Genomic DNA, 57,021 nt, shown 5'->3' on the forward strand with positions numbered 1-57,021 from the left:
ATGAAAGTTAAATCTTTTTTTAATGAGGCATATATTGTTGTTAGTTTCATGAGATCCACCTAACTGATTTTCACAAATATCTTTAATGGTTGATTTTTTCTGGTTTAAAGCCCATATGCATTGCAGCAGCTCCGCCAGAGTATGGCTTCACATCTACCCGCTCGAAGCCATTCGAAAGAAAAAGCTTTCTTAATTCTTCCGCACCCGGGAAAGAACTGGCTGATTCCTGTAACCAGGAGTACTCGTTATAGCTTTTAGCAAACATCTTGCCGAGTAAAGGCATGACAAACTTAAAATACCCATAATACACTTGTCGGAAAACAGGTAACGTCGGTTGAGAGGTTTCAAGACAAACGACACGACCTCCTGGTTTCACAACTCTATACATTTCTTTAATTACTTGATCGTAATCCGGTACGTTTCGCAGTCCAAATCCAATCGTGACGTAATCAAAAGAATTATTATCAAAAGGAAGCTCCATCGCGTTTCCGTGGATGAGCGTCACATTCGACTTTTCTTGATTCTTTACTTTTTCTTTACCGACTTCGAGCATATTTTCACTAAAGTCTAGCCCGATTGCCTCTCCACTTTCACCTACTGCTTCTGCCATTGCAAGCGTCCAATCCGCTGTACCGCAACATACATCGAGCGCTCTTGCTCCTTCTTTTACTTCCATTCGTCTCATTGTATCTTTGCGCCAAGCTTTGTGACGCTGAAAGCTGATGACAGAATTCATCACGTCGTATCGTTTTGAAATGGATTGAAACACTTGATGAACGCGTTCTTCTTTGGTGGTAGCCATCTATTTATCCCTCTTCCGCCATTTTCTTCTCATGTACACCGTTCATTCCCCAGTAAAACTCATGCCTATTATAAAACCAGCGATGAAAATCCGAATACTGTTGAAATAGAAAATCGATGTCTTTCTTAGCATGTTCAACGTACGAATCTAGAACTGACCTTGCCTTTGCCGTTTGTTCGGTCGTCAATGTAGATCCTTTTACTGAAAGAAACGTGAAGGCGATTTTGTGAAGAAGGTTGGTCCCTGTCTGAATTAACTCTTGTTTTCTTTCAAAAAGCAGGCGATTCAAATAAAAATATTGGGTACCGAACGACTTCCATTCATCAAGATCGAAATGTTCTGCAACCTTTCGTATCAAGATGGATTCTATATCCTTCAAGTTTTTAAATAGATGATCAACAGACTGATCATCCGCATGGTAAAAAGCCATCTTTGATTCATTGATTTCTTGGATCGCTCCAGATAACGTACGAATCAAATCGTTGTCTTGCCATTTAGATAGGATATGGTAATACATGCTACTGAAATAGTCCCCCGCTAAGACAGTCAGCTGTCTCGTCTTACGCTCACCTTCATTTTGAATATCTTTCAGTGAGATACGTTCGTGAGTGTCTAATGCTATCTGAACAAGCATGATGGAGAGCAATGTATCCTGCTTTCTTTCCTTCTCTAAAGAGGTCTGCTCTAGCATCTCGTGGAACAGATACAGCTTCTCCTCATCAATAACTGGTATATCGATGAAACGAAGCAAGTAAGAATGTGCCAAACGAGCATGCAACATCTCCCGTACGACGTTTAGTTGTTGATGTTTATGATCCATAGAATTCTTCATATCCCTTACCCCTAACGTATCTTCCAGTAGAGTATGTATTTATACTTAGTATAGCACAAGAAGGCTTGTGCTAAAACGGAACTGAAGCGGTGCCAAATGAAGAAAAGCAGGCTTTAATACCCTGCTTTACTCATCGTTGTTAATCTCACCATGGCTAGTTTGAATAACGGCCTTCCCTCTAATTTTCACTGCAGAAGTATGCTCGGTAAACTGCGCGATCATTACCTCACCTTTATCGAGCTTCTCAGAATGATGGAATCTCGTATCAGACCCACGTGTTAATCCGATAACGTTCACACCATTCTCAAGAGCTTTAATAACAAAGAAATCATTGTTCTCTAATTTCATGATATCCCTCCTGAATCAGGATTAACCTTTAATTAAACCAAGTACTTCTGCTCTTGCAGCAGTATCAGTCTCAAAGATTCCTCTTACTGCAGAAGTAACTGTTGAAGAGCCTGGCTTCTTCACGCCTCTCATCGTCATACACATATGCTCAGCTTCTACAACGACCATCACCCCATGAGGTTCTAGTGTGTCGATCATCGTATTCGCAATAGTTGATGTGATACGTTCTTGAAGCTGTGGACGTTTCGTAACAGCTTCTACCGCTCTAGCAAGCTTACTCAGACCAGTAACCTTTCCGCCTTTTGGTATATATGCAACGTGAGCTTTCCCAAAGAAAGGAACTAGGTGATGCTCACACGTTGAATAGAATGGAATATCTTTAACAAGGACTAATTCTTCATGATCCTCTCCAAATATCGTTTGGAAATGTTCTTTTGGATCTTGATTAAGTCCTTGGAAAATCTCTTCATACATTCTTGCAACACGCTTTGGCGTATCTTGTAAGCCTTCGCGCTCAGGATCCTCGCCGATCGCTTCTAGGATCATTTTAACTGCTTCTTGTATTTTTCCATGATTAACTTCAAACATTGTTCTTTACTCCTCCATTCAGGACCTTACAATACATATGAAAATTTTAGCACACGGAGGATCAGTTAGCAAAAAAGAAGAGTCGCATAAGGTGCGACTCTTCTTTTGCCCTATGTATTTACTTAACTGCATCCTTAAGGGCTTTACCAGGTTTAAAAGCAGGTACCTTGCTTGCAGCGATTTCAATCTCTTCGCCAGTTTGAGGGTTGCGCCCTTTACGAGCAGAACGCTCACGGACTTCAAAGTTACCAAAACCAATTAGTTGAACTTTGTCACCTTCTTGCAAGGACTGCATAATGTTATCAAAAACTGCATCAACAGCTTTTGTAGCTTCTTTCTTAGAAAGCTCTGCAGATTCTGCAACAGAATTGATAAGATCTGTCTTGTTCATTCCGTTCACCTCCTCTCAAGAGAGATGCATACATACATTCATTCACAAAATATCCGATATTTATACGGAGCAATGCACGTTTAGTACGTTTGCAAGCCCTATAATATACGAAGACGCTGAAGAATTCAATATGTTTGTCCCGATTTGAGCCATTTTTAGGGGATTTTTTCTCTATTATCCGCTATTTCATCTAATTGTAAACGCTTTATATCAATCTTTTGGGAAGTAATGAAGATCATTTTGCAATCGTTTCGTTACCATGCGAAAAACCGACTCCAGCTATTGGAGTCGGCTCAATTATAGTATGATCGCAATTAATCCGCCTGAACCTTCGTTGATAATTCGCTCTAAGGTTTCTTTTAGCTTATATCGCGCATTTTCAGGCATAAGACCAAGCTTTGCTTGGATGCCTTCTCTTACGATTGAGTTCAAAGACCTTCCAAATATATCAGAATTCCAGATCGATAATGGATCTTCTTCAAAATCTTGCATCAAATACCTTACGAGCTCCTCACTTTGTTTCTCTGTCCCGATAATTGGAGCAAACTCTGACTCCACATCAACTTTTATCATATGGATCGATGGCGCAACAGCTTTTAGCCTTACCCCAAACCTTGATCCTTGACGGATGATTTCAGGCTCATCGAGGCTCATATCTTCAATCGATGGCGCTGCAATTCCGTAACCAGTTTGTCTCACCATTCGAAGGGCATCTGAAACCTGGTCATATTCAGCTTTCGCAAATGCAAATTCTTGCATCAACTGAAGTAAATGATCTTTCCCTCTTATCTCAACCCCAACAACTTCTTTTAATATTTGGTCATATAAGTCTTCAGGGGCATAGAGGTCGATTTCTGCAATTCCCTGACCCATTTCAATTCCTGCTAACCGAGCATTTTGAATGAACTCAAACTCTTCAAAATTGCCTACTACTCGATCAACATCCCGTAATCTTTTGATGTCTTTAACGGTTTCTCTAACGGATTCTTCGTAGTTCTGCCTTAGCCAGTGATCTTGATGGAGCACCATCACCCAGCTCGGTAGGTTCACATTCACTTCTAAAACTGGGAATTCATAAAGAACTTCTCTCATCACGTTGTTGATATCATGCTCTGTCATGCTCTCAACGCTGAGTGAGATAACAGGAATATCGTATTTATTGGATAAATCTCCTCTTAATGCTTCTGTCTGAGGATGGTGCGGATGAGCCGAATTGACGATCATAATAAACGGCTTTCCAACTTCTTTTAATTCTTCAACCACTCTTTCTTCTGACTCAAGATAATCATGACGAGGAATTTCACCGATAGAACCATCTGTTGTAATCACTACACCGAGAGTGGAATGCTCCTGGATGACTTTACGTGTACCGATCTCAGCTGCTTCTTGGAATGGGATCGGTTCTTCGTACCAAGGTGTATTGATCATTCTTGGTCCATCATCATCTTCATATCCCTTTGCCCCTGGAACAGCATACCCTACACAGTCTACAAGCCTTACATTAACATCTAGTCCATCCTCGACATGAATTTGAATCGCATGGTTAGGTACAAATTTTGGTTCAGTGGTCATAATCGTGCGTCCTGCAGCACTTTGTGGGAGTTCATCCTGTGCTCTTGCACGATCGGAGTCACTTTCCATATTCGGCAGTACGATTAACTCCATAAACTTTTTGATGAATGTTGATTTGCCTGTTCTAACAGAACCTACGACCCCCAGGTATATATCTCCTCCTGTACGCTCTGCGATATCTTTGAAGATATCCACTCTCTCCACGTGATCGCCTCCTGAATTCCACCTCATTGGATGGAATAATTCAATACTGACCGCAGACTTACTTGGACACTATCATTCTATGATGTTGTCCAATAAATATGACAAATCACAGTAAAAGCATTTGATTTACGAGAAACACCTTGCCTCCTCTATAAATCCTCCACATAAAAAAGTCCCTCCTCTTTTTAATAGTTGTATTGCTAAAGAGAAGGGAAAATACCTATTTTGCTAAAAAAACAGCTTTACCATTTTCAATTGTATAGGGTACGGACGAAACTGGAACGTAGAAAGAATTAAAAGCTAATAAGTCCCTAATATCATCTCCTTCTTCAAAGGAATGATCGGGATTATTCGTAATCGCCTTGTTTAGATCGCTCCGATAATCCACATGTACGTTGCCTTTTTCATCGAGGAAAAAAGGAAGGTCATCGTTAGTGAAAGGGCTTTTAATCGTTGGTTCGGTGTCCAATCCTAGCTTTTCGTAATCGATAGAGTATCGATCTTTTGCCAAAATGTCTTTGAACGGTGGATACTTATGGTTTCTTCGATAATCGTTGATTCTCATTTGTAAGTCTTTTACTTCTTCAACGATAATTAAATCCAATATTCGAACCATCGGATCTTCTTCTACATTTATCAGTACGTATTGAAAGACTCCCCCATTTTCAAAAGAGTTTCCTGGTGGCTCTTGTAAATAAGCTGGTACTAGCTTTTTAAAGTCGATCGGATATTTTTGGTAGATAGGCGTACCTTGTTCCCTCGTTTTGATAGGAAGCACGGACTTATTATCTTGATATTGTTTGACAGCCGTCTGAACCGACTCGATTTGATCCGTATAGGGTATCCTATTTTCGCCTTTTCTACTTTCTGGATACAAACACCCAGAGAGAATAAGTAAAAGGCTTGTCCATAAAAGAAGATTTAGTCCAAGTTTTTTCATTTTTTTCAGTCCTTCAACGTAATATTTCGAGAACTCCTCAGTCTGTTGGACCTGTAAAAACAACGAGGAGCATAAGAACACCCGAAGTGAACATGCATAAATAAGCGAAGGTTGACACGAGTACTTTTAATACTCCATTTAATTTAGCTCTACTGAACATGATCGCGAGTACAGCGACGAACATCAACCCCATTGATGATAGCGCTACCCACATTTTTATTAATGCCGGTGACATATACGTTCCTCCAGTCTAATCTAACTGCTGCCCACCATTATATCAAAATTTAACCGATCAGTCCTAACCCCTTTCGATAAAATAGTGAACTCTTTATGTACCCACAAATAAAAAGCTGAAGAAAGGGGCTTTTCCTCAGCTTTGACTATATGAATTTCATTGAAGTGTGCTTCTGCTCAATAATCGTTCTGTATCAGTATATGATGTTTCATCCATCCGGTATCGTTTAAACGCCTAAATTTCGTTTACTTTTCCTATTTTTGGCTGAATAACTTTGCAATGGAAGCGAAATCCAAAGGTATGTTTTTATTCACGATGGCCTTTACGATCCGGTCTTCCTTTTCTTTAGATACCTGCACGTTGGCTACACGAGCAACGTTTGCAATTAGCCTTCGCACAGTTCGTTCATCTGAAAAGTCTGCGCCTTGGACCGAGTCAGCCAATTTAAATATGTCTTCTTTTTTTACATTGGTTTTCTTTTCAATATTATCAAACAAATCGCTCACACTGTTTCCTCCTTACCATTATGGTTCAACATAGTGTATGCAAGGAGGAATACTTCGTGCTTTCCCTATCTAAATTAATTGAAAGCTATTGTTTACGATTCAATTCGAATTTATCAGCCAGTAACGATGTGAGATCCTCTGTTTCATGAGTTCTTAATCTGCCCATAAGCTGATCTACGCCATCTTTTGGTTCAATATTATTGAAGAGCACTTCATATAAGACGGATGTGATCGGCATCTCTACCTGCTGTTCCTTCGCAAGATGATAAGCAGCCTTAGTCGTTCGAACCCCTTCTACGACCATCCCCATGTTCTCAAGAACTTCATCGAGGCTATTGCCTTTACCTAATAAATTTCCTGCACGCCAGTTCCTACTGTGGGCACTCGTACATGTCACCACAAGGTCGCCGATTCCTGTAAGACCCATAAATGTAAGTGGGTTCGCGCCCATCGAAGCTCCAAGTCTCGCAATTTCTGCTAAACCTCTTGTAATAAGAGCAGCTTTCGCATTGTCACCATAACCGAGTCCATCTGATAACCCAGCACCTAAAGCGATAATATTCTTAAGAGCTCCTCCTAGTTCAACACCAATGATGTCATCATTCGTGTAAACACGAAAATTCGAATTAATAAAGAGGTCCTGCGCATATTCAGCTTCCTTGATATCCTTAGAAGAAACCGTAACGGTCGTCGGATGACGAAGACTAACTTCTTCAGCATGACTTGGTCCAGATAGCACTACGACCGATTTTCTGAGATTCTCTGGAATTTCTTCTTCGATTACTTGTGATATACGCATGAGTGACCCTGGTTCAATACCTTTACTCGCATGGATAATCGAAACAGGATCTGCGATTAACCCCTTTAACTCAGGTAACACGTCTCTTAATGCCTTCGTAGGCGTAACGAGTAATATCGCTTCCGCACCTTCCACACAATCAGCAAGGGACGTAGTAGCGTGTAGAGATGCAGGTAAAGTGATACCAGGCAAATATTTTTCATTCGTATGATTTTCATTAATCTCTGTTGCTAAATCCTCTCGTCTAGCCCACATTTTTACGTTGTGGTTGTTATCTGCAAGAACGATCGCAAGCGCTGTCCCCCAGCTTCCTGCACCTATTACTGAAATCGTCGCCATTCTATCTCACTCCTCACTGCTCTACTTTTTGTCCAATCTTACTCTCATTTCCTGATAGAAGTCTCTTCACGTTTGTACGATGTCTAAATAGTGATAAGATCGCTACAAAAAACCCTAGAAGTACATACGATGCAGGATTACCACCGAGTAAGAAGATAAATGCCGGTGTTAATACAACAAAAATAAGTGATCCAAGTGACACATATCTCGTAATAAAAATAGCTATGATTGCAAGGATACCTGCATACAGTGCTGGTAAAAAGGCGATCGTAGCGAATACTCCAATCGTAGTCGCAACTCCTTTACCACCTCTAAACCCGAAGAATACCGGCCAATTATGACCGATAATCGCAGCGATACCAGCTAGGAAAGGCACGATGGGTTCCGCTGAAAACCAATAGCCTAACCAAACAGCGATAACGCCTTTTAGTACATCGAGTAATAGAACCACGACCGCAGGTACAGTGCCCAAAACTCTGAGAGTGTTGGTAGCGCCTGCGTTCCCGCTTCCATGTTCTCTAATGTCTATCTTCTTCACAATTCGAGCGATTAAATAGCTGAAGCTAACTGATCCGAGAAGATAAGCAGCTACGCAAATCAGAATTGCGATCATCGAATTCCCCCCTCAAATGAGATGCTTAAACCTTATTCACTCTTCTTTCTCGCAAGAATGCGAAGCGGAGTTCCCTGGAAGCCAAACGTCTCTCGGATTCTATTTTCTAAAAAGCGTCGATATGAGAAATGAAGCAATTCAGGATCATTTACGAACAGTACGATGGTAGGTGGCTTTACCGCAACTTGAGTCGCGTAGTTGATCTTTAGCCTTCTCCCCTTATCTGTTGGCGTTGGGTTCATCGCTACAGAATCCATGATCAATTCGTTCAACACATTTGTTTTTACTCGAAGCGTGTGATTCTCTGCAACGGTATTGATAACAGGTAGTAATGTGTGAAGTCGCTGCTTCGTTTTTGCAGAAAGGAAAACGATCGGTGCATAGCTTAAATACAAGAAGTGATCTCGAATTTTTTGTTCAAAGTTACGCATCGTTTTATCGTCTTTTTCAACAGCATCCCATTTGTTCACTACGATTACGACAGCTTTACCTGCTTCATGTGCATAGCCTGCTACTTTCTTATCCTGTTCGATGATTCCTTCTTCTCCATCGATGACAACGAGAACAACGTCTGAACGTTCAATTCCTCTCATTGCGCGTAGCACACTGTATTTTTCTGTATTTTCGTAAATTTTTCCACGCTTTCGCATACCGGCTGTATCGATGATGACGTAATCCTGTCCTTCTCTTGTAAAGGAAGAATCGATTGCATCCCTAGTTGTACCAGCTACATTACTAACGATGACCCTTTCTTCACCCAAAATGGCGTTAACAAGTGACGATTTACCAACGTTTGGACGACCGATAACAGAAAACTTGATGGTGTTCTCATCATATTCAACTTCACCTTCGTCAGGGAAGAATTTAAATACTTCATCTAGTAAGTCCCCAAGTCCTAGTCCGTGGGATCCTGAAATCGGGAATGGAGCACCTACTCCTAGTGAATAAAAATCATGAATCAACGCTTGTTGTTCAGGGTTGTCAATTTTATTGACTGCTAGCACGACGGGTTTCTTTGAGCGGTAGAGGATTTTTGCTACTTCCTCATCCGCATTCGAGATGCCATCTCTACCATTTACCATAAAGATGATCACATCAGCTTCATCGATCGCGATTTCAGCTTGATATCGAATTTGTGAAAGAAATGGAGCATCTCCAATTTCAATACCGCCTGTATCAATAATATGAAAATCACGGTTCAACCATTCTGCTGAACTATAAATACGATCTCTTGTTACTCCTGGTGTATCTTCGACAATTGAAATTCTTTCTCCTACAATACGATTAAATATAGTCGATTTACCAACGTTTGGACGACCGACAATTGCGACAACTGGCTTGGCCAATATGTACACGCCCTTTCAAAATAAGTATCTATCTTAAGCTTACCTCTAGAAAGCCGTGGACAAACTTTCCAGTAGCTCATTGTAAAAAACCCTCCTTGACTAAGAAGGGTGTAGTCTCTTGATAGCTTTTATATCTTATCAAAAAAGCAACCAATGAACAACAGAGTATCTATCTAATGTTTGACGATAATATACACATCATTGCTCAACTTATGGGCAATTCCGTCCAGGATCGCTTCCAATTCCGCGGCAACTTTATCCATTTCAGCTTTCGTGTCGCAAACGAACACATTCGCACCTACCGGAACTTTATGTACAGAATCCGTAATAGCAGCCAGTATCGCTTTTTCCAAGATCACGACTGATCACTTCCCTTCTCTTTCGTTTCAGTAGGCATACGAATAGCGTTTTCAAGGGTAGGCACTTGCGAAATGATTTTTTTTGCAAGTTCCACATTATTATTCTGAGGAAGGATGAATACGCCAATACGCCCATCATCAAGGTCACGTTTTATTAATGGAACAAGTGCTGGCGTACCTGAGTCACGATAAACTCCTAGAGAAATTGCTAGATCGTGAAGAATGGCTTGTCTCTGTCCAAGATTTCCGATCGTCATCCTAGCGTCAAAGTTTTTAGGACTAATTACAAATCCTAGTCCGTGTTTCAAAATTTCTTCCTGTCTTTCAGGTATCCCAATGTTCATAATATAAATATTGTCTACATATAACCCTGCGCCTTCAAAAGAAAGTGTAGAATGTTCGATATATGCGATTTTACCTAGTTTACTTCCTGTCATATATTTTCTTGCTACTAGAAATGAAAGTACCGCCGCTACAAGAGACGCCCACACGTTTAAAGATAAATAAGCGAGCGACGTTACAAAAGAAATGAAGATCACTAAATAATTCCTACCTTCAAATGTAACGGCAATTCCTTCGATATATGACGCTCCTCTTGGTACCAACTCTAACGTATCCATTTCTGTTAACGTTTTTCTTTCCATATTCCTTACTTCTCTAAATTGCGAAGCCGCGAGTGTTAAGAAAGTGACCGCTGTAAATTCTTCTGACATGATTGAAGGCACTACTAATGCCCCGAGTGCAGCTGCAATAAACCCTAATGCAAGATGAATGATCATCCCATGAGGATAAGTAGGATACTGACGATAATCGGTACGAAACATATAGATTCGAGATAACGTACCGATGATTACACTAAACAAGATCGGAACCGTAAATTCATTCATGAATAACCACGTCTTTCTTGATGTTTTTTCATAACGTTCTCTAGGTGGCTCGTAAGCTGGACAAACCCTTCCCACATGAAGATGCCCGTAACAGATATCGCCATGATGTCTAAAGAGCTATACCTACCGATTACAGTTTGAATGCCCATCTGATAATAGATTACCGCCATAATAAGTTCTCCTTGTACGATCGCAAGCATCAAAAGCGCGCACCTTTGTCCTGCTCCTTGTACCGTCAAATGGACGATAACAAACAGAGCAAGAGCGATGGACCATGATGTGTATAGATAGCTAAACACTGGATCATATAGCGAAAAGAGTTCGATCGATGCGTAAGCTGCCATAAGCATCAATACGACTAGAGCAGCGTACAACTTCTTACTATGTAGTGTTTTCATTAACATAAAATAGCCGATCAACCAGCATAGAATCAATGCGCCGTTCACGTTATAAACCACGATTGGAATCTCCACATTTGCTGCACAAATCATGATCAAACATAAAACGACGATATTTTGGGTCGTTTGTGATGGTTTAACAAAGAAGACAAGAACGATGATAGCGATCCAACTTAACCAAATAAATAGTGCCCCATCCAAAGCAATCACTCCTTATTATGCTCAGTATGGGAAAAATTCTGCGTGATTAGACCAACAATTAAAAAATGTATAACGTTTTCCCTTTTATTTCATGATAATAAAGCAAAGGAGGGATGATCTTGGGAAGAGATAGACAGGAGAAAAAACTAAAGAAATCGAAGCGTGTAGAGTCTGATCGTGATCAATCATTAGAATATAAAGGAGCTTCTACAATGGAAGGCCCTGATCACGCAAGAAGAAGAAACGGACAAAAATAATATTCAACACAAAAAAAGCTCTCTGCTGCAGCAGAGAGCTTTATCATTATTTATACTTTTTCAGTTGATCACCGATCATATCTCCAAGAGAAAACGGGGAATTTCCATCTCCATCTTTTTGATATTCTTCAACCTGGCTCGTCACCTGTTCTGCTTCTAGTACTTTAATACTAAGTGAGATGCGCTTCTCATTTAGATTTACATCTAGTACTTTAACTCGAACTTGTTCCCCTTCTGATAGTGCTTCATGAGGGGTACCAATGTGTTTGTTTGAAATCTCAGAAATGTGAACGAGTCCTTCTACTCCAGGTGCAACTTCAACAAATGCACCGAAGCTTACAAGACGTTTAACCGTACCTTCGATTTCATCTCCAGCTTTTACTTTGCCTTCGATTTCTTCCCAAGGTCCAGGCAGCGTTTCTTTAATGGATAGCGAGATACGTTCATTATCTCTATCCACTGATAGAATTTTAACGTTTACCTTTTGTCCTTCTGCTACAACTTCGGATGGGGTTTCAACACGGTGATGTGCCATCTGAGAGATATGCACAAGTCCATCTACTCCACCGATGTCTACAAAAGCACCAAAATCAGTAAGACGTTGAACAGTACCTTCAACGATCTGTCCTGCTTGAAGAGAAGCCAGCGTTTCCTGCTTCTTCACATCCGCTTCTTGTTCTAGCACAGCGCGGTGTGAAAGAATGACTTTTGATTTTTCAGGATCAAATTCAACGATCTTTACACTTAAGGTCTTGCCCTTATAATCTGCAAAATCTTCAACATAGTGGCGCTCGACAAGGGATGCAGGAATAAATCCACGCACTCCAAGGTCAACGACTAGTCCACCTTTAACAACGTCAGCAATCTCTACTTCGAAAGCCTCGCTGTTTTGATATTTTGCTTCGAGCTCATCCCAAGCTTTGTCAGCTTCTACTGCTTTCTTTGAAAGCACTAGCTCGTCCTCAGATAATTTGATCACTTTCACTTCTATTTCATCGCCTTCTGAGAGTGCGTCGCTGACTTTTTCGACGTGAAGGCTTGACAGTTCGCTGATAGGCAGCACTCCATCAATTTTAAAACCCACATCCACCGATGCGTGTTTCTCTTCGACTTTGGAGATCTTTCCAGTCACCACATCTCCAACTTCGAATGATTTGAACTCAGTCATTTCCTGATTCATCTCTTCAACCATTGACAAACTCCTCCTTCAATCCAAAAGAAATAGAACTTTTCAATAATATTTATAAAAGCCTTCCACTTACCATCAGCGAAAGAATTTTATGAAAAGTTAATCACCCTTTCCTTTAACTTTCACTAAAATCAGTCAATTTGTCAAGTGTCCTGCAACATTTATTTATTTTTTTTGAAAATAATGAAATGTTAACGGTTAGCATCAATTAGTTGTTGAATTTCTTTCATGATCGCCTGTGTAGCCTTCTTCGCTGCACCCTGTTCTTCACGGAGAGGTGATAGATCAACAGGTTTTCCATAGATGATCTTTAATTTCCCAAACGGCTTGTAAGACCCCATGATTGCACAAGGTACGACTCTAACCTCTGGGCGAAGTGCGAAAAAACCAGCACCAGATAACCCTTCTCCAAGCTGACCAGTTTTGCTTCTTGTTCCTTCAGGAAACAATCCAACTACTCCACCATCTTTTAAAATGCCAATTCCACTTCGGAGAGCTTGTTTATCACTCATCCCTCTTTTCACCGGAAAAGCGCCAACCTTATCGATCAACTTACCTAGCACAGGGATCGTAAATAGTTCCGACTTCGCCATAAAACGTACCTGTCGTGGGCACATCGCTCCAACTAGCGGTGGATCAAGGTTGTTAATATGATTTGAACAGAGTAGTATCCCCTTATCAGAAGGGATGTTTTCTTCTCCTACAACGGTTACTCTGTTAAAAAGTTTAAAATAGACTCTGAACAATCCTCTTCCCACATCATATAAGCTCACTGGTTCAAGCCCTCTCTTTCGCTAATAGTAGAATATGATGTACCACTTCAGAAATCGTCATGGACGTTGTATCGATTTCAATCGCATCTTTTGCTTTTACAAGTGGTGCTACCTCACGTTCTGAATCACGTTTATCTCGAAGTGCAATTTCTTCTTTGATCTGATCGTAGTTAGCTTGTACTCCATTATCAACGAGCTCTTTGTAACGACGGGCAGCTCTTTCTTCTACAGATGCACTTAAGAACACCTTTAGTTCCGCTTTAGGAAGCACGTGAGTACCAATATCACGTCCATCCATCACCACACCGCCTTTTTCAGCTAATAGCTGCTGACGTTTCACCATTTCGCCTCTTACTTCACTTTGTCTCGCAACGAAAGAAACGTTGTTCGTAACTTCTAGAGAGCGGATGTCTTCTGTTACATCGATGCTATCGATCAAAACATGTTGGTCCTTCTCACCGAGTTGAAGATCTATGTCAGTTTTATCTAGGAGCTTCTTAAGAACAGGACCATCTTCAAGGTCCGCATTATTCTCGATTGCTTTATAAGTTAGAGCTCGATACATCGCACCAGTATCTATATATAGGAAAGAGAGCTTATCAGCTACTCTTCTTGCTACGGTACTTTTTCCGGCACCTGCTGGTCCATCTATTGCAATATTAATATTTCTTCTCATAAACATCTTTCCCCCATCGTTCATTGGTCACCAAATACGTTCTACAACGTACAAAAAAAGCAGGGATTCCTGCTTTTTTTGTACACTACGTTTCAAGTTAATCATAACACAATCAAAGTAGACGGTCTATTAACTATTGCCGTTTAGAAGGCATCTGTTCGCCGTTCACGACCCCTTCATAATACAATGTTTTGCTCAAATAGATACGAAAGGGTTCATGAGTAAGAAGTGTTTGAGCAATGAGGAGAAACGCGAACTGTATCACAACTAACTTGATCAACAAACGCTCAACTTTCCCCATTTCCTCACCTCACTATAGCTCATCATAATTTGTTTCTGTACCATCCATCTTTTCAACCTTTTCTTCTCGTAAGTTTTCTGCGTTTATGAAAATGCGATACGTTTCATTATCAATCGTACCCATAAATTCATAACACAATACTTCTTCGTTAAGATCATTTCGGATAACGCCTAACCCTTCCTCCATGATCTGAACACTCTCGTTGATTTGTGCTAAAGCTTCTTCTCTTGACATTGCAGGCTTCGGTAATTCTCTTTTTTGGTGATTGGTTAAATATTCGATCGATTCATATCCAGCAATATCTCCATTATCGAGCGCTACTTTAACATGAACAGCGTCAGGATAGATGTTGATGTCATCCTGTTGATATACGAATGTGAAGACGCCCATCTTATCATACTGACTGCTTTCAGAGATCACCATATTCGAGATGTCATGTTCTTTTAGAAATGCCTCCGCTTTTGAAGCAGCTTCGTTCAAACTGATTTTTTGTTTCCCGATCTTACGGTCCATTAAGATCCAGATCGGATGAGCTCCTTTTTTCGTTACATCAAGATTTACACTAGATTTATTCTTCGGATTCTCGATCGAAAGGCTATATGCCTGATACCCCGCTTTCTCTCCCGTAGAGGTGATATCGATCTTCGCATCACTCTCAATATCCAAGTAGTCGATCACAGCTTTCTTTGCTTCATCTTCCGTAACCTTCTCACCTAGTACGTTATTCGAAAGGTTTTCTTTCTTCTCATTCAACTGGGTGACTTCCGGCCCCCAATTCACATCACTATATCCTTCTACTTGTTTATCAACTGTTTTGAATCCGTCGATGATCGTGTTATCTTGCGCCTGCTTTTCTGAAGCGAGCGCTAACTCGACATCCATCCAACGTAAGTTATGATTGATCACCATAGCCTGTACTTTTCTTAGTTCGTTTTTAATTTCAGTAGCGTGTTTATGCAGCTTTTTAAGCGTGTCATATTCATCATCAGACAAAGGCTTTTCATCAAGGTCTCTAACCGCTACGCGATAGCTAAACTGCCCTATATTTGAAAGAAACTCCTCAGTCTTATTAAAAGGCATCAGGGTCAACGGAAGCTGACCAACATCATTCTGAGCTTCTGAGGTCAATCTCCACACTTCTGCAAGTGCTGGTGATAACCTAGCTCGAGAACTCATCGCAAGAGTCGACCCGATCTTCTCTTCAAGAGCATCAACATGAAAATTCAGCTCATGAAACGCTCGTTGATAGTTATTTTCGGCATTGATCAACACTGCATTTTTCTCCTGGTGTTCTTTATATCCCCAATAACTTGTCGACACGACGCCAATGGCGAGTGCTCCAATCAATATCGACCTAATCATTATTCAATCACCTCCACTATTCACAGAAAATATGTTTTCCGATTCGTTTGATCTGAGGACGGGTCCAAATCCAACCTGATGTTGCCGTGTTAGGGTTGAAGTAGTAAAGTGCTTCACCCGAAGGATCCCAGCCATTAACTGCATCTAATACTGCTTCTTTCGCCCTATCGTTAGGAGTCAGCCATATCTGTCCATCTGATACTGCAGTGAAAGCACGTGGTTCGAAGATAACGCCTGATACCGTATTCGGAAAAGAAGAGCTTTGCACTCGGTTTAAAATAACTGCAGCTACCGCCACTTGTCCTTCGTACGGCTCACCTCTTGCTTCTCCATAAACAGCGTTCGCCATCAGCTTAATGTCATTTTGTGAATATCCAGCAGGTGTATTCTTACCTTGCGTTGCCTTCGTGCCTCCGTCACCACCAGAGGTTCCTCCGTAGTTCTTAGGACTTTCTCCCTTATTCACTTTTTGCTTTATCGAAGGATCATATTTCGTCGCTTTGTTTAATTTAGCCTTCATCTCAGAACCTACTAGTCCATCGACGGTCAAGCCAAATTCATGTTGGAAGTTTCGAACTGCCCAATACGTACCCCAACCAAAAACACCATCGATCTTTCCTTTGTAAAACCCGATGTACTGTAACCGTGCTTGTAGCTCGATCACATCATCACCTGTTGCCCCTTTTTGAATAACTTGATTTGAAAATGCGTCTGCTTCGTGATTATGGTCAAGCACCGTCATAAGCGGCACGCATAATAAACCGATTATCAGAGGGATTTTAAATATATTAAATAGCTTCCTCATCATTTGGACCTCCTGATCAATGTGTATTCATGGTTGTAGTTTTTGTATCAAAAGGTATTTTATACAAACCTTCTTTTTAAGATAAACAAAAAAAGATGCCCTTAAGGCACCTTTTATCAAAACTTATATACTTGCATCTTCTTTTGTCTGCATCAACTTGGCCTGATTAATATCTGCCACTTTTATTTTTCTAAGTCCGATCGACCATAATACTAGCATGAAAGGTATCATGATATAGATCATGTTGGTATTGAACTGAAGAATGAGGTAATTATACGTCCCGTGGAACAAAACAGGTATAAGAAGAGACAAGATGATCCACTTCAATACTTTGTTTTGCAGCGAAAACTTTCCTCTACCTAAATAAGATCCCATGATGACCCCAAACAAAGCGTGACTAGAAACAGGCAACAGAGCACGCCACCAGGCTTCTTGAATGCCATAAGCGAATAGAAAGAAAACATTCTCTACTGATGCAAAGCCTAGCGATATCGCGACACCGTAAACGATCCCGTCATAAAAGTCACTGAATTCAAGATGTATGTACACGGTAAAATAAAAGATAAACCATTTTAGAAACTCTTCAAGCAATCCTGACATGATATAAGATTGACTAAAAGGAGATTGCAGGAATTGTTCAACTTTAAAACCATGCTGGATAACCATCACTGGAAATACGAGCATAGCACCGAATACAAAGCTCCTGACTACTGGCCTGATGGGCTCAGACTCATACTGATGGTGTTTTAAATAAAAAAAACAAAGAAGCGCAATACCTGGAGCGATTCCAGCAGTTATAGCCGCTAACATAGGCTTTCCCCATTTCTACACGGTAGATGATGAAAAAGCAACTTTATCATACCTATACTTTTCTTATCGTACCATGTTACTTTATTTATGGAAACTAAATAAAATTTGGCCTGAGGTGAGATTTTTGAGCAAAATACTTGTGCTACACACTGGTGGAACAATCGCGATGGAGGAAAATGGAGAATCTGGAGCTGTCAGTCCAGGAGAAAGAAATCCTTTAAACGCAACATTAGGTGACCTCATCCACGATGTGGATCTTATCGTCGATGACTTTATTAACATTCCTTCCCCACATATGAACCCTGAGCTGATGTTTCAGATTGCTGAACGCATTGAAAACAAAATAAAAAAAGAACATATTAGCGGAGTAGTCGTCACTCATGGAACCGATACTCTAGAAGAAACTGCTTATTTACTTGATCTTATCTTACAAACTGACCTACCAGTCGTGATGACTGGAGCGATGAGGTCGAGCAATGAAATTGGGTCTGATGGCCCGTATAATCTGATTTCCTCTTTGAAGGTTGCATCCTGCGAGGAAGCGAAAGGAAAAGGCGTACTCGTTGTGTTGAACGATGAAATACATACGGCAAAAAACGTTACGAAAACGCACACGAGCAACGTTTCAACATTTCAAAGTCCACAATACGGCCCGATCGGAATCGTCACAAAGCAGCGTGTCCATTTCCATCATACTTTGACGAACCGTGATCGCTATCATATTTCAAAACTAAGTAAAACAGTCATGCTTATAAAAGCGTATGCAGGAATGGACTCTCAACTCCTTCAAGCTGCTGGAGAGCTTGGAATCAACGGCATCGTCATCGAAGCATTGGGTCAAGGAAATCTTCCCCCACAGACAGTCGACGGGATAAAGCAGTTACGAAAAAAAGGGATCGCTGTTGTGATGGTTTCGAGATGTTTCAATGGCATCGTGCAGGACGTCTATGGATATGAAGGTGGAGGGAAGCATTTGAAGGAACTCGGAGTTGTTTTCTCAAATGGACTCAATGGACAAAAAGCAAGGTTGAAGCTCTTAGTAGCCCTAGAAGCCACTGAAGATTTAAATGAGTTACAGCAACTATTCTTAAGATAATTAAAAAGAAACCTAGAGGAATTCGATCTCATACGTTAAAGAGACCACGAAATTCTAGGTTTCTCCACAAGCAAGAAAGCCTATCTTATTAGATAGGCTTTCTTGCTTTGTCGATAATATCGTTCGCTATTTGTGCGCCGTGGTGTCGGCCATTCTCAATAAATATTTCATTCGCGTTGTTTCCTGCAGCGATAACGCCAGCAATGTAGCACCCTTCTACATTCGTTTCCATCGTTTCAGGGTCAAACGCAGGTCTGCCAGATGCTTCATCGATGTCGATGCCAATCTTCGTTAAGAACGAATGATCTGGATGATAACCTGTCATGGCAAAAACAAAATCATTCGCGATCGTTTGTTTTTCTCCATTCACAGTGATCACAACTTCTTTTTCACGAACTTCAACTAACTCAGCATTAAACGCCATCTGCACTTTTCCATTTCGCACTAATGCTTCAAACTCAGGTAAGATCCATGGTTTAATGCTTTTCGAATACTCTCCCTGTCGATAGAGAACGGTCACGCGCGCTCCAGCTTTTTCAAGCTCCAATGCAGCATCAACAGCGGAGTTTTTACCACCAACGACAACAACATCTTTATTGAAGTAAGGATGTGGCTCTTTAAAATAATGCATCACTTTATCAAGATCTTCTCCAGGAATACCCATATAGTTTGGGCTATCATAATACCCAGTCGCGATGACCACATGTTTTGCTCGATAAGTGATCTCCTTCGATTCATGTAGCTTCTCAGACTCAATGACAAATCCATCATTTTCTGTTTCGATCTTATTAACCTTTTCATATGAATGGATTCGAAGGTTTTTTCTTTTCGCAACATCTCTATAATATGCGAGCGCCTGGTTACGCTTCGGTTTTCTCTCTTCAATAATGAACGGTACTTCACCTATTTCAAGCTTTTCACTTGAGCTGAAAAACGTCTGGTGTGTGGGATAATGATAGATCGCATTTACGATATTCCCTTTTTCTATGATCAATGGATCGAACCCTTTGTTTTGAAGTTCAATCGCTGCTGACATACCACACGGACCAGCTCCAATAATGATTACCTGCTCTTCTCTCATATTCCCTCACTCCTGCAACAATCCATATAAACGGTTTATTTCTTTTTTATTGTACTCATTACAACCAAAAAATTCCCTACCTGAATGATAGGGAATTTCTGTCGCAATATCAACTATTTAAATCCAACCACGGAAGCGAGACGCTTCAGCCATTTTTCGAACACCGACCATATATGCTGAAAGCCTCATGTTTACACGTCTAGTTTCAGAAGTTCTATAGATCGAGTTGAATGCGTTTACCATAACCTTTTCAAGCTTTGCCTCAACTTCTTCTTCGGTCCAATAGTAACCCTGGTTATTCTGTACCCATTCGAAGTAAGATACCGTTACTCCACCAGAACTAGCAAGAACATCTGGTACTAGTAAGATGTCCCTTTCGGTTAAGATTTTAGTCGCCTCAATCGTTGTCGGTCCATTTGCAGCCTCAACGACGATGCTCGCTTTGATCTGATGGGCATTCTCTTCTGTGATCTGATTTTCAATCGCTGCAGGAACTAGAATATCACAGTCAAGTTCTAGAAGCTCTTTATTACTAATCGTTTCTTTGAAGAGTTTCGTTACTGTTCCAAAGCTGTCGCGACGATCTAATAAGTAATCGATATCAAGGCCTTCTGGATCGTGAAGCGCTCCATATGCATCTGAAATACCAACGATCTTTGCGCCAGCATCATGCATAAACTTCGCAAGGAAACTACCTGCGTTACCAAATCCTTGAATGACGACGCGAGCTCCTTCGATCTTAATGCCTTTCTTCTTAGCTGCTTCGCGTATGCAGATCGTTACACCTTTTGCTGTTGCTGATTCACGCCCATGCGAACCACCGAGCACAAGCGGTTTACCTGTGATAAAGCCAGGAGAATCAAACTCACGAATACGGCTGTACTCATCCATCATCCAGGCCATGATCTGTGAATTTGTAAACACGTCTGGAGCTGGGATATCTTTAGTAGGGCCAACGATTTGGCTGATTGCTCTTACGTATCCGCGACTTAACCTTTCAAGCTCTCTGAAAGACATTTCCCGAGGGTCGCAGATGATTCCGCCTTTTCCTCCACCATATGGTAAATCAACAATTCCTGCTTTAAGGCTCATCCAAACAGAAAGTGCTTTCACTTCAGTTTCCGTTACATCTGGATGAAAGCGAACCCCACCTTTCGTAGGACCAACCGAATCGTTGTGCTGAGCACGATATCCAGTAAAGATTTTTATAGATCCGTCATCCATTCGCACAGGGATACGGACTGTCATCAACCTCATAGGTTCTTTTAGAAGTTCAAAAACCTCTTTTGGATAGCCCAACTTATCAAGTGCTTCATTTATGACCGATTGCGTCGACTCTAATACATCCCTTTTCTTTTTGTTACCTTGTCCGTTATCTGTTTCGTTTTTGTCGACCATTACTTAACCTCCCATAACTATGCCCTTACTGTGGTGTCTTCATAAAAGATCCGATTAGGTGACCTTTGACCCATTTACATCTAACATTGTTCAGTTTTTTGGTTTCATTAATATCTAGAATACTCTAATGTCTTGCTTTCAAAACATAGTATACACGTTTAGGTATCCTATGAGAAGGTATTCCGTCCACATTTTATGCAATTTGTTTCACAAATTTGCAAACGCTTACTAGGTGGGCCCATATTGCTATTCGAAAAAAACCTCACAGTGATGTGTGAGGTTTTATATAGCAATTTACTTTTTCAACCCGAGTTGAAGCAGCTGTTCGATCATCTCTTCATACGAATAGCCAATTTCCTTAGCCGCATCAGGGTAAAGACTCGTAGGTGTCATGCCTGGCAATGTATTTACTTCAAGAAAAACGGGCTTAGAGCCATCTTTAGGGATAATGTAATCCACCCTTGAGTATGTTTCACAACCTAGCAATTCATGTGCAAGAACAGACTCCTCCTGAATCATCGTTGTATACTCTTCTGTAATACGTGCAGGAACGATATGTTCACTGCCACCCTCTGCGTATTTCGATTCATAATCATAATATGCGTTACGAGGTACGATCTCAACGACAGGCAATGCTCGCACATTACCTTTCTCACCTAAAACAGCAACAGTGACCTCTGTCCCAGAAATGAACTCCTCAAGGATAACCTTTGTATCAAAACGGAAGGCTTCATCGATTCCTCTTACCAACTCATCTTCTGAATGAGCGATCGTTAACCCTATTGTAGATCCTTCACTGTTAGGCTTTACAACAACCGGAAAATCAAATGGAAGGTCGAGGTTTTCATAGCTGTCGCCTCTCTCCAACACAAGGTCTTTAGCAAGTCGAATACTCGTATCGTTTAGTACTTTTTTACTTTTTGCTTTATCCATGGCTACAGCTGAACCGAGTACACCAGAACCAACATATGGGATCTCTAGCATATCGAGTAACCCTTGAATTCTTCCATCTTCACCAAATCTACCATGAAGGCCGATGAAAACCATATCGACATCTAATTTTAAAATTTCGCTAATTTTATCTGGATGAAAATCAATTCCGATTACTTCATGACCATTATGTTCGAGTGCGGCTATGATTCCTTTCCCGCTCGATAGGGATACTTCTCTTTCGGCAGATGTTCCACCATATAGTACTGCAACTTTCATGATCAAATACCTCCTGGGCTACATTTATGTACATCATTATATTCGTTATTCACTTAATTGGAACAGTTAAAAACTTCTCTCATCATACCATGTTTTCTTGTAATGTGTGGCTGGTAATTCATCACCTCGAACAAAGAATTGGAAATCACGCCACCTGTTCCGTATACTTGCACTATCTTCAAATAAGAAAGGATCTACCACTATGTCAAAGACAATTCTATTTGCATTCGCCCATCCTGATGATGAATCATTCACATGTGGGGGTACAATACTTGAGCTTTCTAAGCAGAAGGATACCAAAACAATTCTATATAGTGCTACTGCAGGTGATGCAGGGAAGTGTGGTGAACCTCCTTTGTGCACGCGTGACGACCTCGCAAACGTTCGTAGAAATGAACTACAAGAGGCGGCTGCTCATCTAGGGATCAACGAACTCGTTATCGATGACTATCCGGATGGAAAGTTAAGTGAACTTACACCTCATACACTAAAAAACAGAATCATCACCCTACTAAACAATTATCAGCCTGACGCAGTCGTTACGTTCCCACCACACGGGCTATCTGGGCACAGCGACCATACAGCGATACAGGAAGCATGTTTAGAAGCTGTTCAAGAATCACCAAACAGCGTAAAAGAACTATACTATGCTACGCTACCACAATCACTCGCAACTAAAACAGGAAACCCAGCGTTTGCTGATCCTGATGAAAACATCACGCTAATGAAATCCTTCACAGAGGAACATATGAAGAACGTACAGCTTGCCCTCCTTGCACATAAAACTCAGCACCTATCAGTGGAGCGAGTATTTCCGTCTATCCACAATCAGAGTGGATTTACTAAATTTGAAAACAAAGAATACTTCATAAGAGCATGGGAGAGCGACTCAAAGACAGAGCCCATTCTTTCATAGTTCATAAGAATAGCCTTCCGCGCGTTTTCTTCGGAAGGCTTATTTTTATTGAAAGTAGTGATTCAATTGTTTTACAGCTTCAGAGTGCATCAGTGTTTTTCCATATTCAATAACACGATAACTTGTGATTGTAGATGGATTACCGAATTCAGCTAATAGCGCGATGAGCGTATCTAACTCCATGTCACCGATTTCCTCTTCGTTAATCTTCAGATAGAATTGTTGTTGGTACGAATAAAGAATTCCACCTTCAACACCTACATCAAGTAAACGTTTCGAAAGTCCGATCACATCTTCGAACGTATTAAATTCATAAAATACTTCATCGCTTTCATCAAGCGTAACCTGCATTTCGATGTATTCATCGTTGTAATCATCTTCAAAATCGGTTTCTTTTGAGCCTTTTGTAACGATTACGACCATACCTTGAGCAGGCAATGAAAACACTTCAACTGCGATAGGGCCATCTACTTTAAAGCCTAGTTCATCGTCTGCTTCCATAATCATTTCTCTGAATAACTTATGGACCTTTGGCACGTCCTGCCATAATTCTTCTTTCGTTATTCCTCGCTCGTTCAAATCGTCATAAGTGAGAAATATCTTAATTTTGTCGTATGTTAAACGTTCAAGACGCATCTAATTCCCCCCTACCGTCTGTCACCAGCATATCCTTTAACATAATATATGTGATATTACATAGATGGTTCTTGCTTGACGATATTCTTATAGTTTACACCGTATTGGGAATGTTAGACAAGTCCTGTACTTCCTATACTAAATTGAAAGTTTATGAAGCTTGTGTTTTATCCATACATCCCATTCATCTTTATTCTTTCCAACGAAATAGTTGTCATAAGCTTGTCTCTTTTCACCATGTAGATGTAGAAGTGCTCCACCTCCAACACCGATTGTTAATTCCGGAAACTTATTATCGAGACGATCGATCAAGTTCAAACATTTAGGTAGATTTGACATGAGGGTGCACGATAAGAACAATATACTAGGTGCAGTGTCTTCCACTACGATTTCAATGTCTTTTTCAGGAATGCTAGGACCTAAGTAAATTACTTCAAAGCCTTTCCTTCTAAGGTATAACGTAAAGATCAAAAGTCCTAATTCATGGTACTCATCTGTTGAACACACCGCCATAACCTTAGGAAGGTATCCATCAATCGGCAAGGTATGAAAAATCATGCCTATTCTCGATCGTAAAAATGCAGTAGCGAAATGTTCATGTGCAACTGTAATCTTTTCGTTTTCCCATAGTTCTCCTACTCGAACTTGAAGCTGCCCTAGGATATCTTGTACAACTTTATCGATACTAAAAAGTGAAAAGGCTTGATTTAACAATTCCTGCGCTTTGTTTTCTTCAAATGCAAGCAAGGCTTCCAAAATATCATCTGACAACACGTGAGCACGATCTCGACTTAACTCTGAAGCATCCGAGTGTGGCTCTGTATTTCCATCCTCAAGCAATTCTACTGCTTGACTAATCGTAAAGCCTTGTTCTGTCTTTTGGACTAACCATTTCAAAACCGATAAATGCTCATCTGAATAGAGGCGATGACCAGCATCATTTCTTATAGGAGAAATAATATTGTACCGTCTCTCCCATGCTCTTAACGTTCCAGGTTGTATACCTAGTTTTTTAGAGACTGCTTTAATATTATATTTACCATCCGACATAGCCCTCTACTCCTCTACTATTCATTCATCATACTCAGTATAAGGGATGGATGATGTTTGTGTAAACTTTGTATAAGTCATTTCCTTTTTAATGTAAAAACGTGTGACTCAGCAGGTGCCATCAGTCTTAAGGGAAGTGTGGTGGTACCGTATCCGTTACTGATCACAACAGTCGTTCCTCCAACTTGTTTTATTCCGCCTTTTTCACGTAATCCCCATCCTAAAAGTCTAATCTGACCACCATGCGTATGACCTGAAAGTAAAAGCTTAATATCTGAATCATTTGTAAGCTCATGTTTAATATCAGGGTTATGACTGATTAAAATCTTCATCGGTGCTTTTGCTTTTGAACAAGCTTCTTGAAGAGAGTGGTTGTGTGTCGAGAGGTCGTCGATGCCTACTAGACTTATTTCATCTTTATTTTTCGTGATGGTTTCAGATGTGTTTTTTAAAATCGTAATATTACTTTTAACAAGTATCCGTTCTAGACGATCTGGATCTTCTTCGTAATCATTGTTCCCCCAAACGAAATAACATGGAGCAACCTTCCTTAGATCTTCTAAATTTTTCTGTACCTTTTCAAAAGAGACGCCCTTTTCCATCACATCTCCTCCGATGACAACAATATCTACTACTCCCTTTACCTCATCGATGATGCTCTCAGAAATCCTGCGGTTATGTAAATCTGATATGAAGAAGATGGTGAAGGACTCGAACTCATCAGGCAGCCCTTCAAGGAAAAGTTCTTTTCTCACAACCCTATTTAAATGTGCTTCAATCCACATATAGATCAACAGCAGCACAGAGGCTGCTGCAAAGAATAAGACCACCATCATATTTCAACGCCCCTCCTAAATTTCTTAGCTGCCCTTGCTGCTTCAATGTTGGCAGATAATACACCGTACATTGTAGCCATGATAAGAGAAGCAATTGATAACCAAACGTTTTTTTCAAACAATACCCAGTACATTGCTGACAATAAACCAAATTCCAAAAGAACTGCTCCTATTCGTGCCTTTATACCCTGAGAGATTACGTTTTCAAGTTGATTTCGAATGATACTTGCAACTGCTAAGAAACCGAATAAGAAACAAAGCGCACCAGCACCGTAACGAAAACTATTCAACATTAAGTCTGTAAACGTAATGGACTTAAATATAAGCGTTTCTTCTGCAATATACAGTAAACCAAATGATGATAGTAAACGCAAAAAAGAAAGCAGCATAGAAAAAACCTCCCCCTCTATATCTATGATAGAGAAGGAGGTATTATAAATTTTATCTTACATTTCTTTAATATCTAATACTTTAAATCCGTTTTGCTCAAGTTTTGTAATGAACTGATCGATATTTTCATTCTTCTCAATTTTCATCACGATTCGTCTAACGTTCTGATTTGTTTCATCAAACGTCGATAAAGAAATAATGTTCTCATGAAAGCTTTTCGCGATTTTAGCAAGTCTTGCAATCCTACCTTCCGTTTCAGAAGAAGCGAATGCAATTCTAACACCGGTCTTTCTCATCCCGAAGGCACTTTGGAATTGATCCAATATATCTGCTCTTGTGATAATCCCGATGCACTGCTCTTTTTCATCCACGACAGCAACCAAAGGAGCATCGTTTACAAGCAATAGCGTCGTCTCGAAAACTGCCTCTTTATCTACCGTTACATCTTTTTGATAAGCGATATCTCCTGCTTTTGTTTCTTTTAAAAACTGAACTTTATCAGTCATATCGCTTTTAAAAAACGATTTATAAATTCTGTTAAAGGTTACGATCCCTTCATACCTTCCGTCTTGAATGACTGGTACGCCATCGATCTGACTCTTCTTGAGTCGCTCCAGTGTTTCTTCAAGACTCGTGTCATAATTCACAGAAATTGTTTCTCTTAGCGATTTCATAGCACTTCTTACAAACACGACTATCACCTCTTCTATAAGTTACTTCCCCCATATAATTAATACCATACTACCAATACAATGTCCTCCTTATCTACCATTAATTCAAAAATGGGTTGTACACTCGTAAAAATGGGCGATATCGTTTCTTGAAAATTCAGTCTTTTTAAGGTAAGATATTATCAAAGTAGACTTCTAAAGGACGTATATCAAACTAACGGAGATGATGGACCTATGATAAACAAACTGAAAACACAATCTTTGTTGGGTAACGATGACCTTGATTTCAACCGTCGACTCGGGATGCCTGTCGAAGTGTTCTGTCCAAAGATCAAGGATACTGTGGCATTTGGCAAAATCGAAATGTTTGATGAAAGCGCGTTACTTATCAACGGAAACTGTTTTCAAATCGAACAGTATTTATTTTTTGGCTGCCCCGAACATCGGTAAGAATTACTTGTAGAATAAATTAATATCGTATTCTTCTTTCATGTAAGAGAAGACATCATGACGCTTCTCCCATTGAGCTTCACTTTTCCATAGCTCCTCACTACGATCGATTACCTCTAGCCGCAACGAATCAAGCTCATCTTCCGCTTTATTTAACTTCTTGGTCACTCTTTTTAACTGATAATAGACGAACCCGTTAAGGAGAAACATTAAAACGATGAAAGGTGCTTTGGACAACGAAAAAGCCTCCCAAAGAATCGAACTACTCACCTGTAGCTGGTATACTAAGAACCCACCACTCACAACCAATAAGATCATGAGTGCATAGCTATAAAACTCTGATTTAGCTTTATACTGCCTCTCTTCTCTTTTTCTATCGACCAGTTCACTCAATAACACAAGCGTCACATCAGATTGAGGTTGTGGGAGATTCCACTGCTTTAGAGCATCCATGGTTGTCCTCCTTTTTTGAAACTAGTTTATGCTTGAAACTGAGAACATAATACCATCGATGCTCCAACTTAAAATGATGGTTTAAGAATAAATCGAATACAGGAGAAAAATCGCAACCATCGATATAAAAAGCAGTGCTAAAATACGAACGAGCGTAAGAGAAGGCGTTGTTTCTTCTCTTTTTTTATTTGATCTCCCTTTCTTCTTGGCTTTATGCTTATGATATTCCTTTCTAGATGGTAAAGGGTTCTCTTTTTTCATTAAACTCACCTTTCAAGATGTGATCATTTTGGGGTTCGATATTTAATTAAACACCCCATAATGAAATCGATTAAGAAGTGCGCAGTAATCGTAACAGCTATGTTACCTGTTATCTCATATATGATTCCTAATAGAAAACTTATCCCCACAACAAGACTAAATAACACCGGCTTAGTCAAGTATCTCACATGGATGATTGCAAACAATAGACTTGCAATCACCAGGCCGAAATGTGTTTGAATCACACCACGGAACATTACTTCCTCGCTGATCGAAATTAATAACGAAAGTATGAAAATATGGAAGATCGATCTGTTCTTAAAGATCCGCTCATTAATGCCTCCATCATCGAATGCAGACTCTGGTAACAGCCTCATAAGAGCAATATCGATCAAGATGACAACTAACGCTACCCCGCCGCCGTACAAAACCATATCTGCCCATACTAGCTCGACTATTCGATCGAGAAACCACCCTTCTCGAAACAAAAAATAACCTACTATCCAAGAGATAAGTAATAAGGAAAGCTGCGTTAAATAAACATTTAAAAGTAATTCTCGATCAGAGAGGGCTTTGACAACTTCTGCTTGTTTATTCCTCACCCTTCTCCTCCACCCTCAGCATAAATTGTAATTCTTTATCCCAATCTATAGCGGTCACTTCTTTTAGAGTAGAGTCTCCCTGCTTCATATAAACCTCTTCGATTAGGCCACAGTAATCACAGCATTGATCGATCTTAGGAACATCTTCATCGAAACGCTCTAGAAGCCCTTTGCGCCGACACTGGTTATCATAAAGCCATTTTTTAAAGTCGATCCACTTTAACAGTTTTCGTTTTCTTAACCTCTCTACCTCATTTGAAAGGTCTTCCAAAAGGCTTTGATAATGGAATGTATTAACGATACCGTTCAATAAGATCCCTTTTTGATGCAGGTGATGAATAATGAAGCGCCATGCTGTTTCAGATAGCTTGTACCGAATGCCTTCTTTTTCATAGTCGAGTGAGATGTGTTCGCCAGCTCGTACACGCAATTCTTCTAGTAACATACTGATTTGCTGACGCTCAGGTAATTCTGTTTCAATAAACGAAATCGGTAACCGCTCATCAGCTTCAGTAAAAAGTTGAATAGCGATCGCGGGTTCTTGATCTCTACCAGCCCGACCAATTTCTTGTAAGTAGCTTTCAGTGTTCGAAGGTGGATGAAAATGAACGACGTATCTCACGTTGCTCTTATTGATTCCCATACCAAATGCATTTGTACTGCAAATTAGTGATAGTTCATCATTAATAAACTGCTGCTGAATAAGCAGACGAGATTCTGAGTCAAGACCAGCATGGTATGCAGCGACACCCTGAACACCTGATTCTGACAGTTTGATACTGACCTGTTCAGCTATCGCACGACTAGAGAAATAAATAATGCCTGGTCCTTGAAGTGTTTTTCCATATTCTAAGACCGAATTCATCTTAGAATCAAGAGTCGCATGTCTTTCTAATTTAATCGCAATATTTGGACGATCGACCGAATGGATATGTAGCGTAGGATCGACCATATTTAATTGAGCGATAATATCTTTTCGAACATCTTCTGTAGCGGTAGCCGTTAATGCTAGAAGAGGCGGTTGACCGAGCTCTGCTCTAACATCACCTAGCTTTAAGTAATCGGTTCTAAAATCATGCCCCCATTGGGAAATGCAATGTGCCTCGTCTACTACCATCAAAGAAAACCGAACCTTTTTTAACGTTCGTTTTACATTATTGTTTTGTAATATCTCTGGTGATGCAAAGATAAACGTGTATGACGATAAATTTTGCAGAGCGGTCAACCTTTTTTCGAAGTCGAGAAAACTATTCAACGCAAGAACGCGTTTCTCCCCTTTCGTTTTTAATTGCTGAACCTGATCCTCCATGAGGGAAACTAGTGGAGAGACAATTAGGACTGGGGAATGACCTAAGTATGCAGGGAGCTGATAACAAAGTGATTTCCCTGCACCTGTAGGGAGCATCGCAAAGACATCTTTACCTTCCAAAACATCCCGAATGATCTCCTCTTGCCCCATTCGAAATTCTTCATAACCAAATTTATCAATTAACGTCCTCGTTAAATTCATTAAACCCCTACTTTACACAGTGTTAACCTAATTTCGAAATATCCATATCGATTCTCTAGGTGATCACGTATTGTTTTTAGCCGATGACTGTTGGTCGATCTGCTTGCCCTCAAAATGTCCTCCTGCGCTCGTTTAGAGACGAAAGGGTCGATCGAAAATGCTTCAACATTGATTGCGATCTCGACAATGTGGTCTTCTATCGTACTTTTCTTTAGTCTTCTGATCTCCATAATCTGTTGAAAGGACAATCCCTTCTGCAACATAGTGTACGTAGTACGAGTAGAAGCAGTTAAAGGGACTGGCAATGTTTTATTTTCTATAAAAGAAGTTATGATCGAATAAGATTTTGCATCATTTCGAGCATGCGTAATACATGCATGAATCACCCCATAAAAGACGATTATCCCTTCTTCATATGAGAGATCAAGTGATGCACAGCTTTGTTCTACTGTTAACCCAGTCCTATGAAATCCGCTCAATCGAAGGACAAAGAAACGCGCATGATTCTCAGGCAATGCTTCTAATACTTGTCGAAGCTCTCGATAAAGCTGCTGAGCTGTTCTTTTCCTTTTCTCTAAACTTGCTGGAAAATGCGTTCTAACCCACTTCTGTGCTTGTTCTTCACGTATTACTGGGTAAAAATTCATTGAACTATTTACAGAATGTGATAGAGCCTGCATGTACAAACTAATACGGTTCCAAAAGTCGTCTGAAACCTGGTGGTACTTCCACCCATTCAAATACTCAGGAAAAGAATGTTCTTTAAGAAATTCGTTAAGAACGTCTTGTCCTTTTTCATTGACCTTGTATGTATGTCGATCGATCTGTTCAAGTAAGCCGTCATCATAGAGCGTTGAAACGGTTTCCTCAATTTGACCACGAGCTAAATTCTTTTGCATACCAAATAAAAAAGATAAACCGAATAATTTCGCATCCTGAATCGTTTGAGATGACTTCTTCCCTTTCAACAAGTGGTAGGCACCTGAGATCGTCCTTTCACCTTTCATCTGATGTAAGACGAATAAGAGAAGTCCGTCTAAATATCTTATCATTGAATCACCCTGTTTCTTTCTACTTCTATTGTATCAAAATTTTTGTCCTGTTTAGTGAATTTCAAATCGGGTAACCTTTTAGTAAGCATAGTGAAGGATTTAGCTATTGAAAAGTCAAGGCATCACCTTTACAATAAAGTTATCAAAACATTCATTTGATGAATATTGTAGTGATGACAGACATATAGAAGTATTGAATAGGAGGTTAATACATGGCTAAGTATACTATTGTAGATAAAGATACTTGTATTGCTTGCGGTGCATGCGGCGCAGCTGCACCAGATATTTACGATTATGATGATGAAGGAATCGCTTTTGTAACGCTCGATGATAATGAAGGTATCGTAGAAATTCCTGAGGTGTTACACGAAGACATGATGGACGCGTTTGAAGGTTGCCCTACTGATTCCATCAAAATTGCTGAAGAGTCTTTTGATGGCGATCCATTGAAATTCGAATAGTACTACGAATCTCCGATATGATTATCGGAGATTTTTTTATGGTGATTTTTCAGGATATCAAATTGACACTTTAGTGCTTTCGTGGTAAAAAGTAATGTATTATCTTTTCTAAATATTATAACAAAGAAGAGAAAAAAGGAGTGGAGATTGTTGGCACATGTGCTAGTTACTGATTCTATTCAAGAGGATGGCTTACTACCATTACTAAATGACGATTCGATTCAATGTGATATAGGTTCGATTCAAAATTATGAGGAACACCTTTCAAAGTACGAAGCGCTTTTAGTTAGGAGCGCTACTAAAGTAACATCAGACCTCCTCGACAAGATGCCAAATTTAAAGATCGTCGCTAGAGCTGGAGTTGGGATCGACAACATCGATATAGAAGAAGCAACGAAGCGAGGCGTTATTGTTGTAAACGCTCCAGATGGTAATACAATCTCAACAACAGAGCATACTTTTGCTATGATGGCTTCTCTTGCCAGAAACATTCCTCAAGGAACAAATAGTTTAAAAAACGGAAAGTGGATGAGGAAACAATACGTCGGTACAGAATTAAATCGTAAAACACTCGGTATTATTGGATTAGGAAGAATCGGTACAGAGTTATCAAGGAGAGCGAGAGCATTCGGAATGCAGGTAATGGTATTCGATCCTTTTTTAACAAATGATCGTGCGGATAAGTTAGATGTGGCTTCAGTTGATATCGATGAGCTACTCGAACAGTCTGACTTCATTACTGTTCATACGCCTCTTACCGAAAACACACGAGGATTGATCAATGGGGAAACACTAGCGAAAACAAAAAAAGGTGTTTTTCTAATCAACTGCGCAAGAGGTGGAATCATTGATGAGGATTCACTCATCCCTTATCTTGACTCTGGACATATCGGCGGCGTCGCACTAGACGTATTTGAATCCGAACCTCCACGTGAGGATCACCCTCTTCTTAAATATGACCAGGTGATTGTTACCCCTCATCTAGGTGCTTCTACGAAAGAAGCTCAACTGAATGTAGCCGCACAAGTTGCGGATGAAGTACAACTGTATTTGAGCGGCAAACCAATTCGAAATACAATCAATCTACCTGCTTTCTCAAACGAAGAATATGAAAAGATTAAACCATACTACGAATTAACTCGTAAGATGGGAAGCATTCTTTCACAATGCATGAAAACAGCAGTTAACGTCGTAGATGTCACCTACGCTGGAACGTTAACAGAATTAGATACAGCGATCTTAACAAGAAGTTTAATGGCTTCATTCTTACGATATAGACTAGATACGACAGTAAACGAAGTGAATGCTCCTTCAATTGCAAAAGAACGCGGAATCACATACGGAGAAAAACATACATCTGAGACTCACGGATACTCCAATCTAATATCAGTGACGGTCGAAGGAGACAAAGGTTCTTTTTCCTTACAAGGAACGTACATCAAAGAATACTGCGAGAGGATCACCCAATTAAACGGATTCGACATCGACTTTCATCCACAAGGACACTTATTATATATTCAGCATAATGACAGACCAGGCGTTATCGGTAACGTAGGAAAAGTGTTAGGGGAACATGAAGTAAACATCGCTACCATGCAAGTAGGAAGAAAAGTGGCAGGTGGGGAAGCAATCATGATGCTATCATTTGATGAAGCACTCCCTGCCCATATCGAATCAACGATCAGTAGCGTACAAGACATTGTTAAAGTGGAGCAAATTAAAGGCGTGTAATAAAAAAGACCAAGAGCAGCTGCTCTTGGTCTTAATCGTGTAAAGGATATCCGGGGTGAATACACATGAAACTGTTACTAAATCTTGATAGACTTACGCTCTCCCTTATTAAAGGTCATAAGCTGTGAATAACCGACAGACTTAGCGAGTGTTAGCGCCTGATCATAGTCTGCACCTACATCTTCAGGTACATGAGCATCAGAAGAGAGTACGATTGGAATGTCTTTTTCATAGCACATCTTCAATAGATCATAATCAGGATAAAGCTCACCAACAGGCTTTCTTAAGCCAGCAGTACTTATTTCCACACACGTCTTTGAATTCGCAAGGGCATTCGTCGCTCGATCATACTGCTCTAAAAGAAAGTCTTTATCATCTGGTTTATACTTGAAGATCTTGACGAGATCTAAATGCCCAACGATATCGAATAAGTTCGATTCTGCAAGTGTGACGACCTGATCGAAGTATTTTCTGTACGTATCGACAACATCTCTTTCATCCCACAAATGTCGATATTCCGCAAGATCGATACCGAAGTCATCGACCCAATGAATCGAGCCTATCACATAATCAAATTGGTAAGACGAAATGAATTTCTTCATCTCGGCATGTTTTCCAGGCGTGTAATCCATTTCAATGGACATTTTCACATCCATTCCATTTTCCTGTGCCTCATTAAATAAACGCACATAATCCTTCATACTGTACCATCTACGTTCATTCACCCAAGGATTTTTTAGTATATCTTCGGTTTCATAAAAATGATATGCATGTTCTGATATACCAAAGTGTTCAATATTCTTCTTTCTGGCTTCTTCTACGAATTTTTTTAAGTAATCTAGTGTTAGCGTCCCTTTTTCCAAATGGTTATGATAGTCAGTATACATGCCTTCATCCCCTTTATCGAACTAGTTTGACATTTCCACTATCATTGTAACGTACAAAAGCTTAACAGGATAGCAAATGTAGAAAATTGAAATGTCTTACTTATTCTTGGATTAGGGGCACACCCTAACACTATTGGTGATCATTTAGATCAAATTCCTCTGCAATTTCAGCCATTTTCGAAGGCATCTTTTCATCGTTAAACACATTTTGAGTATTTTTAAAGCGTGTTGGGTTTATTTTACGAACCTTCTGGTTAACACTACTTTTTCCATAGCCGATATATGAAGGATAGTTCGCTTGTTCAGCGTGCCCACCTTCCCGCACTTTCTTTTCACTTGAACCGGATGACTGAGCACTTAAGCTGCTGTACCCTTTTTTAATCGTTTTACTCGTAGCCTTCCTTGCTCTTTTAGAGACTGATAGAATCAGCACGATTACAGACAAAAACCCTAAGGGACCCATTAATACTTTCATACTTTTGTTCAATGTCGTTTCCTCCTGTCCAACTGTTTATCCTACTTAACTATTGTGTAGCATTCACGATAGGATTATACATGGGACAGGTTAAAAGGGAAGTAGAATAGAAAAAGAGCCTCCAAAATGAAGGCTCTAGACAACTTAAGGTAAAAAGAATGAGAATGTCGTTCCCTCACCATCTTTACTATGGACAGAAATTTGACCTCGGTGGGCTTCTACAATATTGCGTGCAATCGCAAGGCCGAGCCCGGTTCCTGAGCGTCCTCTCGTTCTAGCTTTATCTGCTTTGTAAAATCTTTCGAACACAAATGGAAGGTCCACTTCAGGAATACCTGATCCTGTATCTTTCACATCGAACTGTACACCGTTACGTTGAACCGTAATGATCAAGCTAACTTCTCCCTCTTTCGGTGTATGTCTCACTGCATTATCTAGTAAATTGGTTAAGACTTGTTCGATTCGGTCCGCGTCAATCGAAAGTGTATGATCGTGGTCTGATACATAATAATGCAAGCCAACCTCTCTCTCTCGGGCTGGACCTTGGAACTTCCTCAAAATCCGTTGACCAAAATCGTAAAGGTTGATCTCACTATAATGAAGCTCAGTATGGCCAGCTTCCATTCTAGCAAGGTCGAGAAGCTCATTAACAAGACGCCCCATCCTTAACGATTCATCATAGATGATTTGAGCAACTTCCTTCTTTTCCTCATCGCTGCTTGCGATGTCATCGACAATCGCTTCACTATATCCTTGAAGCATCGCGATAGGTGTTCTTAATTCATGAGAAACGTTCGCGATAAAATCCTTTCTAAGCTTATCCAAACGACGCTCTTCTGTCATATCTCGAAGGACAGCCACAGCGCCTCGGATTGCAGATTTATTATAGAGTGGTGTCATCACGATCACCCAGTTACGCCCCTGTAACTCTACTTCGGTGAGCTGTTCTCGTTCCTGCATCACCACGAGACTAAATAGTTCATTGATATCTTCAGGGACTTCTTTTCCAGGCTCCTCTTGCATACCCTGCTCATAATACCACGCCTTCAAGAACCTCTCTGCAGGAGGATTGGTACTTAAGATCGCTCCTGTTTTATCGAATGTAATAACACCGTCAGCCATACTACTCAGTATACTAGACAGCTGTTCTTTTTCTTGATTTAAGGCCGTTACATAGTTGTTCAATTGCCTCCCCATACGGTTAAAGGCAACTGACAGTTCTCCTATTTCATCGTGAGTAACCATTGGAACTTTCGTATCGAACTTCCCCTTTGCAACCTGCGTTGCTGCTTCTCTCATCTTCCTAAGGGGTGCTGTAATACGGGTCGATAAGAAAAAGGCAAATATGGTCGTGAGAACAATAGCGATACCTGCTGAAATGTAGATCAAGTTTCTAGCTTGTCTCGTTGTTTCTGCTATAACATCTAGAGACTGATAAAGAAATACCGCTCCGTTTTGACTTCCAACTTGCATCGGAACGCCGACGATCAACAAATCATTTCTTGAAACAGAGTCAGCTGCCAACTCTCCTTGTTTCACGACGGTACGTTGGTTTGTAAATACATCCTCAAGGACTGGATCGTCTTTGAACACACGTAGTGGAAAGTTTGGTAGTCCATGACTATTAGGTGAATATTGAATGGTAGAGCGATCCTCTATATCTTCAATCACCATTACTCCAGTTGGGTAGAAATCTGTAATTTCCCATGCCGTATCCATAGCTTTTTTTCTATCATCGTAATTTTCGATTACGGAAGACACTTTCGTCGCAAGCCTTTCCATCTCTTCTGCTTCTTTTTCAACATGAAAATCTTCGAAGAACTGAAGCAATAGAATCGTCAAGATAAATAAAACGGAAGCCACAAGAAGGATGATGGTCAACCATAGCTTCCCTACAACACTTCTCCAGATCATTAGTCTTTAGCTGCCTCGAACTTGTAACCCACTCCCCAAACGGTCGAAATCATTCCAGCTGCATTAGGAGATACCTTGTTTAATTTCTCTCTCAAACGTTTCACATGTGTGTCTACCGTTCTTAGATCACCAAAGAATTCATAGTTCCATACATCTTTTAATAGATCTTCTCGTGAAAAGACTTTATCAGGTGCTTTTGCTAGAAAATATAATAGCTCATATTCTTTTGGTGTAAGATTAATGATTTGATCTTCAGCTAAGACACGGTGTGCATCATGGTCGATCGTTAAATACGGAAAGACGATTACGTTTTTTGTTGTTGTTTCAGTTTGTAAAAATTTCGTTGTTGAAGACCTTCGTAATAGGGCCTTCACACGTAAGACAACTTCTCTTGGACTAAAAGGTTTTGTGATATAATCATCAGCACCCACTTCAAATCCTTGCACACGATTGGCTTCCTCACCTTTTGCGGTTAACATGATCACTGGCGTAGCCTTATGTTCACGCAGCTGTTCACAAACTTCAATTCCATCTATTCCTGGTAGCATAAGATCCAGCAGAATAAGGTCAAAATCGTCTTCTGTTGCTATCTCTAAAGCAGCCTCTCCGTTCTCTGCTTCTTCAATTTCATAGTTTTCTCTTTCTAAGTACATTCGTAACAGTTTTCTAATACGGTCTTCATCATCTACAACTAATATTTTTGCGTCTTTTTCCAAGAAGATTCCCTCCTACTTGTACTACTCTATCTTATTTTATCACGCACACAGCTTTAGAGACCACTAATCAAGAAACCGCATACAACCCTTCAGCCATTGTGCTTCATTCTTTGCCTTCTCATACTAATCATTATTCCTAATTTAATGAAAGAAAACCTTCACATTCTGTGAAGGCTTTCAGATTATGCATAAGAATGAAGACCTGAGATGACCAGGTTAACAACGACTAGGTTAAGCATAATGATGATAAATCCTACTACTGCAAGCCAGGCTGACTTCTCTCCTTGCCAGCCTCTTGAGAGCCGAAGATGTAGATATGCTGCATAAAAAAGCCATGTAATGAGTGCCCATACTTCTTTAGGGTCCCAGCCCCAGAAACGCGTCCATGCGACTTGTGCCCAGATCATTGCAAAGATGAGCGCTCCTAATGTGAAAACAGGGAACCCAATCGCCACTGCACGATATTGAATTTCGTCCACAAGTTCTTCGTTTACATTTTTAACTGCAGGCTGTAAAGCGGCTCCGATCCGTTTTCTTAGAATTAGACGGATGATCCAATATAAAACGAAACCACCAAGCATCGACCAAACTAATGTATTGAGTTTTTGAGCAGCTTTTTCACCCTTCATCCAAGAAGGAGCATCAACGAGTGGTCCGAATTCATTTCCACTAACATATGTGGCATCTGTTGGACCAATAAGAGTTGGAATGGTGTACTCTACGGTAGCTGGTTGATCATTGTTATCTACAAAATCATAAGTAGATGAATAACCCGCTGCTTCAAAACTAAGTGATATGATAACGAATGCAATTGTACTGATCAGCGTGTACATCACTGCTTCAAGCCAAAAGGTCGACTTACTTGCTTTTTCTTGGTTCACCTTTTTTACCAGGTAAACGAGCCCTGCAGCAAAACTGATCGCAAGAATTCCTTCCCCAAGTGCTGCAGTCGTAACATGAATCTTTAGCCAGTTACTTTGTAACGCAGGTATGAGCGGCTGAATTTCAGAAGGAAATACACTCGCGTAAGCAATGATGATAAGAGCGACCGGCATGGCGAACACACCGATGACGTTACTTTTATAAATGACATAGATCATTAGGAAGGCAAATACCATCGTCATCCCAAAGAATGTCGTAAACTCAAAGAGGTTGCTGACTGGCGCGTGACCTGCCGCAATCCACCTTGTAATAAAATATCCTAATTGAAATAGAAAGCCGACGGTCGAAAGGATGAATCCTCCACGTCCCCACTTCTTAGCGTGGGTCTCTTCATCTGACTTTCTCCATTTCTTTCCAAGCAGTGAAATGGCGAAAACAAGACTTGCTGCAAAATAAATAAAGAAAGATATATAAAGCAAGTTACTGCTGAGTTGTGCCATCTCATCATGCCTCCCTTCGTAATAGAGGTGCTATTTTTGTTCAGATTGATCTTGAGGCATCTCAATCCCCGTTTGTTCTGTAATTGATTCAAGTTCGCGTCTTAGCCCATACCAATTCTTATTCGTATGAGACGCAATCCACAGTTCATCATCTTTTCTACGCACCCAAATCCTGCGGTGATTCCAGTACATTCCTTGTACAACACCGATCATAAAGATTGCTCCACCGATACCAAGAATCCAGAGCGTGTTGTCTTTTCGGACAACGAGACCAGATACATTCTTCGTATCAACATTCTGGAAAGACATCTTATATTCATTCTCACCTAATGGCTCTAAGTTTTGACGGATCGCGACAAACGCAACCTCACCATCTGGATGTTCTGGAGAGATCATCCGAAGAATGAATGCTGGGTTATTAGGGATTTTTGATTTTGTAGTCGGCTCACCTTTATCGTTAAATTCAAAGTCTGGAAAATAATCCATTACTTCGACTCGATACCCCTCATCGAGTGCATACTCATCTTCAGGGTTGTATAAATCGATGGTTAGTTCGCCGAATGATTCACCCGTTTCTTTTTTATCTAACGTAAAGGTCATGCTTTGCAGTTCGTTAAGCTTATAGTCAACTTGATAGATTGCATAGTCATCAAACTTCAGTGGCCTGTTTACTTGAATTGGATGTTCCTTTATCTTCTCTAGTTCTGGCTCTGTTCCAGCAATTCTATCTCCAACCTGCTTATAAAGAACTGCATCTGTTTGATAGTTTTTAGCTACAACTTCCTGACCAGACTGTTCGATCGCATCTTTAAACTTCTCGTCATTATTATCATAGGTTTCTAGTATGAAGCCGTCGCTCTTTAAATAATAAGCTTCTTCTGTACCTTTGATTTTTCTCGTTTCGTCTTCTTTAATCCATAGAACTTCATCCACGTACATACCAGGGAAGAATCGAAGCATTCCTCCGATGAGAAAGATGATTAACCCGATGTGATTTACATAAGGACCCCATCGAGAGAATCTATTTTTCTCTGCAAAAAGGTGACCATCTTCTTCTCTAACATTGTACCTCTTGTTCTGAAGCACTTCCTTCACCTTAGAAAGACTCGGCTTATCACCTTCTATGTTGGTAATACCAAAGTACTTCTGACGCTTCATAAAGCTTTCGTGACGGATCGTCCGTTGTTTTCTCAACGAGCGATACAAAGGGACGAAACGGTCAAGACTTGCGACGATCAACGATAGACCTAAAGCAGCAATGAGGAGCATATACCACCAGGAACCATAAAGATTATGAAAGCCTAAATCATAAAACAATTGACCTGGGATGCCGTATTGGTCTCGATAGTACTCAGATGGGTCAGAAAGAGGAGGTATGTACATTTCTTGAGGGAATATCGTTCCAAGCGCTGAAGCAACTAACAGCAGCACGATGATCCATATCCCTACCTTAACAGAAGAAAAGAAGTTCCAAACCTTGTCGACAATGGTTGTTTTATAGGTTTGAGATCTTCTCGCACTTCCTTCATATCTCATATTTAGAAGTTTCTTTGATTCTAAGTCTCCTTGAAGCGGCTTCCCACATGCCTCACATATTTCAGTTCCATAAGGGTTCACGTGTCCGCATTCACAGGTAATCGTTTTGTTACTCATTCGAACACCCCGTTACGGTTGGATTCGCTTCATATACTCATCGATCACTTCTTCAGATAAACTGGCTTCTGTCTTCTGTATCACTTTACCGTCTTTATCGATTAAGAATGTAACCGGAATTGGTCCAACCCCATAATGATTTGTTACGTCGTTTCCTTTATCAAGAAGTACTGGAAAACTAAGCTTATAGCGATCAACAAAACTCTTTGCAGTAAGCTTCGGTTCTGAAACATTCACTGCCAGAATTTCTACTCCTTTTTCCTTGTATTCTTTATACTTCTTGTCCATCGCTGGCATTTCATCTTTACATGGCTCACAGTACGTTGCCCAGAAATTCAGGAAAACCCCTTTTCCTCTATAATCCTTCAACTCCACTTCATTTCCTTCTAAATCAGAAAGAATAAAGTTAGGAGCTTGATCGCCCGCTTGAACGACACCGCTATCATTCGCGAAAAAGTTCGTATAGAACGTATATCCGACTGCTAGTAATACAGCAGCCAGAATCACCGTTCGGACAACGAGCCGGTTTTTTTTCTTCATTTCACACCAACTCCAATCAAACAAAACAATACTACTTTTACTATAACGTGCTGTCTGGAATACGAATGACTATTTTTTTGACTTTTGTGTGACAGCCTCGTTACGAAGCTGCTTGACCTCGTATGGTTTAAGCTCACGGTATTCCCCAGAATTAAGCCCAGTTAATTCTAAAAAGCCATATCTTTCGCGCTTTAGCTTCTGAACAGGGAATCCTAACGCTTCAAACATTCTTCTCACCTGGCGATTTTTACCTTCATGAATCGTGATTTCTACGATTGATTTTTGTTTTTGCTTATCGATCGATAGAATTCTCGCTTGTGATTTAGAGGTTTTCCCATCTTCAAGATGTACACCGTTCTGTAGCTTTTGAATAACCTCTTTTGTGACGATTCCTTTCACTTTTACCACGTAGACTTTGTCGATTTTGTAACTTGGATGCATAAGCTTATTTGCAAAGTCTCCATCATTTGTTAAGAGTAGCGCACCTGAAGTGTCATAATCCAACCTGCCAACAGGGAAAACACGCTGCTCGATATGATGAAAATAATCCGTAACGGCTTTTCTTCCTTTGTCGTCTTCTACTGTAGAAATGACTCCAGTTGGTTTATAAAACAAAAAATAAACCGGCTGTTCACGATACACCGGAATTCCGTCCACTTCTATTTTGTCACTGTCTTTTACTTTCGTTCCTAGCTCTGTAACAAGCTTTCCGTTCACCTTCACTCTGCCTTCTTCAATCAATGTTTCTGCTTTTCGTCTAGATGTAACTCCAGCTTGTGCGATTACCTTCTGTAAACGTTCCATATCATTCACCTCACTAAAACATCATACTCTTGTGTTAACGAAACCTCAAGTACAGATTCATTCTATCATTCATTATAGGCAATTCGCATCTTAACCAACCATTTAAAATGCAAAAAGAGTCTCTTGATGAAAGAGACTCACAAACTGTCGAGAAAGCTTTAAGAGCTATTTACCATGAATAATGTGAGATTTCCGCTACAGGATGCTCGCTTTCCGCGGGGCGGGCGGTGAGCTTCCTCGTCGCTTACGCTCCTGTGGGATCTCACCTGTCCCGCGGATCCCGCAGGAGTCGAGCATCCTTCCGCTCCAATCCGCGTAAGGATGTTCAAATTCATAGAAAAAATAACCTGATGTGGCACCACACCAATAAATAATGGCATATAAGATTGGAAAGTACTAGTTGATATAAATGTAAACTAGTAGGAGTGACATCTCTCCCATGTTCTAACGTGCGCTGGAAGCTCGGACTATTTTGCAGGAGACCCTGACGTTCGTCCACAGGAAAGCAAGATGTGTTCCATTGCGTTTAGGATCCACAATATCCTAAAGGTATGTTTTGTTTAAGAGACTCTTAACCAAAGACGATCGTGACAAAAACGATTGCTGCGATGATTCCGACTAAGTCTGCAAGCAACCCTACTTTTAAGGCATTCCCCATTCGTTTTATTCCAACTGCACCAAAGTAAACGGTAAGGATGTATAGGGTTGTATCAGTACTTCCTTGCATCGTCGACGCTAACCTCCCAATAAATGAATCTGGTCCGTATGTTCTTATGATGTCTGTCGTCATCGCTAGAGCACCTGTCCCAGAAATCGGGCGAATGAGAGCTAGAGGGACGATTTCTGTTGGAACGCCGATCATATCGAGGGGAGCTTTTAACATGTCGCTCACAAACGCCATGGCGCCAGACGCTCTAAAAACTGAGATTGCAACCATCATTCCGATTAGATAAGGGACGATGGAGATCGCAATCGAAAGCCCTTCTTTCCCACCTTCTACAAATGATTCGTAAGTAGGGACTCTTTTTAACGTTCCATAAACAAGAACAAACGCAATTAATATAGGGATAATCCAGATCGAGATATTCAGATCATCTCCCCCTTATCTCCTATTGAACATGCGATCGATGATAATTGCGCCTATCGTTGAACAAACGGTAGCCGCAATTGTCGTTCCTATTATTTCGGCAGGTGATATGGAGCCATACTTCATTCGAATCGCTATTACACTAGTAGGAATCAATGTAAGACTAGAAGTATTTAAGGCTAGTAACGTTACCATCGATCGAGAAGCGCTATCTCTCATGTGATTTAATTTCTTAAGCTCTTCCATCGCTTTGATGCCCATAGGTGTTGCAGCATTTCCAAGTCCGAACATGTTTGCGATCATATTCGATAAGATATAGCCCATAGCTGGGTGATCTGGAGGAACTTCCGGAAATAGCTTCGAAACGATCGGTTTGAAAACGTTCGATAAACTCACTAAGAGGCCAGCGTTTTGTGCGATCCTCATTAGCCCGAGCCAGAAAACCAGGACGCTTAACAATCCGATACAAACAGCTACAGCTTCTTCCGCACCGCTAAAAATGGCTTTGTTCACTTCTTCCATAGTGCCGTTAAACATCGCATAAAGAATACTAAGCACGAAAAGGCCCACCCATATCAAGTTAACCATATAGATCACGCTTAATATCTAGTGAAAACAGCTTCTTAAAGAAACCCCAAAACCCTTTGCTTTCCGTTTCACTTTCGTATGTTAGAGGTGCTTTGACGATTACTTTGTCATCTAAGCTTATTTTATAAATACCAACTGGATCTTGAAATGATTCAGGGTCATCCCAAGATTTCTTCTCTGGTGGTTTTGCCAGTCGGATACTTGATTCGATTTCTTTCCTCTCGTTCTTAGTCAATGGATAAACTAGATCACGGTGTAATTTAACCTTTCCTTTATACGGTTCCTTTTTCACTTCATCAAGGAAACCTTTTTCTGCTAATGTAGTGAGTTCATAATTCTGATAACCCCAGTTAAACATTCCGATATGATCGTTCCAATCGGATGGTGCATCGAGCGTAACCGCTATTAACGACATACCATCGCGCTCAGCCGTGGAAACGAGCGTCCGTTTCGCTCTTTTCGTATACCCCGTCTTCCCTCCTGTCGAGTCGCTATAGAGACCCGTTACTAACTTATTTTTGTTTCTCCAAACGTAATCCCAGCTTTCATTTTCATTCGGTGCTCTATGAACTTCTGTACTCGATATGATTCGATACATTTCATTGTTCATGGCATATTGGGTAAGAAGCGCCATATCATAAGCAGTTGAATAGTGCTCTTCATGGTCATCAAGGCCATGCGGATTGGCAAAGACTGTCTTCGTCATTCCGATTTCTTCTGCCTTGTAATTCATCAATCGCACAAACCCTTCAAGGCTCCCTCCCACTTCCTCAGCAATCGCCACAGCTGCATCGTTTCCAGAACGCAGCATCAATCCATATACAAGGTTCTCGAGGGATATTTTCTCTCCAGGTTTTAAATAAAGTGAAGACCCTTCTGTGCCTGATGCACGGGAACTAACCTCTACGTTCTCATTCATCTTTCCAGACTCTATCGCTAATATCGCAGTCATAATCTTGGTGATACTTGCAATCCTTCTCTGTGTATAGGCATCTTTCTCGTATAATATCCGTCCTGTATCTTGTTCCATTAATATTGCACTACGCGCTGACACGCTCACGCCTTTTGCAAAAACATTCTCAGGGATCAAAAGGAACAATAAGGTGATGATTAGTATAACGATGCTTACTTTCGAACGTAATAACTTGTTCATGACTTCCACGTCCCCTGACTCCGTATTTGTACAAGTCTATGAACGACAGAACGTGGATATGATTATCATTTATTATTTGAACGTCCGAAATCCGTGGCTTTCCTTAATGCAATTTCCTCAGCTGGTATCCTTATTTTAAGGAGTAAGAAGGCATTTAAAACTGTGAATAACAACGCTGTTATATAGGATGAAAAGATAAGGGGCAATGCGATGATTTCAATCACAACAATAAGATAATTTGGATGTCTAATAAACTTGTATGGTCCCTTTGTAACAACATTTGCGTCTGGAAGTACAATGATCTTAGTATTCCAAAATCTCCCTAGACTTTTTATCGTCCAAACTCTAAGTAATTGAGTGATGATAAAGATCGTGAGCATGACTGTCCACACAGAAGAAAGCTGAAACCCTCTTATCGCTCCCTCAACAAAAAACGCCGCTAGAAAAGCAACATGAAGCATAACGATGAATTTGTAGTGCTCCTTCCCAGCTTCGAAGGCTCCCTTATCTTTCATCCATCTTTCATTCCTCTTTGCAACCATCAGCTCTGCAAGCCGCTGCCCAACAATCAATAGAAAGAAAACAGTAAACACAATCGTCATGCCGTACGCACTTCCTCCCACTCCAATAGTAGTAATTCAGAACAAAAGCCTGGCCCCAATGCTGCCATCAACCCTGTCGCTCCAACTGTACATTCTTCACGTAAAAACAAATCTAATACGAAGATGACGGTTACTGAGCTCATGTTTCCAAATTCTCTTAATACGGACCTTGAATTAGCTGTTTTGGACCGGTCCATGCCTAAGGCCTCTTCATAAGCAGCTAAAACTTTCGTTCCTCCTGGATGCGCGATAAAATAATCGATGTTTTCAACATTGTTTAATGTAAGGAACTCTTTCACGTTCGGCTCAAGCCACTTAGAAACGATAGATGGGATCGATTTTGAAAAAACGACGTGCAATCCTTGATTACTCACATCCCACCCCATCACGTCTTCAGAGTCCTTCATCAATGTAGAGTATGTTGTACGGATTACTGGTAGACAAGCTAATTTCGATCGTTTTAGAAGTGGAGAGTTATTCCCACATAGAAGTACACATGAGGTACCGTCTGCAAAAAGGGCTGTTCCAATCAAGTTACTTTTTGAATAGTCACCATGCTGAAACGTTAAACTACAAAGTTCCACGTTCACGACGATGACGGTCTCTTCTGGGTGAGCTAGACAGTAATCATGCGCTCTTGATAATCCCGCAGCACCACCTGCACATCCCAATCCCCATATCGGTATTCGTTTTGTATGAGAAGAAAAAGGAAGAACGTTCATCAATCTAGCTTCAATACTTGGAGTCGAAATCCCAGTGGTAGAAATGAAGAAAATAGCATCTACCTCACTACAGTCCACCTTCGATTCAAGGTAATACGAGTTTTCTAAACAGTCTAGGATCGCCTTAGAGGCATAATCAACAGAAAGGGTGATATACTTTTCATTCTTCTCCTCAAAAGTAGGCCCTCCCTTATACCACTCCACAGGCATCGCAAAATACCTCGAGTCGATCTCCGCGCTTTGAAAAGCAGGTAAGAGCCTGTCTATATCTTTAAAATGACTTCCAAACTGATCTCTTGCAAATGTTATTGCTTCATCTTGACCTAAACGATTGGGAGGAAGGTGTCTTCCTATCGATAGAATCATCATACCGACTCCTTCAACGATCTTTTCGTTTATTTTGAGATTTATTGGTAGTTATTATTCTAAAAAGTTACACAAAAATGAGGTGCTCATCATTGAGCACCTCATTTGTCTTATCACTTCTGTTTTATACGATTTAGCGAAGATTGTATCCCTTCTAAATCACTACTTTTTATGACATCGATGAACTCATCGGCATCACTAATATAAAGTCGCTTTCGTTCTGGGTATCGCTCAAAAAAGCAAAGTGCGATCTTTTCTTTTAAAAAGGATTCTCCTCCTAAAATTTCTTCTTCGATCACTTTGCTCTCAAATACAGTTGGGTACAAGACTGAGAAATTCTTTTCAGCTCCATTTGATTCATATGTAACCGTCATCCTCGAAAAAGCATCCTCTGGTGAATTTGAACGTTCCTTCTCTAACTCTCCACCTACAATTTGTTTAATTTGCATAGATACCCCCTCCGATTCATATGGTCAGTCAGGAATTTCTTGAAACTTCTCGAAAAATAAATCTGCTTCATCATCTTCTCCCTGATCTTCCCCATCTGGTAATGGTGGAAGGTCTTCAATCGCGCTCAAACCAAAATGAAACAGAAACTCTCTTGTCGTCCCATAAAGAATTGCCCTACCTGTCTTTTCAGCTCGGCCAACTTCTTTAATCAGAAGTTTGCTCATTAACGTTTGAAGAGGCTTATCGGTCTTTACCCCCCGTATTTCCTCTACCTCTACTCTTGTGATCGGCTGCTTATATGCGATGATAGCTAGCGTTTCAAGTGCTGCTTGCGATATGGATTGGTTCTTAGGATCCTCAACCATTTTTTCAATGTAAGAAGCATTCTTTGAGTTCGTGGTTAGCTGATAGCTTCCTCCAAGAAAAACGATTTGAAAACCTCTTTCCTTCTCAATATATTCTTCCTGCAATTCGTTTATTGCTTCTAACACATTCTTTTCATCAATCGAAATCGTTTCAGATAAGCTCTTCAGATCGATTCCTTCGTCTCCTACTACAAACAGGAGACTTTCGATGATACTTTTTATTTCTTCGTTCGACACTACATTGCCTTCCTTTCACACTCAAAAATCATAATTTCACCGAAGTTTCCTTCTTGTTCACAGCTCACAGACCTTGTTTTCATAAGTTCTAATATCGCTAGAAACGTAACGATCATAGGACCCTTTTCCTGTTCGGTAAATAGATCCGTAAATCGCTTTCGTTTTCCACCTTTCAGCTGCTCCTTGATCTCGCTCATTCGGTCCTCTATTGGGATCTCTTCGGTTTTAATCGTCGTTCTTTTAGGCTTTTTCTCTTTCACTCTTCGCGACATTTTTTGAAAAGCTGCAAGCATATCATAAAGCGTAACATCTCCGATCGATGTGTTTGAATCTTCGCGGCTATATTCAGTCATATCAGCTGGTGGACGAGTATATAATAAGCTTCGACTGCTTTCTTTTTTCTTTAACTCATCTGCAGCTTCTTTATATTTCCGGTATTCGACAAGTCGCTGAACCAGCTCATCACGGGGATCTTCATCAAGTTCTGCATCTTCTTCAAAAAGCTCTTCTTCTCGTTGGGGTAAAAGCATTTTGCTTTTAATAGCGAGAAGAGTTGCGGCCATTACAAGATATTCACTCGCAATGTCGAGCTCTAGTTCTTGCATCGTATGTATATATGTTAAATATTGATCAGTGATTTCTGAAACGGGTATGTCATAAATATCTACTTCATACTTATTGATCAAATGTAACAATAAATCTAAGGGACCTTCGAAAGCATCCACCTTAACATTATAGTGTTTCATAAATTCATCTTCCTTTTATATACCATCTAATAAACCGATTATATCACACTGAATCCGTGTACCGGCTTAGGAAAATACAAATAAAGACCGGGCGAATGCCCGATCTATCATTGCTTTTGTTGACCGAGGACTGAGCTGATCATCGTTGAAACATCCTCTGTATTTCCTTTTTTGGGCTGGCGATTTTGGTACACACTGTACAATGCAGCCCCAACACTAACCGCTGTTAATAAAGGCATCATATTGCTTCTCTTGCCCATAATGGCCACTCCCGATTTCGTTTTAGTTCAATAAGATGAACCGGTCTTATTATGCTACATGTCCAGGTATCCCATTCACTTTTAAAGTGCTTTCATCATGTGCTAAACTACAAGGGAATTGGAGGAAATGACATGTATCCAAAAGCTTATATTGATTATTTAGTGCATTTTCACGGCTTGCGAGATTATTTTGAATGCCACGAAATATTAGAAGAACACTGGAAAGAAGATCCTCGTGGTGAGCGAAAACCCCACTGGGTCGGTCTTATTCAAATTGCGGTCGGTTTATATCATCATCGAAGGGGAAACGTTGCCGGAGCTAAACGCATGCTCACAAATGCAAAGAAAATTGCTTTAGAGGAAAGAAAAGCTCTCGAACAGCTTTCACTAGAAGTAGATGCCCTTATCGTTAAGCTGACAAAACAGATCGAACTCATTGAAAAAAACGCACCATACGAAAGTATAGACCTCCCGATAACAAGTCCAAAACTTCTCGAGCTTTGTGATGCACGCTGTACGGAAGTAGGCTGTGTATATGGATCTCCAAGTGATTTAACGAACGAATATATCGTCCATAAACACACGAAACGAGATCGAACAGAGGTACTCGAAGAACGAGATCAACAAATCCAAATTCGTAAAGAAAAAAGGAACGGCTGAGCCGTTCCTTTTTAGCTTGTGGAGAAACCTATGTCCTTAATCGGTGCTCCCGATGCCGTAGTCGATTGCACGCTTTCCGGGGACGAACGTCCAAGCCCGAGGTGAAGCCCACACCCCGGTCTCGGCCGCCCGTACGACCGCAGGAGTCCGCGAACGTCTCTCCTACTTGATAAGAATAAATCCAAAACGAACAGTCCGTCCCAATGGTTTAACAGTCGAATTTGGAGCTTCTGACCAACACTTTCTCAACATCAGGAGCCTGACTACTTTCATCGCAATACCAAGACTTTTTCGCCACTCTAAAAGGAACGGCTCCGCCGTTCCTTTTTTAATTAGATATATTGATATTTCCCTCAAGATGACATCTCTCAAAGAATGTTCCTGTAAACTCATTCCCTTTAATATCAACATCATCAGTTAGGATCTCACATAGAGCCTCAACCATTTGTTTACCGATTCCCTGGTGACGGTGAGAAGGGTTGACACTAATGTCTTTTAGTTCAACTTCGGTATCACTGATCCACTCAATACCCAATAGTCCGATGATATCCTCATCTTTCCACAGATAGAGCTGTCTTGAGTCCATATCTTCATAATCTTTGATGGACTGCTGAAGCTTCTTTATTTCTTTTTCATTTGGCATAAAGCTCAAAAGTCCCATTGCGATCTTTTCATGAGCTTTTTTATATCGAATTAACATCATTATCCCTCATTAAAGAAATTCTTGGCGTTCTGTTTATTACCATATTCAATCATACGATGAAGTGTTCATACAAGTCTTCGCACAAGCGCAAAGAGCATGATTACAGCGATCAGTACACACATACGGATCAGCCACTTCTCTTGTTTTTTACCCTTCACTTGCATGACTCCCTTGTCGGATTGTTAAACATCACCACAATCATAGCCAAAAATCTCCTATTAATCAACTTTCAAATGATTTTGATAAATTCGCCATCTCAATCGCAGCTGCAGCAGCTTCCCAACCTTTGTTACCAGCTTTCGTTCCTGCACGCTCTACAGCTTGTTCGATCGTGTTGGTAGTCAACACTCCAAAGATGACTGGCACGCCGCTCTGAAGCGTTAAATTTGAAACGCCTTTTGCAACTTCACTACAAACATAGTCGAAGTGAGGCGTTGCACCTCTGATCACCGTTCCAAGGGTGATCACAGCATCATACCGACCTGTATCGACCATCTTCTTAGCAGCAAATGGTATTTCAAATGCTCCGGGAACCCACGCTACATCGATATCATTTTCTGAAATGCCGTGTCTTTTTAGGGCATCCTCAGCTCCACCAAGCAACTTGCTCGTAATAAATTCGTTAAATCTTCCTACTACAATACCTACTTTTAAACCAGATGCAACTAAATTACCTTCATATAAATGACCCATCATTAATATCCTCCCTGTTTGGTTTATTTTTGTTTTAGAAGTGCAGCATATGTCCAAGCTTACTATGCTTTGTTTTCAAATATCGTTCGTTCTCCATCCTCGATGCCATCTGAAGTGGAACACGATCTTGGACTTCGAGACCATATCCTTTTAAGCCTGCGATTTTTCGCGGATTGTTCGTTAGTAGCTTCATGTTAGAGATCCCTAAATCACGAAGTATCTGAGCACCGATCCCATAATCTCTCAAGTCTGGTTTGAAGCCGAGCTTCTCATTGGCTTCTACTGTGTCATACCCTTCTTCTTGAAGCTTGTACGCCTTCATTTTATTGAGAAGTCCTATTCCTCTTCCCTCTTGGCGCATATAGAGTAACACGCCATGCCCTTCTTTCTCGATCTGAGAGAGCGCAGCATGTAATTGCGGACCGCAATCACAGCGAAATGAGCCGAACACGTCACCTGTTAAACATTCCGAGTGCACTCTTACTAAGGTAGCTTCATCAGGAAGAATCTCGCCTTTTACAAGTGCAACATGTTCTTTTTGGTCCAAAATATTGGAATAGCCGATTGCTCGAAATGAGCCGTATTCAGTAGGCATTTCTATCTCAACTTCTCGCTTGATGAGATTATCTTTACGATTTCGATAGTGAATCAGATCTTTGATCGTAATCATTTTCATATCGTGTTCTTTTGATAACTTGGCTAAATCCGGCACACGTGCCATCTCACCATTCTCTTTAATGATTTCGCAAATCACCCCTGCAGGTTCTGATCCTGCTAGCTTTGCAAGGTCGATCGCCGCTTCAGTATGCCCTGCACGTCTTAATACCCCGCCATCCTTTGCCACTAATGGGAAAATATGACCAGGTCGATTAAAGTCTGAAGGTTTAGATTGATCATCAATTAACGCTTTTATAGTTGCAGCTCTTTCCGATGCAGAAATACCAGTCGTTGTACTTACATGATCAACGCTTACTGTAAATGCAGTGCCATGAGAGTCTGTATTATGATCCACCATCGGATTCAGCTGTAGCTTTTTTGCCCTATCTTCTGTGATGGGTGTACAAACAAGCCCTCGTCCAACTGTAATCATAAAATTAATCGTTTCAGGTGTGACCTTATCTGCTAAAGCGATAAAATCCCCTTCGTTTTCACGGTCCTCATCATCACAAACGATTACCATTTTTCCTTGCATTAGATCATAAATCGCTTCTTCAATCGTATGAAACATACCAATCCCTCCCTCTTCCGTCTACTTAAATCCGTGATCTTTGAAGAAATCATGATTAAGCGTGTTGTATTCGTTTTTATCTTGACTTTTATTAAGGTACTTGAGTATATATTTCCCAAGCATATCGCATTCAATATTGACCGTATCGCCGACACGCTTATTGCCTAATACGGTAGCATCTACAGTATGGGGAATAAGAGAGATCGTTAATGTATCATCCGTTAGTTTAAACACAGTTAAACTTGTCCCATCTACGGAAACAGAACCCTTTTCAACAAAATAGTTCATAAGGTCTGCAGAAAGCTTTATATCATAGTACAACGCATTATCAACTTGTTCGATCTTCACGATTTCTCCAATACCATCTACATGACCCGACACAAAGTGACCACCGAACCTTCCGTTTGCGGCCATTGCTCGTTCTAAATTCACATCGTCGTTTGGACGAAGTTCTCTTAATCCTGTTGCACGAAACGTTTCAGGCATAATGTCTACAGAAAAGAAAGAATTTGTGAAGGTAGTAACTGTCAAACATACGCCATTTATCGATATGCTGTCACCCAAATGAACGTCTTCGAGAACTTTTGAAGCGCGAATGTCCATTACGATCGACTCACCCGATTGATGTACACTTTGTACTTTACCTATTTCTTCAACGATACCTGTAAACATCACTGCACCTCCGCTTCGATATGATCTTAATGTCGTCCCCTATTTGTTCAACGCTCTCGATCGTAAGTTCCAGTGTATCTTGCATTGTGGCAATTCCATTTCCTTCAAACGATGTCGGTGCACCTGTACCACCGATCAGCTTAGGGGCTACGTACGTGATCACTTTTTGAAAAGCTCCCGCTTCCAAAAAACTACCGTTGATCGTAGGTCCACCTTCTACAAAAACAGATGTGACTCCACGATCACCTAGCATATGCAATACATCATCAATTGAAATAGAGTCACCTTCCACTGCAAGGACAGTTACGTGCTGAGAGAACATTCTTTTTGTTTCATTTTTAGCCTTTTTAGTCGTAATAATCCAAGTTTCCACAGAGTCATCTTGTAAAACAACAGCATCAGAAGGAAGCCTTAACGTTCGATCGAGAATAACTCTTATAGGACTTATCCCTTCACCATACCTTGTTGTAAGAGAGGGATCGTCCTTCTCCACGGTTCCGACACCTACGAGTATCGCATCGTGTTGATGACGTTCTGCATGAACATCTTGCCTCGCTTCGCTTCCAGTAATCCATTTGCTATCTCCTGTTTTAGTGGCTACTTTACCATCTAATGAAACTGCCGATTTTAGTGTCACATAAGGACGGTTCGTCTCTATGTAGTGAAAGAACACGTCATTTAGAGAGTACGCTTCTTCTTCAAGTAAGCCTACATGAACGGTTATACCAGCGTCCTTCAACCGCTCTATCCCTCTTCCTCCTACGAGAGGATTTGGATCTTGCATTGCTACATACACCTCTGTGATACCAGCATCTATTAATGCATTAGCACACGGTGGGGTTTTTCCATGGTGACTACAAGGTTCTAACGTCACATAAGCAGTTGCTCCCTTTGCTTTTTCGCCTGCCATTCTAAGTGCATAAACCTCAGCATGTGGCTCACCTGCTTTTAAATGGGCACCCATTCCAACTATTCTTCCTTCACTGACGATAACAGCCCCTACCGCTGGATTTGGAGCTGTTTGACCCACCGTATTTCTCGCGAGTTCAATCGCCATCTTCATATAATCTTTGTTATTCACATGTATCATCTCCTAACGAATCAATTGGGGTTAAGAGATAAAAAAAGCCTCCCGATTAGATAGGGAGGCTTTAAAAAGAGTATACCAAATAAGCCTTTTGAACGTACTTCTTCAAAAGGATCGGCAAACTTTTACTCCTTCTCCCATCCAGACTATACTGTCGGTCCTGGTCTTTCACCAGATCCACCGTTTACAACAAGCAAACGGGTCACGGACTTAGTTGATTACTCAATAGAGTGATCAAGCATTACCGCCGGTTGGGAATCTCACCCTACCCCGAAGGAAAGTTCTATACAATTGTCAATGTTATTGCTTTAAGGAAAGTGGTTAAACTCCTTACAACAACCTTAAAGTCTGAAACTTACTCTTCCCAGACTTTCACTTCTTTCATAACATCACCTTGCTTGATGCGAAGAACAGTATCCATTCCTTCTGTTACTTGACCGAATACTGTATGAACACCATCAAGGTGAGGCTGTGGTTCATGTACTAGGAAGAACTGACTACCGCCAGTGTTCTTACCAGCATGAGCCATAGAAAGGGATCCAGCTACATGTTTATGAGGATTACCTTCTGTTTCACAATCGATTGTATAGCCAGGGCCGCCCATACCAGTGCCTGTTGGGTCTCCACCTTGTGCAACGAATCCAGGAATGACACGGTGGAAGTTAACACCGTTATAGAAGCCTTCATTTGCTAGTTTTTCAAAGTTAGCTACAGTGTTTGGCGCTTCTTCTGGGAAGAATTCAATTTGAATTACTTCGCCATTTTCAAATGCGATTGAACCTTTTTTCATTAAAAATATCCTCCTGCGTAAACAATTTGCTTAAAAGCTCTTTCATTATAGCATAAGAGATGCATTTACCATATGAATTAACTTTAGGAAACTATTTTGATATAACCATTTTTTTTAAAGGTCTGTCATATTGAATTAAATCTTCATATGATTCTCTTTCAACTACAAGGCTTGATTCCCCATCTTCTACAAAAACAACAGCTGGCTTTGGTAGTCGATTGTAATTATTCGCCATCGAATACCCATATGCTCCGGTGGAAAAGACAATCATCACGTCCCCTGCGATCGCGCGCTGAAGCTGACAGTCCCAAATCAACATATCACCGGATTCGCAGCACTTTCCTGCGATTGAATACAGGTGATCTTTCGGTTCATTCATTCGATTTACGATCGATGCCTCATACTTTGCGTTATATAAAGCAGGACGAAGATTGTCACTCATCCCCCCATCAACAGCAAGGTAATTCCTTAGTTCCGGAACATTTTTATGAGAGCCAACTGTGTATAATGTAGACCCAGCTTCACCGACAAGAGAGCGGCCAGGTTCAATCCAGATTTCTGGCATCGACATGTTGCTATGCTCGATTTGCTTTTTTACAGCATCCGTCATGGCATCGATGTAGTTCTGAGGAGAGATCGGTTGATCTTCGTGGTTGTATCGAATACCAAACCCGCCACCTAAATTCAGCACCCGGGGCTCATACCCAAACGCTTCATTCCAGCGATGGAGGTAACTATAGATCTTGTCGATCGCCATCACAAATCCTGTCGTTTCAAATATTTGAGATCCGATATGGCAATGAAGGCCAAGCAGGTGAATGTTACTCATTTTTAACGCCGTATCGATCGCTTGCTCTACTTGACCACTCTGTAAATCGAATCCAAACTTTGAATCTTCTTGACCCGTAAGAATATAGTCATGTGTGTGTGCTTCGATCCCAGGCGTTATTCTTAAGAGCACATTCGTTGAAACCTCTTCTTCTGCTGCTAGCTGTTCGAGTAACGAAAGCTCATAAAAGTTATCGACCACCAAACAACCAATCCCAGCTTTTAGAGCCATCCTTATTTCTCTTTCGCTTTTATTGTTACCATGAAAGTGAATCCGGTCGACTGGAAACCCTGCTTGTAAAGCCGTATATAATTCTCCTCCAGAGACAACATCAAGACTCAACCCTTCTTCTTCCGCTAGTTGAATCATCGCAATACAAGAGAATGCTTTACTCGCATACGCAACCTGATAGTTTAATTGCTTTTTCTCGAAAGCCTCTTTAAAGGCTCTTGCTTTCTCTCGAATCAGTGCTACATCATAGACGTACAATGCTGTGCCGTACGTTTTCGCTAGTTCAAACGTATCGACCCCTCCGATTGTATAGTGACCGTTTTCTGAAATTTCTGCTGTGCCAAATAAGTGCACGATATTCTCCCCTCTCGCTTTATTCAGTAAGCGAGCTCCCACTACATAAAAAAACAAACAGCCAACTTATAGATACATTGGCTGTTTTGCTCCGTATCCCCACGAGTTGGATTAGCTCACCACTGCAGTATAGATAACAGTGACAGTCTGCAGCTTATTCAACTACAGCCCAGCAGAAAAAGGATGGACCTTCTTCCACTTCGGCAATTCGACCTTTCAGATACCATCATCGCAACCCATTATATGCTCAGATATCGTACTCATTCTCATTGCGCCTCTATCCCCATTACATTCAATGAGGTCTATTCTATTAAAAATTAAATTATCACACTTTTTAAGATTCAGCAAGTGGTTCGTCCTCTTGCTTCTTTTTATTTTGAGGCTGCGTAATACTCGGTCTAAGCTTCGTCAATGGCACTGAGACTCTGATTAGAATCTGTAAGAACGCCTTTGCGTTAAATGGTACGAAAGGCCACAAATACGGTGTATTGAGCGGGCGTAAACTTATTAAAAACAATATCGTCAAAGTAACGCCGATCATGTAGCCTGGGACTCGGAAGAAATAGACGAGAAACAATAATAAGAGCCGGATCAATTTGTTTGCGATTGCAAGCTCATAGCTTGGGGTCGCATAAGAACCGATTGCCGCGATCGACACATAAAGAATGACCTCTGGCACGAATAGACCAACGTCGATGGCGATTTGTCCAATTAGAACCGCTGCGATTAAGCCCATAGCTGTTGAAAGTGGCGTAGGAGTATGGATGGCGGCCATCCTCAAAGTCTCTATACCGAGTTCGGCTAGTACGATTTGAACGAATATCGGAACATTGGTTTTCTCATTCGGTCCGATGAAATCGATCGTTTTTGGAAGTAGTTCCGGTTCATATACGAATAGTAGCCATAGTGGCAAAAGAAGCAATGCAGCAAGCATACCACCAAATCGTACCCATCTAAGAAACGCTCCCGCTAGAGGTGCTTCTCTGTATTCTTCCGCATGCTGAACGTGATGAAAAAATGTCGTAGGCGTGATGATGACACTCGGTGAAGTATCTACGATGATCAGCACATGACCTTCTAATAAATGAGACGCTGCAACGTCGGGTCTTTCCGTATACCTCACCAGAGGGAATGGATTCCCTGCTTGATGCACCAAAAATTCTTCTATCGCTTTATCAGCCATCGGTAGACCATCGATATTGATCTCTTTTAACTTTTTCGTTACGATTTCGACTAGGTTAGGATTTGCCACATCCTCTATATACGTTATGCAAATATCTGTTTTAGAACGTTCTCCAACTTGCATGATCACATTCCTAAGTTTTCCATCACGTATTCTACGACGTGTTAACGCTGTATTTTCAATGATATTCTCTGTGTACCCATCTCTCGAACCGCGGATGACCTTTTCTGTATCGGGCTCTTGTGGTGTTCTGCCAGGATACTTACGAACGTCAATAATGTATGCCTGTTCTTCGCCTTCCATAAAAA

At 40.7% G+C, this 57,021-nt stretch carries 68 protein-coding genes and 2 riboswitches (2 of these 70 running past the window's edge); of the genes, 7 read left to right on the forward strand and 61 right to left on the reverse strand.

The annotated features are described in order from the left end of the window. The 16 genes from hepT to PFZ69_RS00410 all read right to left on the reverse strand — a co-directional run. Positions 1-50 carry the 5' end (the start) of a heptaprenyl diphosphate synthase component II gene (gene hepT, locus PFZ69_RS00335; protein WP_270179059.1) on the reverse strand. The gene continues 922 nt to the left of window position 1, outside the view, so only the first 50 of its 972 coding nucleotides appear in the window; the start codon lies at positions 48-50; its stop codon lies off the left edge, out of view. A gap of 32 nt (positions 51-82) precedes the next feature. Beyond that, positions 83-802, reverse strand: a complete 720-nt coding sequence (locus tag PFZ69_RS00340; protein ID WP_270179060.1) for a demethylmenaquinone methyltransferase — start codon at positions 800-802, stop codon at positions 83-85. A gap of 4 nt (positions 803-806) precedes the next feature. Further along, positions 807-1,634 carry a heptaprenyl diphosphate synthase component 1 gene (locus PFZ69_RS00345; protein ID WP_270179061.1) on the reverse strand — a complete coding sequence of 276 codons (828 nt, stop codon included), beginning with the start codon at positions 1,632-1,634 and terminating at the stop codon, positions 807-809. Positions 1,635-1,760: 126 nt separating this feature from the next. Continuing rightward, entirely contained in the window at positions 1,761-1,982 is a 222-nt protein-coding gene (gene mtrB, locus PFZ69_RS00350) for a trp RNA-binding attenuation protein MtrB (protein ID WP_224877989.1), read from the reverse strand. A gap of 21 nt (positions 1,983-2,003) precedes the next feature. Continuing rightward, entirely contained in the window at positions 2,004-2,570 is a 567-nt protein-coding gene (gene folE / locus PFZ69_RS00355; protein ID WP_270179062.1) for a GTP cyclohydrolase I FolE, read from the reverse strand. A 118-nt stretch (positions 2,571-2,688) separates the two neighbouring features. Continuing rightward, complete coding sequence (locus tag PFZ69_RS00360) at positions 2,689-2,961, reverse strand: HU family DNA-binding protein (protein WP_224877993.1); 273 nt, start codon at positions 2,959-2,961, stop codon at positions 2,689-2,691. A gap of 297 nt (positions 2,962-3,258) precedes the next feature. Further along, positions 3,259-4,737 (reverse strand): stage IV sporulation protein A, encoded by a 1,479-nt coding sequence (gene spoIVA, locus PFZ69_RS00365; RefSeq protein ID WP_270179063.1) that lies wholly within the window; start codon positions 4,735-4,737, stop codon positions 3,259-3,261. A 220-nt stretch (positions 4,738-4,957) separates the two neighbouring features. Continuing rightward, on the reverse strand, positions 4,958-5,677 hold the full coding sequence (locus tag PFZ69_RS00370) for a hypothetical protein (protein WP_270179064.1): 720 nt from the start codon (positions 5,675-5,677) through the stop codon (positions 4,958-4,960). 37 nt (positions 5,678-5,714) lie between these two features. Continuing rightward, complete coding sequence (locus PFZ69_RS00375) at positions 5,715-5,912, reverse strand: DUF2768 domain-containing protein (protein WP_270179065.1); 198 nt, start codon at positions 5,910-5,912, stop codon at positions 5,715-5,717. A gap of 254 nt (positions 5,913-6,166) precedes the next feature. Beyond that, entirely contained in the window at positions 6,167-6,418 is a 252-nt protein-coding gene (locus tag PFZ69_RS00380; protein ID WP_270179066.1) for a stage VI sporulation protein F, read from the reverse strand. Positions 6,419-6,503: 85 nt separating this feature from the next. After that, positions 6,504-7,556 carry an NAD(P)H-dependent glycerol-3-phosphate dehydrogenase gene (locus PFZ69_RS00385; RefSeq protein ID WP_270179067.1) on the reverse strand — a complete coding sequence of 351 codons (1,053 nt, stop codon included), beginning with the start codon at positions 7,554-7,556 and terminating at the stop codon, positions 6,504-6,506. A gap of 13 nt (positions 7,557-7,569) precedes the next feature. Continuing rightward, the gene (plsY, locus tag PFZ69_RS00390) at positions 7,570-8,169 is read right to left on the reverse strand and encodes a glycerol-3-phosphate 1-O-acyltransferase PlsY (RefSeq protein WP_270179068.1); all 600 of its coding nucleotides are present in this window, start codon (positions 8,167-8,169) and stop codon (positions 7,570-7,572) included. A 32-nt stretch (positions 8,170-8,201) separates the two neighbouring features. After that, the gene (der, locus tag PFZ69_RS00395; RefSeq protein ID WP_270179069.1) at positions 8,202-9,515 is read right to left on the reverse strand and encodes a ribosome biogenesis GTPase Der; all 1,314 of its coding nucleotides are present in this window, start codon (positions 9,513-9,515) and stop codon (positions 8,202-8,204) included. Positions 9,516-9,688: 173 nt separating this feature from the next. Further along, positions 9,689-9,874, reverse strand: a complete 186-nt coding sequence (locus PFZ69_RS00400; protein ID WP_270179070.1) for a capping complex subunit for YIEGIA — start codon at positions 9,872-9,874, stop codon at positions 9,689-9,691. After that, complete coding sequence (locus PFZ69_RS00405) at positions 9,871-10,761, reverse strand: YIEGIA family protein (RefSeq protein ID WP_270179071.1); 891 nt, start codon at positions 10,759-10,761, stop codon at positions 9,871-9,873. Before PFZ69_RS00405 ends, PFZ69_RS00400 begins: the two co-directional genes overlap by 4 nt. Continuing rightward, positions 10,758-11,360, reverse strand: coding sequence for a YphA family membrane protein (locus PFZ69_RS00410; protein ID WP_270179072.1), 603 nt, complete (start codon positions 11,358-11,360; stop codon positions 10,758-10,760). Before PFZ69_RS00410 ends, PFZ69_RS00405 begins: the two co-directional genes overlap by 4 nt. Before the next feature lie 119 nt (positions 11,361-11,479). Here PFZ69_RS00410 and PFZ69_RS00415 point away from each other — a divergent pair, with 119 nt between their 5' ends. Further along, a complete protein-coding gene (locus tag PFZ69_RS00415) occupies positions 11,480-11,617 on the forward strand; it encodes a YpzI family protein (RefSeq protein ID WP_270179073.1) in 138 nt (45 codons plus the stop codon). Between the two features lie 46 nt (positions 11,618-11,663). On the opposite strand, the gene rpsA is transcribed toward PFZ69_RS00415, so the two are convergent. The 7 genes from rpsA to prsW all read right to left on the reverse strand — a co-directional run bounded on the left by rpsA (position 11,664) and on the right by prsW (position 17,533). Then, positions 11,664-12,809 carry a 30S ribosomal protein S1 gene (rpsA, locus tag PFZ69_RS00420; RefSeq protein ID WP_270179074.1) on the reverse strand — a complete coding sequence of 382 codons (1,146 nt, stop codon included), beginning with the start codon at positions 12,807-12,809 and terminating at the stop codon, positions 11,664-11,666. Positions 12,810-12,997: 188 nt separating this feature from the next. Then, positions 12,998-13,579 (reverse strand): lysophospholipid acyltransferase family protein, encoded by a 582-nt coding sequence (locus tag PFZ69_RS00425; protein WP_270179075.1) that lies wholly within the window; start codon positions 13,577-13,579, stop codon positions 12,998-13,000. Positions 13,580-13,583: 4 nt separating this feature from the next. Further along, the gene (gene cmk, locus PFZ69_RS00430; RefSeq protein WP_270179076.1) at positions 13,584-14,255 is read right to left on the reverse strand and encodes a (d)CMP kinase; all 672 of its coding nucleotides are present in this window, start codon (positions 14,253-14,255) and stop codon (positions 13,584-13,586) included. A 133-nt stretch (positions 14,256-14,388) separates the two neighbouring features. Next, the gene (locus tag PFZ69_RS00435; RefSeq protein ID WP_270179077.1) at positions 14,389-14,556 is read right to left on the reverse strand and encodes a DUF5359 family protein; all 168 of its coding nucleotides are present in this window, start codon (positions 14,554-14,556) and stop codon (positions 14,389-14,391) included. Positions 14,557-14,568: 12 nt separating this feature from the next. Continuing rightward, positions 14,569-15,918 carry a germination protein YpeB gene (ypeB, locus tag PFZ69_RS00440; RefSeq protein WP_270179078.1) on the reverse strand — a complete coding sequence of 450 codons (1,350 nt, stop codon included), beginning with the start codon at positions 15,916-15,918 and terminating at the stop codon, positions 14,569-14,571. Between the two features lie 16 nt (positions 15,919-15,934). After that, on the reverse strand, positions 15,935-16,723 hold the full coding sequence (gene sleB / locus PFZ69_RS00445) for a spore cortex-lytic enzyme (RefSeq protein ID WP_270180572.1): 789 nt from the start codon (positions 16,721-16,723) through the stop codon (positions 15,935-15,937). Positions 16,724-16,846: 123 nt separating this feature from the next. Further along, a complete protein-coding gene (gene prsW / locus PFZ69_RS00450) occupies positions 16,847-17,533 on the reverse strand; it encodes a glutamic-type intramembrane protease PrsW (protein WP_270179079.1) in 687 nt (228 codons plus the stop codon). Positions 17,534-17,657: 124 nt separating this feature from the next. Between prsW and PFZ69_RS00455 the strand changes: the two genes are divergently transcribed. After that, on the forward strand, positions 17,658-18,629 hold the full coding sequence (locus tag PFZ69_RS00455; RefSeq protein ID WP_270179080.1) for an asparaginase: 972 nt from the start codon (positions 17,658-17,660) through the stop codon (positions 18,627-18,629). Positions 18,630-18,717: 88 nt separating this feature from the next. Here PFZ69_RS00455 and PFZ69_RS00460 read toward each other — a convergent pair whose 3' ends face one another. The 3 genes from PFZ69_RS00460 to PFZ69_RS00470 all read right to left on the reverse strand — a co-directional run bounded on the left by PFZ69_RS00460 (position 18,718) and on the right by PFZ69_RS00470 (position 22,317). Then, the gene (locus PFZ69_RS00460; RefSeq protein WP_270179081.1) at positions 18,718-19,710 is read right to left on the reverse strand and encodes a YpdA family putative bacillithiol disulfide reductase; all 993 of its coding nucleotides are present in this window, start codon (positions 19,708-19,710) and stop codon (positions 18,718-18,720) included. Positions 19,711-19,827: 117 nt separating this feature from the next. After that, positions 19,828-21,108 (reverse strand): Glu/Leu/Phe/Val family dehydrogenase, encoded by a 1,281-nt coding sequence (locus tag PFZ69_RS00465; protein ID WP_270179082.1) that lies wholly within the window; start codon positions 21,106-21,108, stop codon positions 19,828-19,830. A 294-nt stretch (positions 21,109-21,402) separates the two neighbouring features. Next, entirely contained in the window at positions 21,403-22,317 is a 915-nt protein-coding gene (locus PFZ69_RS00470) for a D-alanine--D-alanine ligase (protein WP_270179083.1), read from the reverse strand. 202 nt (positions 22,318-22,519) lie between these two features. On the opposite strand from PFZ69_RS00470, the gene PFZ69_RS00475 reads away from it, so the two are divergent. Further along, complete coding sequence (locus PFZ69_RS00475) at positions 22,520-23,233, forward strand: PIG-L deacetylase family protein (RefSeq protein WP_270179084.1); 714 nt, start codon at positions 22,520-22,522, stop codon at positions 23,231-23,233. A 45-nt stretch (positions 23,234-23,278) separates the two neighbouring features. Here PFZ69_RS00475 and PFZ69_RS00480 read toward each other — a convergent pair whose 3' ends face one another. The 5 genes from PFZ69_RS00480 to PFZ69_RS00500 form a co-directional block, all read right to left on the reverse strand. Beyond that, the gene (locus PFZ69_RS00480; protein ID WP_270179085.1) at positions 23,279-23,869 is read right to left on the reverse strand and encodes a genetic competence negative regulator; all 591 of its coding nucleotides are present in this window, start codon (positions 23,867-23,869) and stop codon (positions 23,279-23,281) included. Positions 23,870-24,007: 138 nt separating this feature from the next. Further along, positions 24,008-24,919: a MerR family transcriptional regulator gene (locus tag PFZ69_RS00485; protein ID WP_270179086.1), complete on the reverse strand. Its 912-nt coding sequence runs from the start codon at positions 24,917-24,919 to the stop codon at positions 24,008-24,010. A gap of 77 nt (positions 24,920-24,996) precedes the next feature. Then, complete coding sequence (locus PFZ69_RS00490) at positions 24,997-25,755, reverse strand: metallophosphoesterase (protein WP_270179087.1); 759 nt, start codon at positions 25,753-25,755, stop codon at positions 24,997-24,999. Continuing rightward, positions 25,752-26,144, reverse strand: coding sequence for a hypothetical protein (locus PFZ69_RS00495; RefSeq protein WP_270179088.1), 393 nt, complete (start codon positions 26,142-26,144; stop codon positions 25,752-25,754). The genes PFZ69_RS00490 and PFZ69_RS00495 overlap by 4 nt, the downstream gene beginning before the upstream one ends. Positions 26,145-26,201: 57 nt before the next feature. Further along, positions 26,202-26,837: a CBS domain-containing protein gene (locus PFZ69_RS00500; protein ID WP_270179089.1), complete on the reverse strand. Its 636-nt coding sequence runs from the start codon at positions 26,835-26,837 to the stop codon at positions 26,202-26,204. 213 nt (positions 26,838-27,050) lie between these two features. Between PFZ69_RS00500 and PFZ69_RS00505 the strand changes: the two genes are divergently transcribed. Further along, complete coding sequence (locus tag PFZ69_RS00505; RefSeq protein ID WP_270179090.1) at positions 27,051-27,266, forward strand: hypothetical protein; 216 nt, start codon at positions 27,051-27,053, stop codon at positions 27,264-27,266. Between the two features lie 3 nt (positions 27,267-27,269). On the opposite strand, the gene PFZ69_RS00510 is transcribed toward PFZ69_RS00505, so the two are convergent. From PFZ69_RS00510 to PFZ69_RS00530, 5 genes are all read right to left on the reverse strand, one after another. Further along, positions 27,270-27,719 (reverse strand): DUF2663 family protein, encoded by a 450-nt coding sequence (locus tag PFZ69_RS00510; protein WP_270179091.1) that lies wholly within the window; start codon positions 27,717-27,719, stop codon positions 27,270-27,272. 81 nt (positions 27,720-27,800) lie between these two features. Next, positions 27,801-27,980, reverse strand: a complete 180-nt coding sequence (locus PFZ69_RS00515; RefSeq protein WP_270179092.1) for a hypothetical protein — start codon at positions 27,978-27,980, stop codon at positions 27,801-27,803. Positions 27,981-28,003: 23 nt separating this feature from the next. Beyond that, entirely contained in the window at positions 28,004-28,582 is a 579-nt protein-coding gene (locus PFZ69_RS00520) for a CPBP family intramembrane glutamic endopeptidase (protein ID WP_270179093.1), read from the reverse strand. Beyond that, the gene (locus PFZ69_RS00525) at positions 28,572-30,092 is read right to left on the reverse strand and encodes a RecQ family ATP-dependent DNA helicase (RefSeq protein WP_270179094.1); all 1,521 of its coding nucleotides are present in this window, start codon (positions 30,090-30,092) and stop codon (positions 28,572-28,574) included. The genes PFZ69_RS00520 and PFZ69_RS00525 overlap by 11 nt, the downstream gene beginning before the upstream one ends. Next, complete coding sequence (locus tag PFZ69_RS00530) at positions 30,092-31,144, reverse strand: helix-turn-helix domain-containing protein (protein WP_270179095.1); 1,053 nt, start codon at positions 31,142-31,144, stop codon at positions 30,092-30,094. Before PFZ69_RS00530 ends, PFZ69_RS00525 begins: the two co-directional genes overlap by 1 nt. Positions 31,145-31,356: 212 nt before the next feature. Here PFZ69_RS00530 and PFZ69_RS00535 point away from each other — a divergent pair, with 212 nt between their 5' ends. Together PFZ69_RS00535 and serA are read left to right on the forward strand one after the other, a co-directional pair. Beyond that, on the forward strand, positions 31,357-31,605 hold the full coding sequence (locus tag PFZ69_RS00535; protein WP_270179096.1) for a ferredoxin: 249 nt from the start codon (positions 31,357-31,359) through the stop codon (positions 31,603-31,605). 150 nt (positions 31,606-31,755) lie between these two features. Next, on the forward strand, positions 31,756-33,336 hold the full coding sequence (gene serA, locus PFZ69_RS00540; RefSeq protein ID WP_270179097.1) for a phosphoglycerate dehydrogenase: 1,581 nt from the start codon (positions 31,756-31,758) through the stop codon (positions 33,334-33,336). 77 nt (positions 33,337-33,413) lie between these two features. Here serA and PFZ69_RS00545 read toward each other — a convergent pair whose 3' ends face one another. From PFZ69_RS00545 to PFZ69_RS00625, 17 genes are all read right to left on the reverse strand, one after another. Further along, positions 33,414-34,223: a histidinol-phosphatase gene (locus PFZ69_RS00545; protein ID WP_270179098.1), complete on the reverse strand. Its 810-nt coding sequence runs from the start codon at positions 34,221-34,223 to the stop codon at positions 33,414-33,416. 130 nt (positions 34,224-34,353) lie between these two features. Continuing rightward, positions 34,354-34,710: a hypothetical protein gene (locus PFZ69_RS00550; RefSeq protein ID WP_270179099.1), complete on the reverse strand. Its 357-nt coding sequence runs from the start codon at positions 34,708-34,710 to the stop codon at positions 34,354-34,356. A 132-nt stretch (positions 34,711-34,842) separates the two neighbouring features. Next, positions 34,843-36,612 carry an ATP-binding protein gene (locus tag PFZ69_RS00555; protein WP_270179100.1) on the reverse strand — a complete coding sequence of 590 codons (1,770 nt, stop codon included), beginning with the start codon at positions 36,610-36,612 and terminating at the stop codon, positions 34,843-34,845. Then, the gene (locus PFZ69_RS00560; protein WP_270179101.1) at positions 36,612-37,328 is read right to left on the reverse strand and encodes a response regulator; all 717 of its coding nucleotides are present in this window, start codon (positions 37,326-37,328) and stop codon (positions 36,612-36,614) included. Before PFZ69_RS00560 ends, PFZ69_RS00555 begins: the two co-directional genes overlap by 1 nt. Before the next feature lie 182 nt (positions 37,329-37,510). Continuing rightward, positions 37,511-38,710, reverse strand: a complete 1,200-nt coding sequence (ccsB, locus tag PFZ69_RS00565; protein WP_270179102.1) for a c-type cytochrome biogenesis protein CcsB — start codon at positions 38,708-38,710, stop codon at positions 37,511-37,513. A 30-nt stretch (positions 38,711-38,740) separates the two neighbouring features. Then, positions 38,741-40,363 carry a cytochrome c biogenesis protein ResB gene (gene resB / locus PFZ69_RS00570; protein WP_270179103.1) on the reverse strand — a complete coding sequence of 541 codons (1,623 nt, stop codon included), beginning with the start codon at positions 40,361-40,363 and terminating at the stop codon, positions 38,741-38,743. A 12-nt stretch (positions 40,364-40,375) separates the two neighbouring features. After that, complete coding sequence (resA, locus tag PFZ69_RS00575) at positions 40,376-40,903, reverse strand: thiol-disulfide oxidoreductase ResA (RefSeq protein ID WP_270179104.1); 528 nt, start codon at positions 40,901-40,903, stop codon at positions 40,376-40,378. A gap of 69 nt (positions 40,904-40,972) precedes the next feature. Then, entirely contained in the window at positions 40,973-41,707 is a 735-nt protein-coding gene (locus PFZ69_RS00580; protein ID WP_270179105.1) for a pseudouridine synthase, read from the reverse strand. A gap of 571 nt (positions 41,708-42,278) precedes the next feature. Beyond that, positions 42,279-42,797: a spore maturation protein gene (locus PFZ69_RS00585; RefSeq protein ID WP_270180573.1), complete on the reverse strand. Its 519-nt coding sequence runs from the start codon at positions 42,795-42,797 to the stop codon at positions 42,279-42,281. 12 nt (positions 42,798-42,809) lie between these two features. Then, entirely contained in the window at positions 42,810-43,382 is a 573-nt protein-coding gene (locus PFZ69_RS00590; RefSeq protein WP_270179106.1) for a nucleoside recognition domain-containing protein, read from the reverse strand. Next, complete coding sequence (locus PFZ69_RS00595) at positions 43,375-44,535, reverse strand: D-alanyl-D-alanine carboxypeptidase family protein (RefSeq protein WP_270179107.1); 1,161 nt, start codon at positions 44,533-44,535, stop codon at positions 43,375-43,377. Before PFZ69_RS00595 ends, PFZ69_RS00590 begins: the two co-directional genes overlap by 8 nt. A gap of 65 nt (positions 44,536-44,600) precedes the next feature. Next, a complete protein-coding gene (locus tag PFZ69_RS00600; protein ID WP_333489718.1) occupies positions 44,601-45,137 on the reverse strand; it encodes an isoprenylcysteine carboxyl methyltransferase family protein in 537 nt (178 codons plus the stop codon). After that, positions 45,134-46,228, reverse strand: a complete 1,095-nt coding sequence (locus PFZ69_RS00605; protein WP_270179108.1) for a type III polyketide synthase — start codon at positions 46,226-46,228, stop codon at positions 45,134-45,136. The genes PFZ69_RS00600 and PFZ69_RS00605 overlap by 4 nt, the downstream gene beginning before the upstream one ends. Positions 46,229-46,338: 110 nt before the next feature. Beyond that, the gene (locus PFZ69_RS00610; RefSeq protein WP_270179109.1) at positions 46,339-46,674 is read right to left on the reverse strand and encodes a hypothetical protein; all 336 of its coding nucleotides are present in this window, start codon (positions 46,672-46,674) and stop codon (positions 46,339-46,341) included. A 24-nt stretch (positions 46,675-46,698) separates the two neighbouring features. Then, a complete protein-coding gene (gene scpB, locus PFZ69_RS00615; protein WP_270179110.1) occupies positions 46,699-47,277 on the reverse strand; it encodes an SMC-Scp complex subunit ScpB in 579 nt (192 codons plus the stop codon). Continuing rightward, positions 47,277-48,023, reverse strand: a complete 747-nt coding sequence (locus tag PFZ69_RS00620; RefSeq protein ID WP_270179111.1) for a segregation/condensation protein A — start codon at positions 48,021-48,023, stop codon at positions 47,277-47,279. The genes scpB and PFZ69_RS00620 overlap by 1 nt, the downstream gene beginning before the upstream one ends. A gap of 107 nt (positions 48,024-48,130) precedes the next feature. Then, a complete protein-coding gene (locus PFZ69_RS00625) occupies positions 48,131-48,283 on the reverse strand; it encodes a hypothetical protein (RefSeq protein ID WP_270179112.1) in 153 nt (50 codons plus the stop codon). Positions 48,284-48,415: 132 nt separating this feature from the next. On the opposite strand from PFZ69_RS00625, the gene PFZ69_RS00630 reads away from it, so the two are divergent. Then, positions 48,416-48,943 carry a DUF309 domain-containing protein gene (locus PFZ69_RS00630; protein WP_270179113.1) on the forward strand — a complete coding sequence of 176 codons (528 nt, stop codon included), beginning with the start codon at positions 48,416-48,418 and terminating at the stop codon, positions 48,941-48,943. A gap of 328 nt (positions 48,944-49,271) precedes the next feature. On the opposite strand, the gene PFZ69_RS00635 is transcribed toward PFZ69_RS00630, so the two are convergent. From PFZ69_RS00635 to PFZ69_RS00670, 8 genes are all read right to left on the reverse strand, one after another. Continuing rightward, a complete protein-coding gene (locus PFZ69_RS00635) occupies positions 49,272-49,643 on the reverse strand; it encodes a GNAT family N-acetyltransferase (protein ID WP_270180575.1) in 372 nt (123 codons plus the stop codon). 225 nt (positions 49,644-49,868) lie between these two features. Then, on the reverse strand, positions 49,869-50,339 hold the full coding sequence (ribH, locus tag PFZ69_RS00640; protein ID WP_270180576.1) for a 6,7-dimethyl-8-ribityllumazine synthase: 471 nt from the start codon (positions 50,337-50,339) through the stop codon (positions 49,869-49,871). Between the two features lie 34 nt (positions 50,340-50,373). Then, the gene (locus PFZ69_RS00645; RefSeq protein ID WP_270179114.1) at positions 50,374-51,567 is read right to left on the reverse strand and encodes a bifunctional 3,4-dihydroxy-2-butanone-4-phosphate synthase/GTP cyclohydrolase II; all 1,194 of its coding nucleotides are present in this window, start codon (positions 51,565-51,567) and stop codon (positions 50,374-50,376) included. 21 nt (positions 51,568-51,588) lie between these two features. Next, on the reverse strand, positions 51,589-52,239 hold the full coding sequence (gene ribE / locus PFZ69_RS00650; RefSeq protein WP_270179115.1) for a riboflavin synthase: 651 nt from the start codon (positions 52,237-52,239) through the stop codon (positions 51,589-51,591). Further along, positions 52,220-53,320, reverse strand: coding sequence for a bifunctional diaminohydroxyphosphoribosylaminopyrimidine deaminase/5-amino-6-(5-phosphoribosylamino)uracil reductase RibD (gene ribD, locus PFZ69_RS00655; RefSeq protein WP_442865070.1), 1,101 nt, complete (start codon positions 53,318-53,320; stop codon positions 52,220-52,222). Before ribD ends, ribE begins: the two co-directional genes overlap by 20 nt. A 131-nt stretch (positions 53,321-53,451) precedes the next feature. Next, a riboswitch (FMN riboswitch) is annotated at positions 53,452-53,608 on the reverse strand. Between the two features lie 73 nt (positions 53,609-53,681). Beyond that, entirely contained in the window at positions 53,682-54,116 is a 435-nt protein-coding gene (locus tag PFZ69_RS00660; protein ID WP_270179117.1) for a peptidylprolyl isomerase, read from the reverse strand. A 91-nt stretch (positions 54,117-54,207) separates the two neighbouring features. After that, the gene (gene lysA, locus PFZ69_RS00665; RefSeq protein ID WP_270179118.1) at positions 54,208-55,530 is read right to left on the reverse strand and encodes a diaminopimelate decarboxylase; all 1,323 of its coding nucleotides are present in this window, start codon (positions 55,528-55,530) and stop codon (positions 54,208-54,210) included. A 104-nt stretch (positions 55,531-55,634) separates the two neighbouring features. Next, positions 55,635-55,818, reverse strand: a riboswitch (Lysine riboswitch). A 46-nt stretch (positions 55,819-55,864) separates the two neighbouring features. Then, positions 55,865-57,021 carry the 3' portion of a spore germination protein gene (locus PFZ69_RS00670; protein ID WP_270179119.1) on the reverse strand. It continues 337 nt past the right edge of the window, so only the last 1,157 of its 1,494 coding nucleotides appear in the window; its start codon lies off the right edge, out of view; the stop codon is at positions 55,865-55,867.

This window comes from Alkalihalobacillus sp. CinArs1 (genome assembly GCF_947387515.1).
Classification (GTDB): Bacteria; Bacillota; Bacilli; order Bacillales; family Guptibacillaceae; genus Guptibacillus.

Excerpts from the sequence above, each read along its gene's own strand:
- PFZ69_RS00340 (WP_270179060.1), bottom strand. The coding sequence starts at position 802 with ATGGCTACCACCAAAGAAGAACGCGTTCATCAAGTGTTTCAATCCATT.
- PFZ69_RS00345 (WP_270179061.1), bottom strand. The coding sequence starts at position 1,634 with ATGAAGAATTCTATGGATCATAAACATCAACAACTAAACGTCGTACGG.
- mtrB (WP_224877989.1), bottom strand. The coding sequence starts at position 1,982 with ATGAAATTAGAGAACAATGATTTCTTTGTTATTAAAGCTCTTGAGAAT.
- folE (WP_270179062.1), bottom strand. The coding sequence starts at position 2,570 with ATGTTTGAAGTTAATCATGGAAAAATACAAGAAGCAGTTAAAATGATC.
- PFZ69_RS00360 (WP_224877993.1), bottom strand. The coding sequence starts at position 2,961 with ATGAACAAGACAGATCTTATCAATTCTGTTGCAGAATCTGCAGAGCTT.
- PFZ69_RS00370 (WP_270179064.1), bottom strand. The coding sequence starts at position 5,677 with ATGAAAAAACTTGGACTAAATCTTCTTTTATGGACAAGCCTTTTACTT.
- PFZ69_RS00375 (WP_270179065.1), bottom strand. The coding sequence starts at position 5,912 with ATGTCACCGGCATTAATAAAAATGTGGGTAGCGCTATCATCAATGGGG.
- PFZ69_RS00385 (WP_270179067.1), bottom strand. The coding sequence starts at position 7,556 with ATGGCGACGATTTCAGTAATAGGTGCAGGAAGCTGGGGGACAGCGCTT.
- plsY (WP_270179068.1), bottom strand. The coding sequence starts at position 8,169 with ATGATCGCAATTCTGATTTGCGTAGCTGCTTATCTTCTCGGATCAGTT.
- PFZ69_RS00405 (WP_270179071.1), bottom strand. The coding sequence starts at position 10,761 with ATGAATGAATTTACGGTTCCGATCTTGTTTAGTGTAATCATCGGTACG.
- rpsA (WP_270179074.1), bottom strand. The coding sequence starts at position 12,809 with ATGGTTGAAGAGATGAATCAGGAAATGACTGAGTTCAAATCATTCGAA.
- cmk (WP_270179076.1), bottom strand. The coding sequence starts at position 14,255 with ATGAGAAGAAATATTAATATTGCAATAGATGGACCAGCAGGTGCCGGA.
- PFZ69_RS00435 (WP_270179077.1), bottom strand. The coding sequence starts at position 14,556 with ATGGGGAAAGTTGAGCGTTTGTTGATCAAGTTAGTTGTGATACAGTTC.
- ypeB (WP_270179078.1), bottom strand. The coding sequence starts at position 15,918 with ATGATTAGGTCGATATTGATTGGAGCACTCGCCATTGGCGTCGTGTCG.
- sleB (WP_270180572.1), bottom strand. The coding sequence starts at position 16,723 with ATGAGGAAGCTATTTAATATATTTAAAATCCCTCTGATAATCGGTTTA.
- prsW (WP_270179079.1), bottom strand. The coding sequence starts at position 17,533 with ATGTTAGCGGCTATAACTGCTGGAATCGCTCCAGGTATTGCGCTTCTT.
- PFZ69_RS00460 (WP_270179081.1), bottom strand. The coding sequence starts at position 19,710 with ATGAGAGAAGAGCAGGTAATCATTATTGGAGCTGGTCCGTGTGGTATG.
- PFZ69_RS00465 (WP_270179082.1), bottom strand. The coding sequence starts at position 21,108 with ATGGTCGACAAAAACGAAACAGATAACGGACAAGGTAACAAAAAGAAA.
- PFZ69_RS00470 (WP_270179083.1), bottom strand. The coding sequence starts at position 22,317 with ATGAAAGTTGCAGTACTATATGGTGGAACATCTGCCGAAAGAGAAGTA.
- PFZ69_RS00475 (WP_270179084.1), top strand. The coding sequence starts at position 22,520 with ATGTCAAAGACAATTCTATTTGCATTCGCCCATCCTGATGATGAATCA.
- PFZ69_RS00480 (WP_270179085.1), bottom strand. The coding sequence starts at position 23,869 with ATGCGTCTTGAACGTTTAACATACGACAAAATTAAGATATTTCTCACT.
- PFZ69_RS00485 (WP_270179086.1), bottom strand. The coding sequence starts at position 24,919 with ATGTCGGATGGTAAATATAATATTAAAGCAGTCTCTAAAAAACTAGGT.
- PFZ69_RS00490 (WP_270179087.1), bottom strand. The coding sequence starts at position 25,755 with ATGATGGTGGTCTTATTCTTTGCAGCAGCCTCTGTGCTGCTGTTGATC.
- PFZ69_RS00495 (WP_270179088.1), bottom strand. The coding sequence starts at position 26,144 with ATGCTGCTTTCTTTTTTGCGTTTACTATCATCATTTGGTTTACTGTAT.
- PFZ69_RS00505 (WP_270179090.1), top strand. The coding sequence starts at position 27,051 with ATGATAAACAAACTGAAAACACAATCTTTGTTGGGTAACGATGACCTT.
- PFZ69_RS00510 (WP_270179091.1), bottom strand. The coding sequence starts at position 27,719 with ATGGATGCTCTAAAGCAGTGGAATCTCCCACAACCTCAATCTGATGTG.
- PFZ69_RS00515 (WP_270179092.1), bottom strand. The coding sequence starts at position 27,980 with ATGAAAAAAGAGAACCCTTTACCATCTAGAAAGGAATATCATAAGCAT.
- PFZ69_RS00525 (WP_270179094.1), bottom strand. The coding sequence starts at position 30,092 with ATGAATTTAACGAGGACGTTAATTGATAAATTTGGTTATGAAGAATTT.
- PFZ69_RS00530 (WP_270179095.1), bottom strand. The coding sequence starts at position 31,144 with ATGATAAGATATTTAGACGGACTTCTCTTATTCGTCTTACATCAGATG.
- PFZ69_RS00535 (WP_270179096.1), top strand. The coding sequence starts at position 31,357 with ATGGCTAAGTATACTATTGTAGATAAAGATACTTGTATTGCTTGCGGT.
- PFZ69_RS00545 (WP_270179098.1), bottom strand. The coding sequence starts at position 34,223 with ATGTATACTGACTATCATAACCATTTGGAAAAAGGGACGCTAACACTA.
- PFZ69_RS00555 (WP_270179100.1), bottom strand. The coding sequence starts at position 36,612 with ATGATCTGGAGAAGTGTTGTAGGGAAGCTATGGTTGACCATCATCCTT.
- ccsB (WP_270179102.1), bottom strand. The coding sequence starts at position 38,710 with ATGGCACAACTCAGCAGTAACTTGCTTTATATATCTTTCTTTATTTAT.
- resB (WP_270179103.1), bottom strand. The coding sequence starts at position 40,363 with ATGAGTAACAAAACGATTACCTGTGAATGCGGACACGTGAACCCTTAT.
- resA (WP_270179104.1), bottom strand. The coding sequence starts at position 40,903 with ATGAAGAAAAAAAACCGGCTCGTTGTCCGAACGGTGATTCTGGCTGCT.
- PFZ69_RS00580 (WP_270179105.1), bottom strand. The coding sequence starts at position 41,707 with ATGGAACGTTTACAGAAGGTAATCGCACAAGCTGGAGTTACATCTAGA.
- PFZ69_RS00590 (WP_270179106.1), bottom strand. The coding sequence starts at position 43,382 with ATGGTTAACTTGATATGGGTGGGCCTTTTCGTGCTTAGTATTCTTTAT.
- PFZ69_RS00595 (WP_270179107.1), bottom strand. The coding sequence starts at position 44,535 with ATGAACAAGTTATTACGTTCGAAAGTAAGCATCGTTATACTAATCATC.
- PFZ69_RS00600 (WP_333489718.1), bottom strand. The coding sequence starts at position 45,137 with ATGACGATTGTGTTTACTGTTTTCTTTCTATTGATTGTTGGGCAGCGG.
- PFZ69_RS00605 (WP_270179108.1), bottom strand. The coding sequence starts at position 46,228 with ATGATGATTCTATCGATAGGAAGACACCTTCCTCCCAATCGTTTAGGT.
- PFZ69_RS00610 (WP_270179109.1), bottom strand. The coding sequence starts at position 46,674 with ATGCAAATTAAACAAATTGTAGGTGGAGAGTTAGAGAAGGAACGTTCA.
- PFZ69_RS00620 (WP_270179111.1), bottom strand. The coding sequence starts at position 48,023 with ATGAAACACTATAATGTTAAGGTGGATGCTTTCGAAGGTCCCTTAGAT.
- PFZ69_RS00625 (WP_270179112.1), bottom strand. The coding sequence starts at position 48,283 with ATGGGCAAGAGAAGCAATATGATGCCTTTATTAACAGCGGTTAGTGTT.
- PFZ69_RS00630 (WP_270179113.1), top strand. The coding sequence starts at position 48,416 with ATGTATCCAAAAGCTTATATTGATTATTTAGTGCATTTTCACGGCTTG.
- PFZ69_RS00635 (WP_270180575.1), bottom strand. The coding sequence starts at position 49,643 with ATGTTAATTCGATATAAAAAAGCTCATGAAAAGATCGCAATGGGACTT.
- ribH (WP_270180576.1), bottom strand. The coding sequence starts at position 50,339 with ATGGGTCATTTATATGAAGGTAATTTAGTTGCATCTGGTTTAAAAGTA.
- PFZ69_RS00645 (WP_270179114.1), bottom strand. The coding sequence starts at position 51,567 with ATGTTTCATACGATTGAAGAAGCGATTTATGATCTAATGCAAGGAAAA.
- ribE (WP_270179115.1), bottom strand. The coding sequence starts at position 52,239 with ATGTTTACAGGTATCGTTGAAGAAATAGGTAAAGTACAAAGTGTACAT.
- PFZ69_RS00660 (WP_270179117.1), bottom strand. The coding sequence starts at position 54,116 with ATGAAAAAAGGTTCAATCGCATTTGAAAATGGCGAAGTAATTCAAATT.